The organism is Neomesorhizobium albiziae (assembly GCF_900114255.1).
GTDB lineage: Bacteria > Pseudomonadota > Alphaproteobacteria > Rhizobiales > Rhizobiaceae > Neomesorhizobium > Neomesorhizobium albiziae.
Window position 1 is genome coordinate 1 of the sequence record NZ_FOSL01000016.1, and the last position, 57,671, is coordinate 57,671.

At 63.6% G+C, this 57,671-nt stretch carries 48 protein-coding genes, 1 tRNA gene, 1 pseudogene and 1 riboswitch; of the genes and pseudogenes, 22 read left to right on the forward strand and 28 right to left on the reverse strand.

Annotation, left to right across the window (positions count from 1 at the left end):
* Positions 1-350: 350 nt before the first annotated feature.
* From F3H98_RS21265 to F3H98_RS21295, 7 genes are all read left to right on the forward strand, one after another.
* Positions 351-1,886 (forward strand): sugar ABC transporter ATP-binding protein, encoded by a 1,536-nt coding sequence (locus F3H98_RS21265; RefSeq protein WP_244621831.1) that lies wholly within the window; start codon positions 351-353, stop codon positions 1,884-1,886.
* Between the two features lie 49 nt (positions 1,887-1,935).
* Positions 1,936-2,961 (forward strand): ABC transporter permease, encoded by a 1,026-nt coding sequence (locus F3H98_RS21270; RefSeq protein ID WP_244621832.1) that lies wholly within the window; start codon positions 1,936-1,938, stop codon positions 2,959-2,961.
* 43 nt (positions 2,962-3,004) lie between these two features.
* The gene (locus F3H98_RS21275; RefSeq protein WP_149762342.1) at positions 3,005-3,949 is read left to right on the forward strand and encodes a substrate-binding domain-containing protein; all 945 of its coding nucleotides are present in this window, start codon (positions 3,005-3,007) and stop codon (positions 3,947-3,949) included.
* A gap of 160 nt (positions 3,950-4,109) precedes the next feature.
* Positions 4,110-5,195 (forward strand): alanine racemase, encoded by a 1,086-nt coding sequence (locus F3H98_RS21280; RefSeq protein WP_210249704.1) that lies wholly within the window; start codon positions 4,110-4,112, stop codon positions 5,193-5,195.
* A 35-nt stretch (positions 5,196-5,230) separates the two neighbouring features.
* Positions 5,231-6,064, forward strand: a complete 834-nt coding sequence (locus tag F3H98_RS21285) for a transporter substrate-binding protein (RefSeq protein WP_149762343.1) — start codon at positions 5,231-5,233, stop codon at positions 6,062-6,064.
* An 18-nt stretch (positions 6,065-6,082) separates the two neighbouring features.
* A complete protein-coding gene (locus F3H98_RS21290) occupies positions 6,083-6,742 on the forward strand; it encodes an amino acid ABC transporter permease (RefSeq protein ID WP_149762344.1) in 660 nt (219 codons plus the stop codon).
* A 7-nt stretch (positions 6,743-6,749) separates the two neighbouring features.
* On the forward strand, positions 6,750-7,403 hold the full coding sequence (locus F3H98_RS21295; RefSeq protein WP_149762345.1) for an amino acid ABC transporter permease: 654 nt from the start codon (positions 6,750-6,752) through the stop codon (positions 7,401-7,403).
* 244 nt (positions 7,404-7,647) lie between these two features.
* On the opposite strand, the gene F3H98_RS21300 is transcribed toward F3H98_RS21295, so the two are convergent.
* The 3 genes from F3H98_RS21300 to F3H98_RS21310 all read right to left on the reverse strand — a co-directional run bounded on the left by F3H98_RS21300 (position 7,648) and on the right by F3H98_RS21310 (position 10,315).
* Entirely contained in the window at positions 7,648-8,010 is a 363-nt protein-coding gene (locus F3H98_RS21300; RefSeq protein ID WP_149762346.1) for a nuclear transport factor 2 family protein, read from the reverse strand.
* A gap of 302 nt (positions 8,011-8,312) precedes the next feature.
* Entirely contained in the window at positions 8,313-8,549 is a 237-nt protein-coding gene (locus F3H98_RS21305; protein ID WP_149762347.1) for a hypothetical protein, read from the reverse strand.
* A 137-nt stretch (positions 8,550-8,686) separates the two neighbouring features.
* A complete protein-coding gene (locus F3H98_RS21310; protein WP_244621833.1) occupies positions 8,687-10,315 on the reverse strand; it encodes an alpha/beta fold hydrolase in 1,629 nt (542 codons plus the stop codon).
* Between the two features lie 528 nt (positions 10,316-10,843).
* Here F3H98_RS21310 and F3H98_RS21315 point away from each other — a divergent pair.
* Together F3H98_RS21315 and F3H98_RS21320 are read left to right on the forward strand one after the other, a co-directional pair.
* Positions 10,844-12,640, forward strand: coding sequence for an adenylate/guanylate cyclase domain-containing protein (locus tag F3H98_RS21315; protein ID WP_149762348.1), 1,797 nt, complete (start codon positions 10,844-10,846; stop codon positions 12,638-12,640).
* Positions 12,641-13,157: 517 nt separating this feature from the next.
* The gene (locus tag F3H98_RS21320; protein ID WP_149762349.1) at positions 13,158-13,568 is read left to right on the forward strand and encodes a DUF2065 domain-containing protein; all 411 of its coding nucleotides are present in this window, start codon (positions 13,158-13,160) and stop codon (positions 13,566-13,568) included.
* A gap of 695 nt (positions 13,569-14,263) precedes the next feature.
* Here F3H98_RS21320 and F3H98_RS31865 read toward each other — a convergent pair.
* The 3 genes from F3H98_RS31865 to F3H98_RS21335 all read right to left on the reverse strand — a co-directional run bounded on the left by F3H98_RS31865 (position 14,264) and on the right by F3H98_RS21335 (position 17,701).
* Positions 14,264-14,608 carry a hypothetical protein gene (locus F3H98_RS31865; protein ID WP_244621835.1) on the reverse strand — a complete coding sequence of 115 codons (345 nt, stop codon included), beginning with the start codon at positions 14,606-14,608 and terminating at the stop codon, positions 14,264-14,266.
* Between the two features lie 581 nt (positions 14,609-15,189).
* Positions 15,190-16,521: a winged helix-turn-helix domain-containing protein gene (locus tag F3H98_RS21330; protein WP_149762350.1), complete on the reverse strand. Its 1,332-nt coding sequence runs from the start codon at positions 16,519-16,521 to the stop codon at positions 15,190-15,192.
* Positions 16,522-17,128: 607 nt separating this feature from the next.
* A complete protein-coding gene (locus F3H98_RS21335) occupies positions 17,129-17,701 on the reverse strand; it encodes an NADPH-dependent FMN reductase (RefSeq protein WP_149762351.1) in 573 nt (190 codons plus the stop codon).
* Positions 17,702-18,717: 1,016 nt separating this feature from the next.
* Here F3H98_RS21335 and F3H98_RS21340 point away from each other — a divergent pair.
* A complete protein-coding gene (locus F3H98_RS21340) occupies positions 18,718-19,992 on the forward strand; it encodes an alpha-hydroxy acid oxidase (protein WP_149762352.1) in 1,275 nt (424 codons plus the stop codon).
* A gap of 164 nt (positions 19,993-20,156) precedes the next feature.
* Here the strand turns inward: F3H98_RS21340 and F3H98_RS31870 are convergent, their stop codons facing one another.
* From F3H98_RS31870 to F3H98_RS21360, 4 genes are all read right to left on the reverse strand, one after another.
* Positions 20,157-21,092 (reverse strand): hypothetical protein, encoded by a 936-nt coding sequence (locus tag F3H98_RS31870; protein WP_149762353.1) that lies wholly within the window; start codon positions 21,090-21,092, stop codon positions 20,157-20,159.
* Positions 21,089-21,601, reverse strand: a complete 513-nt coding sequence (locus tag F3H98_RS21350; protein ID WP_149762354.1) for a hypothetical protein — start codon at positions 21,599-21,601, stop codon at positions 21,089-21,091. The genes F3H98_RS31870 and F3H98_RS21350 overlap by 4 nt, the downstream gene beginning before the upstream one ends.
* A gap of 3 nt (positions 21,602-21,604) precedes the next feature.
* Complete coding sequence (locus F3H98_RS21355; RefSeq protein WP_149762355.1) at positions 21,605-22,819, reverse strand: macrolide family glycosyltransferase; 1,215 nt, start codon at positions 22,817-22,819, stop codon at positions 21,605-21,607.
* A 426-nt stretch (positions 22,820-23,245) separates the two neighbouring features.
* Positions 23,246-24,181, reverse strand: a complete 936-nt coding sequence (locus F3H98_RS21360) for an MBL fold metallo-hydrolase (protein WP_149762356.1) — start codon at positions 24,179-24,181, stop codon at positions 23,246-23,248.
* A gap of 1,079 nt (positions 24,182-25,260) precedes the next feature.
* On the opposite strand from F3H98_RS21360, the pseudogene F3H98_RS21370 reads away from it, so the two are divergent.
* Positions 25,261-26,573: pseudogene (locus tag F3H98_RS21370) on the forward strand (alpha/beta hydrolase).
* 307 nt (positions 26,574-26,880) lie between these two features.
* On the opposite strand, the gene F3H98_RS21375 reads toward F3H98_RS21370, so the two are convergent.
* A tRNA-Gln gene (locus F3H98_RS21375) sits at positions 26,881-26,954 on the reverse strand.
* Between the two features lie 144 nt (positions 26,955-27,098).
* The gene (locus tag F3H98_RS21380; RefSeq protein WP_149762357.1) at positions 27,099-28,076 is read right to left on the reverse strand and encodes a lysylphosphatidylglycerol synthase domain-containing protein; all 978 of its coding nucleotides are present in this window, start codon (positions 28,074-28,076) and stop codon (positions 27,099-27,101) included.
* 513 nt (positions 28,077-28,589) lie between these two features.
* Between F3H98_RS21380 and F3H98_RS21390 the strand changes: the two genes are divergently transcribed.
* From F3H98_RS21390 to F3H98_RS21400, 3 genes are read left to right on the forward strand one after another with little or no spacing between them, the layout of a single operon-like run.
* Positions 28,590-29,948, forward strand: coding sequence for a Ppx/GppA phosphatase family protein (locus F3H98_RS21390; protein WP_425294864.1), 1,359 nt, complete (start codon positions 28,590-28,592; stop codon positions 29,946-29,948).
* Positions 29,945-30,652: an RlmE family RNA methyltransferase gene (locus F3H98_RS21395; RefSeq protein WP_149762359.1), complete on the forward strand. Its 708-nt coding sequence runs from the start codon at positions 29,945-29,947 to the stop codon at positions 30,650-30,652. The genes F3H98_RS21390 and F3H98_RS21395 overlap by 4 nt, the downstream gene beginning before the upstream one ends.
* Positions 30,649-30,984 carry a hypothetical protein gene (locus F3H98_RS21400; RefSeq protein WP_149762360.1) on the forward strand — a complete coding sequence of 112 codons (336 nt, stop codon included), beginning with the start codon at positions 30,649-30,651 and terminating at the stop codon, positions 30,982-30,984. The genes F3H98_RS21395 and F3H98_RS21400 overlap by 4 nt, the downstream gene beginning before the upstream one ends.
* Positions 30,985-31,038: 54 nt before the next feature.
* Here the strand turns inward: F3H98_RS21400 and F3H98_RS21405 are convergent, their stop codons facing one another.
* From F3H98_RS21405 to F3H98_RS21415, 3 genes are all read right to left on the reverse strand, one after another.
* Positions 31,039-32,445: an MFS transporter gene (locus tag F3H98_RS21405; protein WP_149762361.1), complete on the reverse strand. Its 1,407-nt coding sequence runs from the start codon at positions 32,443-32,445 to the stop codon at positions 31,039-31,041.
* 135 nt (positions 32,446-32,580) lie between these two features.
* Positions 32,581-33,678, reverse strand: a complete 1,098-nt coding sequence (locus F3H98_RS21410; protein WP_244621838.1) for a M48 family metallopeptidase — start codon at positions 33,676-33,678, stop codon at positions 32,581-32,583.
* Positions 33,668-34,768 (reverse strand): YjgN family protein, encoded by a 1,101-nt coding sequence (locus tag F3H98_RS21415; protein WP_149762362.1) that lies wholly within the window; start codon positions 34,766-34,768, stop codon positions 33,668-33,670. Before F3H98_RS21415 ends, F3H98_RS21410 begins: the two co-directional genes overlap by 11 nt.
* Positions 34,769-34,976: 208 nt before the next feature.
* On the opposite strand from F3H98_RS21415, the gene guaB reads away from it, so the two are divergent.
* A complete protein-coding gene (gene guaB, locus F3H98_RS21420; protein WP_149762363.1) occupies positions 34,977-36,476 on the forward strand; it encodes an IMP dehydrogenase in 1,500 nt (499 codons plus the stop codon).
* 10 nt (positions 36,477-36,486) lie between these two features.
* Positions 36,487-37,020, forward strand: a complete 534-nt coding sequence (locus F3H98_RS21425; RefSeq protein ID WP_149762364.1) for a hypothetical protein — start codon at positions 36,487-36,489, stop codon at positions 37,018-37,020.
* Between the two features lie 3 nt (positions 37,021-37,023).
* Here F3H98_RS21425 and F3H98_RS21430 read toward each other — a convergent pair whose 3' ends face one another.
* Positions 37,024-37,932 carry a hydrogen peroxide-inducible genes activator gene (locus F3H98_RS21430; protein WP_149762365.1) on the reverse strand — a complete coding sequence of 303 codons (909 nt, stop codon included), beginning with the start codon at positions 37,930-37,932 and terminating at the stop codon, positions 37,024-37,026.
* A gap of 296 nt (positions 37,933-38,228) precedes the next feature.
* Between F3H98_RS21430 and katG the strand changes: the two genes are divergently transcribed.
* From katG to guaA, 6 genes are all read left to right on the forward strand, one after another.
* Positions 38,229-40,421 (forward strand): catalase/peroxidase HPI, encoded by a 2,193-nt coding sequence (gene katG / locus F3H98_RS21435; protein WP_149762366.1) that lies wholly within the window; start codon positions 38,229-38,231, stop codon positions 40,419-40,421.
* A 425-nt stretch (positions 40,422-40,846) separates the two neighbouring features.
* Positions 40,847-42,136, forward strand: a complete 1,290-nt coding sequence (locus tag F3H98_RS21440) for an RsmB/NOP family class I SAM-dependent RNA methyltransferase (protein ID WP_149762367.1) — start codon at positions 40,847-40,849, stop codon at positions 42,134-42,136.
* 46 nt (positions 42,137-42,182) lie between these two features.
* The gene (locus F3H98_RS21445) at positions 42,183-42,986 is read left to right on the forward strand and encodes a Crp/Fnr family transcriptional regulator (RefSeq protein ID WP_149762368.1); all 804 of its coding nucleotides are present in this window, start codon (positions 42,183-42,185) and stop codon (positions 42,984-42,986) included.
* Between the two features lie 183 nt (positions 42,987-43,169).
* Positions 43,170-43,631, forward strand: a complete 462-nt coding sequence (locus F3H98_RS21450; protein ID WP_149762369.1) for a PaaI family thioesterase — start codon at positions 43,170-43,172, stop codon at positions 43,629-43,631.
* Between the two features lie 11 nt (positions 43,632-43,642).
* Positions 43,643-44,281: a 5'-methylthioadenosine/S-adenosylhomocysteine nucleosidase gene (locus F3H98_RS21455; RefSeq protein WP_149762370.1), complete on the forward strand. Its 639-nt coding sequence runs from the start codon at positions 43,643-43,645 to the stop codon at positions 44,279-44,281.
* Positions 44,282-44,558: 277 nt separating this feature from the next.
* Positions 44,559-46,121 (forward strand): glutamine-hydrolyzing GMP synthase, encoded by a 1,563-nt coding sequence (gene guaA / locus F3H98_RS21460; RefSeq protein ID WP_149762371.1) that lies wholly within the window; start codon positions 44,559-44,561, stop codon positions 46,119-46,121.
* Positions 46,122-46,141: 20 nt separating this feature from the next.
* Here the strand turns inward: guaA and F3H98_RS21465 are convergent, their stop codons facing one another.
* From F3H98_RS21465 to F3H98_RS21520, 12 genes are all read right to left on the reverse strand, one after another.
* Positions 46,142-46,990, reverse strand: a complete 849-nt coding sequence (locus F3H98_RS21465; RefSeq protein ID WP_149762372.1) for a hydroxymethylpyrimidine/phosphomethylpyrimidine kinase — start codon at positions 46,988-46,990, stop codon at positions 46,142-46,144.
* Positions 46,981-47,586: a thiamine phosphate synthase gene (locus F3H98_RS21470; RefSeq protein ID WP_149762373.1), complete on the reverse strand. Its 606-nt coding sequence runs from the start codon at positions 47,584-47,586 to the stop codon at positions 46,981-46,983. Before F3H98_RS21470 ends, F3H98_RS21465 begins: the two co-directional genes overlap by 10 nt.
* Positions 47,583-48,356, reverse strand: coding sequence for a thiazole synthase (locus F3H98_RS21475; protein ID WP_149762374.1), 774 nt, complete (start codon positions 48,354-48,356; stop codon positions 47,583-47,585). The genes F3H98_RS21470 and F3H98_RS21475 overlap by 4 nt, the downstream gene beginning before the upstream one ends.
* A 4-nt stretch (positions 48,357-48,360) precedes the next feature.
* Positions 48,361-48,558, reverse strand: coding sequence for a sulfur carrier protein ThiS (thiS, locus tag F3H98_RS21480; RefSeq protein WP_149762375.1), 198 nt, complete (start codon positions 48,556-48,558; stop codon positions 48,361-48,363).
* The gene (gene thiO / locus F3H98_RS21485; protein WP_149762376.1) at positions 48,527-49,528 is read right to left on the reverse strand and encodes a glycine oxidase ThiO; all 1,002 of its coding nucleotides are present in this window, start codon (positions 49,526-49,528) and stop codon (positions 48,527-48,529) included. The genes thiS and thiO overlap by 32 nt, the downstream gene beginning before the upstream one ends.
* Positions 49,525-51,360, reverse strand: coding sequence for a phosphomethylpyrimidine synthase ThiC (gene thiC, locus F3H98_RS21490; RefSeq protein WP_149762377.1), 1,836 nt, complete (start codon positions 51,358-51,360; stop codon positions 49,525-49,527). Before thiC ends, thiO begins: the two co-directional genes overlap by 4 nt.
* Positions 51,361-51,460: 100 nt before the next feature.
* A riboswitch (TPP riboswitch) is annotated at positions 51,461-51,577 on the reverse strand.
* A 320-nt stretch (positions 51,578-51,897) separates the two neighbouring features.
* Positions 51,898-52,599, reverse strand: coding sequence for an ABC transporter ATP-binding protein (locus tag F3H98_RS21495; RefSeq protein WP_149762378.1), 702 nt, complete (start codon positions 52,597-52,599; stop codon positions 51,898-51,900).
* Positions 52,586-53,368, reverse strand: a complete 783-nt coding sequence (locus F3H98_RS21500) for an ABC transporter ATP-binding protein (protein ID WP_149762379.1) — start codon at positions 53,366-53,368, stop codon at positions 52,586-52,588. Before F3H98_RS21500 ends, F3H98_RS21495 begins: the two co-directional genes overlap by 14 nt.
* Positions 53,368-54,321: a branched-chain amino acid ABC transporter permease gene (locus F3H98_RS21505; protein ID WP_149762442.1), complete on the reverse strand. Its 954-nt coding sequence runs from the start codon at positions 54,319-54,321 to the stop codon at positions 53,368-53,370. The genes F3H98_RS21500 and F3H98_RS21505 overlap by 1 nt, the downstream gene beginning before the upstream one ends.
* A 2-nt stretch (positions 54,322-54,323) precedes the next feature.
* Complete coding sequence (locus F3H98_RS21510) at positions 54,324-55,196, reverse strand: branched-chain amino acid ABC transporter permease (protein WP_149762380.1); 873 nt, start codon at positions 55,194-55,196, stop codon at positions 54,324-54,326.
* Positions 55,197-55,256: 60 nt separating this feature from the next.
* Positions 55,257-56,393 carry an ABC transporter substrate-binding protein gene (locus F3H98_RS21515; RefSeq protein WP_149762381.1) on the reverse strand — a complete coding sequence of 379 codons (1,137 nt, stop codon included), beginning with the start codon at positions 56,391-56,393 and terminating at the stop codon, positions 55,257-55,259.
* 311 nt (positions 56,394-56,704) lie between these two features.
* Positions 56,705-57,610: a LysR family transcriptional regulator gene (locus F3H98_RS21520; protein WP_149762382.1), complete on the reverse strand. Its 906-nt coding sequence runs from the start codon at positions 57,608-57,610 to the stop codon at positions 56,705-56,707.
* Between the last annotated feature and the right edge of the window lie 61 nt (positions 57,611-57,671).

Here is a 57,671-nt window from a genome sequence, read left to right on the forward strand (position 1 = left end):
CCTGCAATCAGCCAGCAGGGGTGGGTTCAAACATGGGTCACTTCTCAATGGAAAAACTACCTAATCCAGGGTCAGCTCCTGGCGGAAATCAACACGCTCAGCTCTGCCGCTTCCTGAAAGCCGACATCGTCGGGGTCCGCGCGGGAGGATCACGTCGATGGTGTTGAACCCAGCGGCCCGTCGACCCGCGCCCGCGTCTCGCGCCGCCGCGCATTAGCGTTCTTCGCCTCCTTCAGAATCCCGCGTATATCCATCACCAGCAGTTACTTGACAACCCTTGCGCTTAATTTATCATATAAAATGATAATCATAAAATATTTGCTCGCAGTTTGGCGACTGGCAGCGATTCCATGGCGGATCAGGCATCGATGAACCAGGCTGTGCCGATCCTCGAGATGCGCGGCATCGAAAAGCGCTTTACCGGGGTCACGGCACTTCACGATGTCGATCTCCATGTCGGCCGCGGCGAGGTGCTCGGGCTCATCGGCGAAAACGGCGCCGGCAAATCGACGCTGATGAAGATCCTTTCCGGCGCGTACCAGGCAGACGCGGGAGAGGTCGTTGTCGATGGTGAAAAGATCGCCCGGCCGACACCGCAGCGCATGCTGGAGCTTGGGATCTCGGTCATCTATCAGGAGATGATGCTGGCGCCGCATTTGACGGTCGCCGAAAATCTGAACCTCGGGCGTCTGCCGAGGAACCGCTATGGGCTGGTCGACTGGCCTGCGGTGCAACGCAACAGCCTGGAGGTCATGGCCCGTCTAGGCTTCAATGTTGATCCCGGTGCCCGGCTTGACAGCCTGAGCGTCGCGCACCGGCAGATGGTGGAGATCGCCAGCGCCCTGTCCCGCAACGCGCGGCTGGTCATCCTTGATGAGCCCTCGGCGGTGCTTGGCGGCACCGAACTCGAAAGTCTGTTCGACGTCATCCGCCACCTCTCTCTCCAGGGCGTGAGCTTCATATACATCTCGCATCGGCTCCAGGAGGTGTTTCGCATCTGCGATCGCGTCACCGTACTCCGTGACGGCGAGGTTGTGGGTACGCGCATGGTTGGCGAAGTCGATCCGCCTGCGCTGATCCGGATGATGGTAGGCCGGCAACTGGCCGACATTTACCCGCAGCGGGTCCGGCGGCCGGGCGGCGAAGTCCTTTCAGTTCTCGGGCTTGGCCGCCCGGGTGTTCTTCACGACATCGATCTCGACGTACATGCCGGCGAAATCTTGGGCATATGCGGCATGGCCGGTTCCGGCCGCACCGAATTGCTGCGCGCGCTGGTTGGCGCCGACCCTGCGTCCTGCCGGGCCTATCGCCTGCGCGGCAAGGAAGGGCGCCCGGCCGATCCACGCGCGGCGATCGCCGCCGGGATCCTGCTTCTGCCCGAGGATCGCAAGACCGAGGGATGCTTTCTGCCTCAGAGCGTGGCTTTCAACATTACTGTCTCCCGGCTCGGCGGTCTGCGCAGAGCGGGATTCCTGAGCGAAAATCGCGAGCGCGATATCGTTTCGAAACTGGTGCGCCAGCTCGGCATCCGAACGCCCGGTCCGGACGCCGAGATCAGGAACCTCAGCGGTGGCAACCAGCAAAAATGCCTGATCGCGCGAAGCCTGAACGCAGGTTCCTCCATTCTGTTGATCGACGAACCGACCCGCGGCGTCGATGTGGGCGCCAAGCACGAGATCTATCAGCTCTTGGCAGCACTCGCCGACGAACAGGGTGCTGCGGTGGTGATCGTCTCTTCCGAACTGCCGGAAATCCTCGGGCTCTGTGACCGTATCGTCGTCATGCGTGACGGCCACATCGCAGGCCGTTTCCAGGGGGCGGATGCGAGCGAGGAAATTTTGCTTCGCGCGGCTGTCGGAGCGGTCGAAGCGTCACGAGCCGCCTAAGCGAGGCAGTGAACCGGATGATGGTCGAGTGAGTATTGGAGCAAGGCCGGTGGCAGACAGTGAGGGACAGGCGATGAAAGCCAGCGGCATCGGCGCCACGCTCCTGTCCCCGCTGCGCAAGCTGCATGTCGGCAAGGCGCTGCGCGCTTCCGGCTTGCTCTGGGTGCTGCTGGCGATGTGCATTGCCGCGGCGCTGATTTCGGATGCCTTCCTCAATCCGTTCAATCTGATCAATGTCGCCCGCCAGATAGCGTTGTTCGGCATCGTATCGGTCGGCATGACCTTCGTCATCCTGACTGCCGGCATCGACCTGTCTGTCGGTTCGATCGTCGCCGTCACCGCGGTGGTCGCGGCGCTTCTCCTCAACGCCGACGCCCCCGTCGCGCTGGTCATTCCGGCGGGTCTCGCAGTGGGCCTCGCGCTTGGCGCCGTCAATGGCATCGGCATCACGATCGGGCGACTGCCGCCGTTTATCATGACACTCGGCATGATGGTCATGGGCCGCGGCCTTGCGATGACGATTTCCGACGGCCATCCAATCCATTTTCAGAAGGCCTCAGCCGATTTCGCATGGCTGGGCCAAGGCTATCTGCTTGGTCTTCCGGTGCCGGTCTGGATCTTCGCTGTAGTCGCCGCAACCGCCTATGTCGTGCTGCGCTACACGCCCTTCGGACGCAGCATCTATGCCGTCGGTTCGAACCCGGAGGCTGCGCGGCTTTCCGGCATCAACGTGCAGCTGACCGTCTTTTCCGTCTATGCGATCAGCGGCTTCCTTTCGGCACTGACGGCGCTCATCTTCGTGTCGCGGCTGACCGTTGGCGAACCCGTCGCCGGTGTCGGGCTCGAGCTCGAAGCGATCGCCGTCACAGTGATCGGCGGCACCAGCCTCTTCGGTGGTGAGGGTGGCATTGTCGGTACCGTTATCGGCGCAGCGATCTTCGCCGTACTCGCCAACATTCTCAATCTCGCCGGCGTATCGCCGTTCACGCAGCAAATCGTCAAGGGCGCCATCATCGTCGTCGCGGTGCTGTTCGAGACCCAGCGCCGGCGACGCAGCAATTCCGCGCAGGGATAGCACGGGATGAGCGGGGAGGACCCGCCAACGCAAGGAGGAAGCGATGAGTGTGAGGACAAGATACACGGCCGCGGCCGCATGCGCTGTGGCGATGACGATTGCCGGCCTCGGGACCGGTTTCGCCGAAGAGAAGGTGAAGATCGGCTTTTCACAGGGCACCATGGAAAGTTCGTGGCGCGTCAACATGGTGGAGGGCAACAAGAAATACGCTGAAGCGAACCTGCCCGACGTCGACCTGATCGTCACCAATGGCGAGAACCAGGCCTCGAAGCAGGTTTCCGATGTCGAGAGCCTGATCTCGCAGGGGGTCAAGACGCTGATCATCAGCCCGGTGACGGCCGATGCCCTGACGCCCGTCGTGAAGCAGGCCATGGACGCCGGCATTCCGGTGGTCACGCTCGACCGCAAGGTCAACACGGACGTGACGCTTCATATCGGCGCCGACAATGTCCTGATCGGCAAGACGGCCGGCGAATTCGTCTGCCAGACGCTTGGCGGCAAAGGCAATGTCATCGAAATCCAGGGCACGGCGGGCGCCTCGGCCACCGTCGACCGGCACGACGCCTTCCACAAAGTGCTGGCGGAGAAATGCCCGGACGTAAAGGTGGTTGCCGACCAGGTGGCCAACTATGTCCGCGAACCGGCGATCAAGTTCATGGAGGACATGCTGCAACGCTTCAAGCCCGGCGAGATCCAGCTGGTTTACGCGCACAACGACGACATGGCGCTCGGCGCGGTGACGGCGCTGGAAGCCGCCAACCGGCTGTCGGAAGTAAAGGTGGTCGGCATCGACGGCGAAAACGCCGCCTATGACGCCATCAAGGCCGGCAAGATGGTGGCGACGTTCACCTACCACTTCGTCGCGCCGGAAGGTGTCCAGTACGGCTACAAAGTTGCCAAGGGCGAGAAGCTCGACAAGGAGATCGTGCTGCCGACCCATCAGGTCGATGCGACCAATGTCGACGACTGGATCGGCAAGGGCTTTTGACATCGGCTGGCCCGCCGGACATCAACGGCTGGAGGGGCAACCGCCGTGGAACGGCATTTCGTGAAATCGCCAGCAGGCACGGAACGTTGAAGCAATGAGAATTCCGGCGGCCGTGCCTGCGTATTGATTTGATAAAAATACCAATTTCAGCGAGCATGGCATGGATATCAGGCACGACCCGATGCTGGCGGCTGCAGGCGATCTCGACACGCCGTGCGTGACGATTCTCCTCGATCGGCTGGAAGACAATATCGCCCGTGTCCAGCACATGATCGCCGCCGCCGGCAGGGCCAATCGCCCTCATATCAAGACCCACAAGATTCCGGCGATCGGTGCCTTGCAGATCGCCGCTGGCGCCATCGGGCTGACCTGTCAGAAACTCGGCGAGGCCGAGACGTTCATCGATGCCGGCGTCACCGACGATATGCTGATCACGTTCAACATCGTCGGCGATGCCAAGACCGGCCGCCTGATGGATCTGGCCGAACGCGTGAAGCGGCTGGCCGTCGTCGCCGACAACGATATCGTGCTTCGGGGCCTTTCCGATGCCGCTCGTCGCCGCGGTCGCAGCCTTCCCATTCTGATCGAGTGCGATGCAGGCTTCGGCCGCAACGGTGTTCAGTGGCCGTCAACGGCGCTCGACCTCGCCCGGCTTGCTGACAGGCTGCCAGGTGTCGTGTGCGAGGGGCTGCTGGTCTTTCCCAACAATGCACCGCGCACGCTGGAGTTCTTTGCTGAGGCCGTCTCCCTGTTTCGCGCGGCAGGGATGCCGCTTCCGGTCCTCTCAGGAGGCGGCACGCCTTCGCTGAACTCGCTGGCCGACTACCCGATGATGACGGAGCACCGCGCCGGCACCTATGTCTATAACGACGTCATGATGGTGCATTCCGGCATCGCCACCTGGGAGAATTGCGCCATGCATGTCCGCACCACGGTGGTCAGCCGGCCGACCGAGGACCGTGCCATCGTCGATGCCGGCTCCAAGGTGCTGACCCGCGAGCAATATTACGTGCAAAACTTCGGGCATGTCGTGGAGTATCCCGAGGCGGCCGTGATCAACCTTTCGGAAGAACACGGCATCATCGACCTCTCGGCCTCGGCCGAAAAGCCGCGCGTCGGTGAGATCGTCAACATCATCCCGAACCATTGCTGCGTTGTCTCCAACATGGTCGACGAGGTTTACGGCCTGCGTGACGGCCGGGTCGAGATCGTCTGGCCCGTGGCCGCACGCGGCAAGGTACGGTAAATAGAACTAGCTGCGTTCAAGAATGGGAGGAAGACATGAACAAGCATACGAAGACATTCATCCTCTGCGTCGGAAGCTTGATCCTGGGTTCGGGGGCCGTCCAGGCCGATAAGCTTGCGGATGTGCTAGCCCGTGGCAAGCTGATCGTCGGCACCGGCAGCACCAACCCGCCCTGGCATTTCCGTGACGAGGCGGGCAATCTCGCCGGTTTCGACGTCGACGTGGCCAAGATCGTCGCCAAAGGCCTGTTCGACGACGCAGAAAAGGTTGAGTTCGTCATCCAGGCATCCGACGCGCGCATCCCGAACGTCGTCACCGACAAGGTAGACATCACCTGCCAGTTCATGACGGTGACAGCTGCCCGAGCGCAGCAGGTCGCCTTCACCCTGCCTTACTATCGCGAAGGCGTCGGCTTCCTCCTGACGAAGGATGCCAAGCACAAGACCTATGACGAACTCAAGGCGGCGGGCGCTGCGGTCACCGTTTCGGTTCTGCAGAACGTCTATGCGGAGGAGATGGTGCATCAGGCCCTGCCGGAAGCCAAGGTCGACCAGTATGAGAGCGTCGACCTCATGTACCAGGCGCTGAATTCCGGCCGTGCCGACGCAGCCGCGACTGACATGTCCTCGCTCAAATGGTTCATGAAGCAGAATCCGGACAAATACCTCGATGCCGGCTATGGCTGGAATCCGCAGACCTACTCCTGCGCCATAAAGAAGGGTGATGCCGACTGGCTGAATTTCGTCAACATCGCGCTGCGCGAGGCGCTTTCAGGCGTCGAATTCGCCACCTACAGCGCGTCCTTCGAAAAATGGTTTGGCGAGGCGCCTCCCGCGCCGAAGATAGGCTTCCCGGCCGAGTTGCGTTGAGGCCGGTTTGCTGGCGCCATGACCTACACATTCAACTTCAATGTGATCTGGGCCAACCTTGACCAATTGCTAAGCGGTTTGGCCCTGGGTCTGGCGCTCGCCTTTTTCTCGATATTGATCGGCGCCGCGATCGGCCTCGCTGCAGCCTTCGCGGCGACCGGCGGATCGCGGTTTCTGCGCGGCGCGGCGAGTGTATACGTCACCGCGATCCGCAACACGCCGCTCCTGGTCATCGTGCTGATCGCCTATTTCGCTCTGCCTGAACTCGGCATCCGCATGGGCAAGCTGGAAAGCTTCGTTGCCTCGCTGGCGATCTATGCGGGGGCTTATCTGACGGAAGTGTTTCGAGCCAGCCTGATCGGCATTCCGGCGGGGCTGATCGACGCCGGGCTGTCGATCGGCCTGACGCGATTCCAGGTGGCGCGGTTGGTGCGCTTCCCGATCATGTTGCGCAATGCCCTGCCGGCGCTCGGCTCGACCTTCATTTCGCTCTTCAAGGACACTTCAATTGCAGCTGCCATCGCCATACCTGAGCTCACCTTTCAGGCGCGTCGCATCAATGTCGACACATTCCGCGTGGTCGAGGCCTGGATGGCGGCCAGCATCCTCTACCTCGGTACCTGCCTGGTGATTGCTGCGGGGCTGCGACGGCTCGAGCGGCACTTTCCGAAGTTCTGAAACGGCGATGGGTGAATTCTTCGCGGAAATCTGGACGGCGCGGGCGCAACTGGCCGAAGGCCTGTTGGCCACGATTGAAATCTCTGCCGTCGCAATTTTCACCGGCTCGGCGCTCGGCCTTTTTACCGGCATCGGTCTCGTTTACGGCTGGCGTCCGCTGCGATGGCTGTTGCGCTTCTACGTCGACGTCGTGCGCGGCACGCCTGTCCTCGTGCTGATCCTCGCCACCTTCTACATTCTTGCCGTTTTCGGGGTGCAGTTCACCGCGGTCGGGTCGGGCATGTTCGCGCTGTCGCTATTCTGCGGCGGCCATTTGGGCGAGATCGTACGCGGCGCGCTGCAGACGATCCCGGCAACGCAAATCGATGCGGGAAAAAGCGTCGGGCTGAGAATGCCACAGATTCTTCTGCTCGTGCTTTTGCCGCAGGCGCTCCGCCAGATATTGCCAGTGTGGATCAATACCGCCGTCGAGATCGTCAAAGCGTCGACCTTGCTCTCAATCATCGGCGTCGGCGAGTTGCTGCTGAAGACACAGGAGATCATCGGCCGGAATTTCCTGACGCTCGAATTCTACACATTTGCCGGGCTTCTCTACTTCCTGGTCAATTTTTCCATCGAGCGGTTCGGCCGGATTGTGGAGCGCCGTCTTGCTTTGGCGTGAAGGAGCGCCGCTTCCGTACGACCGTTTTAGGCAGAAGATTCGTCGGCGGCCGAGGCGCCGGTCAAGGCCAAGCCTGTCAACGCAAATGCGGTCAAGAACCTAGTCGTTGCGAGGCCTCCTATCTTGACAGCGCGACCCTGCGACCGGGCCGGATGTCGGTTCCTGCTCGATGGAAGTTGTTATCCGGCTTTTCAGTCAGGCCGCCGCCGCACGGGACCGTGTTGCCCTCACGGCATGCCGCATGTCACTCGTCCCACGCCTGAACCACAGTCTGTCTAACGATCTTGCCGTCGCGCAGTTCGAGGGTCGCGATGCAGAACACCTTCGTTCCGTCAGGATAGGCGCAGTCCTGCGTAAAGGCCAAGCGCTCGCCATCGGCGATGCTGGTCTCTACCTTGTGCGTCATGGCGCGGCCGCAGATGTCGTCCCAGAAGGTAGTGATCGCCGCCCGGCCGCGGACTTCGCGCGGCTTGCTCGGCGGGTTGTTGCGGTCGATCACACGGACGACCGCATCGTCGGCATAAAAGCTCGACAGCATGCGGGCGTCGCGGCCTTCGATCGCCTGCTTGATGGCGGCGCCCGTCACAGCCTTAAACGCGGTTAACATTTTAACCTCCTTGTGGCCGCTCGCGGCGGGCCCTGGCCGGCCGGCAGCGGATTGCGGCGAGGTTCTCGCCGTTCATAGCTTGATCGGTGCCACCAAGCATAGCACCGGTTTGCTTCTTGAAGGTGGCGAGGTCGACCTGCATGCTCGACCGGTGCCGGACAATCGCGGCCTTGCGACGGCTTGCTTGATCTCCTCCTCCGTGTCGCCGGGACGGTGGCGAAAATAGATGCGATACTTGCAGGGACACCGTGAGGCCGGAGAGTTCCTTGGTGTTGGCGTCAAGCTTTGCTCGAGCGACCTCATCATCTCCCCAACCAGTAACTATTGCGCCAATCCGGGTATGCATCCGTTGAGCGGATGCGTCGGCGTTCATGCTCGCAACGCCGACGCTCCAGCCTTTCCTCCTCCGTCAGTTCGGGTTCGCGTTTGACCCGGCGGTAAACCGTCATCACAAGAGCTATGGCGCTGCCGAAGCTGACCCGGGAATGTGTTGTTTTGAGCGCATGGGAGGCGCTCGACGGCTCGATGCTGTCGATCATGGCACCCATCCTTTGTAAGACGTGCACTTTTCCGGCAGCAGCAGCGCCGCGGCGGATCAGTCACCATCGGCATGATGACTGATGGCGGAGATGCTCGCTTCGCCCGAAAGCACCAGCTGTGCGATGGCCCGATTGGGCTACTGCCGCGGCTGCCGGGCGGCAACTGCAGCCGCGGCAGTGCGAGTGGGCAAGTCGAGCTTGAGCAGGATGTTGGCCACATGACGTTTGACCGTGTGCTCGCTCAGCCTCAATTGCGCTGCGATTGCTGGATTGCTCAGGCCGTCGGCTACGAGTGTCAGCACCTCGCGCTCGCGCGCGCTGAGCTTGTCCAGGTCAGGCTGCGTCGGCTTGCGGGTTACCGGTTCCAGATGCCTCTCCATCGCGAGTGCCATGCACGTCAGTGGACGCTCCAGCCCCTCAACGCTGATCCAATCCCGCTCGATGAACTGCAGCCCCGACCCAGTGGAAAGCTCGGAAAAGATCGCCGAGGCGAGAATGTCGTCCCCTCCTGCATGTTCGGCGATCCGCTCTGTCACATGAACCGCTATTCCCGCCACGCCGTGGCCGGCGATTTCCACCTCGCCGGCATGCAGGCCTTGGGCGAGGCGCAGGCCGAGTGCTGCGGCCGCCTCTCGCAGTGCCACCGCGCAACCGGCCCCTCGCGCGGCTCCGTCGAACCAGGCAATCATGGTCTGCCCATCCGACGGTGCCAGATGGCCACCGACGTGGCGCACGGCCTTGGTCGCGACCGCGTGGAACTGTTCTAGCGCCTCCAACCATCGGCGGTCGCCGAACGCTGCGCCGTGCCCTTCCGACCTGACGGCTCGAAACGCGAGCAAGGCGGCGAGTATGCGCCGCGCTCCCGGGTGCGGGTGCGCGCCGGTTAGGAACTCCTCAATCACGTCTGCAACCCGATCGACATCGCCAGTCCAGATCGGATGGTCGCGACCGGGAATTTCGACGAACTTCGCGTCGGGGATGTTCCGCGCCAGAGAGCGGCCGGCTTCCGGATCGACGCGGGCGTCGTCGGTACGGTGGATAACCAGCGTCGGAACGTGAACGTCTGGCAGCACGTTACGGACATCGATTTTCGCGTCGATTCGCGCAAGCGCGAATGCCTCCGTGGGGCTCGCGGAAAGTCGTTCGAAGCGCGCCCACCAATTGCTGAAATGCGGATCGCTCACCCGCCCAGGCGCAAAATAGCGAAGCGTGGCGCCTGTGCCCCAGCTTTTCTCGACCTCCACGGCGAAGCGCTCCACGGCCTCGGGGATCTGCACCGCACTGTAGAAATGGGCATAACCGCCGTAGAGGACAAGGCAGCGCGTCCGCTCCGGATAGGTGGCGGCGAACAGCATCGAGATCGCCGCGCCTTCTGACACGCCGAGCAGGGCCGCGCGACCGCAGCCGGCCGCATCCATGACCGCATGGACGTCTTCCATACGCGTTTCCAGGTTCGGCAAATGCGCGGGATCGATGCGGTCGCTCAGCCCCGTGCCGCGCTTGTCGAACTGGATCAGCCGCGAGAATGAAGACAGTCGGCGCAGCAACCGGCTGTAGCCGGGCTCCTCCCAGTGAAGTTCAAGGTTGGAGATGAAGCCCGGTACGAAGATCAGGTCCAACGAACCATGTCCCACAACCTGATAAGCGATGCGGGCGTCGCCGCTTTTAGCATATCTCGTCACAGGCGGCTTAAGCACTGTCGTCCCCAACCCCAGGTGCAGACGCAAGCATAGCACAGATGGGCGCGTGGTGGTGTGAATCAGCACCAAAGGCTCATACCGCAGCTGATCCGGAGCTGTTGGTGAAGATGCGGGATCGACTGCTCGCGATCACATACGGCAGACGGTCAGCGAGTGCGGCTGGGACAGGCAGCCCGTCACCCGATTGGAGACATCCCCTCCGCAGGATGGCACCGGCTGAAATGGGTCACGTCACGACGATGCCCGCAGCGGACTCAAGGTCCGCTTCTAAAAATCCGAGCCTCGGAAGCCGACCGACCGCTTCCGGCCCATATTCTGCCGGTCAGCCTTGCGCCGCATGTCGGCCGTAAAGACCAGCTTTGCCGCGTTCTGAAAGCAGACATTGCCTGGAGGTCTCGGTTGCGCCACCGGTTGACGTTCGGCTTTGGACGCGTCGGGGCGCCGCCAACCATCGAAGCGAACATCGCGCGATCGGCAGGTACTTCGTATTTTGGTGGTCGAGTGTGTGCCCGCCAACGCGGATTTGCAGAGGAAGACAGGAGTCCGTAACCTCCTGCGATCGAACACCTTCAATCCCTGGTCGCCGAGGAGAAAATGGCATCCATCGTGGAACGTCGGTTGGTCGCGATCCTCGCGGCTGACGTCGTCGGCTACTCGCGCTTGCTGGAAGCGGATGAGGCTAGGACGCTCGGCGACCTCAAAATCATTCGGCAAGAGATACTTGAGCCTCTGCTCACCGAGAACCGCGGACGCATTGTCAAGCTCATGGGCGACGGCGTCATTGTCGAATTCAGCTCCGTCGTGGCCGCGGTTATCTGCGCCGTGGCGATCCAGTCGCGGCTGACGACAACACACGAGGGTATCAAGCCTGATCGTCAAATCGTCCTGCGCATCGGCGTGCATGTCGGTGACGTGATTGTCGAGGGAGAGGACCTCCTGGGGGACGGCGTCAACATCGCCGCCCGCCTTGAGCAGATTTGCCCTCCCGGTGGGGTGTTGATCTCAGGTTCAGCCCATGAACAACTAGCAGGCAAAGTCGACCTTCCGTTCGTGGACAAAGGCGAACAACGCCTCAAAAACATCGCGCGGCCGGTTCGCGCGTTCGAACTGGCATTCCAAGGCACTCAGGTTCGACAACCGCTTGAACCTCCCCTGGGCGACCAACCCGTTGTCGCCGTTCTGCCCCTCCAGAACGTCAGCGACGATCAGGATCAGGTCTATTTTAGTGACGGAATCACAGAGGATGTCATCACCGAGCTGTCCCGTTTCCGCGAACTCCGGGTCATTGCTCAGAACTCATCGTTTAGCTTCCGTGGGAAGAACGTCGACGTGCGCGAAATCGGACGCGCGCTCGGGGCAAGCCATGTGATTGAGGGCAATGTGCGGCGGGCCGGAGACCGCGTGCGCATCAACGTCCAACTTGTGGACGCCTCTACGGGCATGTACCTTTGGACAGAGCGCTACGACCGCGCACTAGCGGATGTTTTTGCCGTCCAGGAAGAGATCGCGCAAAGCATTGTTGCGAGGGTCGCCGAACGGGTCATCGACGAGCGCGAGATGGTCGCCCGGAGGCGCCCACCCCAGGACCTGCGGGCGTATGACCTATTCTTGAGAGCCCTTCGATTTGGCGGCACGTCCTTCACCCCGGAAGTTCTTGGGCAGCTCGAGGCTCTTTATAAGCAAGTCATTGCCATCGATCCCACGTTCGCTCGAGCGTATTCGGGCCTCGCGTTCATACATCGCGATCGCTCCATGCAAGTCATCGCCGGGGTCCAAGTTCAGCCGGACGAAGAGATGCAATTGGCCCTGGAGCTCGCGGCGAAGGCGTTGGCGCTCGACCCCAACGATGCGCGCATTCAATCTGCATTTGGCTGGATTCGTGCCTATGCGCGCGATTTTGACCGAGCCGAGCAGCACTTCGACCTCGCTCGGTCGATGAACCCGAACGACGCCGCCATCCAGATCCTGTATGCTGCCCTGCAGTGCATGAGGGGCAAGCCCGAGCGAGGTTTGGCCGCGGTCGAGATCGCCTGTCGGCTCAATCCCCGCCACCCGCCCTGGTACAACGCTACTCGGGCGCGACTGCTGTTCCAACTCGAGGACTATGGTCGAGCAGCGGTCCTCCTTGAGAAGGGGATGTGGGACGACCGCGCGCGCCACCTGAGAGACCTTGGTTGGCGTGTGGCGGCATACGCACACGACGGCCGTGTCGAAGAGGCAGCACGCTGGGGTAGGGAACTCACGCGCGAGATTGCTTCCCACTGGCAGGGCGATCCTGGGGCAGCCGCTTCCGACTACATTGACTGGATCATCTGGTTTTCGGTTCTTGAGCAATCAGTTGATAGGGATCGTCTCCGAGTGGGGTTGCGTCTGGCAGGCTTGCCGGCCTGACGCTGTGTGGGTCAGAGGCTCCGGGGTGTGCACAGTGCTCTCCGAACTATTGTCTCGTGCGCATCGCGTATGGAAGGCCGCTATCCCTGCCGCCGGGGCGAGTATCCACTTCCAGTTCGCTAACCGGCGATCGGATAGCTCAAGAGCGAACGTCGCAATAGAGTCGATGCAGACGCCGAGCTGGATGTCCGCTTTCCTACCTTGGCAAACACAAAGCTTTCAGTCCGCTCTCGACCCATTCCAGTAGTACAGGTTCGAGCACACTATGGCGCAAGTCGGATTTATTGCCGACTTTCCCGCCCCCAAACGCCTTGAGGGGCGGAAAGACCCATCATTAATGGCCTATCGGCCATGAAGGGACAGCGGACGGTTCTTCGAGCCATCGGTCAACAGCGCACTGAACTCCTCGCGAGCAAAGTCGCTGTCCGGACCCATTGCGGACAAAGTCTGGTAGGCATCATTACGTCCCCTCGCGTCCACAGTGGAGAGACTTTCCGCCCGATAGAGGAGAGCCGCGATGACAGCCCTATCAACCACAGGCCTACTTGCCATTTTGATCGGCCTGATGTCGATCGCGACAGGCATCGGCGGCCTGCTTCGCCCGAACGATTGGCGGCGCATGTTCGATGAATTTGAAGCCTCACCAGGCCTCAGCCTGGCGATCGCCCTTATCGCCATCCTGTTCGGCTCCCTCGTCATCTCAATCCATCCACGGTGGGACACGCCGTTGCAAATCGTCATCTCGGTGATCGGCTGGGCTTCCTTCATTGAGGGGCTCGCCCTACTGAGCATTCCCCGCTCCTACATCGGAATGGCGAAGCCGCTACTCGCGTACACGCGGGCCTGGACGATCTTTTCGCTGCTGCTTGGCGCGGTGCTTCTGATTGTCGGATTCGGCGAGCGAACCGAAACCCTCCCGCTTCCATAAAGGAAAGCCTCTGCCTACCTGGATGGCGTCACGTGGTTCCCCATACGGGAGAGGAAGTTCCGGCTGGCCCCGCCGACCGCAATTTTCCTATCGTCTGATAATGTCACACTTTCCGCTTCCGCGACGTTGCTGCCCGTCAGCGGCAATGACTGAATCCGGTCAGATCTTACCTGCTTGAATGCCTGGTATCGTGTTCTGGAGGCCAGAAGCTGACGGGCGGCTTACGGCCCGAGCTACCGGCAACACTCGAAACGACCGGGCGGCGCGACCGCAAATCGGCTGTAGCGGCACCCGCCATGCCGCTACAGCCGCCCCCCGCAGACTTGGAACCCCCGGTGCAGTCCACGCCGGGTACTTGACCGTGTCGTGCGGGACCAGGCGCAAACGCTCTTGGCGATACCAATCAGTCCACACATTCGTCTCACGATGCGGCGTTCTTTGAGGGAATGGCCAATGGCAGAGGATGACTCCAGACGGCAGCGGAGTCCCGAAGACGTGGCAAAATCAGACTAAATTTTAACGAAATATTAGCGTAACCCCACGGTTCAACTGCTTACAAGGCGCTTGCCGATGCGGGCATCGGTATCCGGCCTGAGTCTTCCTTGAAATCGGGCGGCGGCGAAGCAGCGGCTTACCGACGAATATGACGCGGCGCAGGAAGGCGGTTGAACTGAGAAAGGCTCTCGCTTGGGGGCCTATGTCACGGTGATGACTCTGCCTTTCGCATCGAGGCGACAACTGATCTGCGCCTGACGGACCTCTTTCCCGTAGTCGATGCGCACCGACAGCGGGGCGGTGAGGCCGTTGGGTTGCCGGCGCATGGGCCCTGCGCTGGCGGCATGCACCCCCACGGCGCCGAGCGGCCTGGCCGCCGAGAAGATCGCCTGCTGGCAGGCCTGGACCACCGCGTCTGACGTGCCGGGCTTCTGCGCGATTTTGGGCAACATCGGATAGCCCCAAGTTCCCTGCACCGACGCCGCCGGTGTGTTGCGATCGGAAGGTGCCAGACTGCGCGGCAGGACGATGCGGGCGTGAGGCATAAGTGCGCCTGGCAGGGCCACGATGATATTTCGCCCGCGTTGGCTCTGGCCGATGCCGGCCGACGCACCGGAACTGTTCGTGCCATTAACTGAACCTGCGCCTCTGCCGGTCGAGCTACCCGCCGAGGGGCCTGAACCTGCAGACAAGCCGCTAGAAGAACCGGCAGACGAACCGCCTGCAGACCCCCCGGTGGAGGCGCCCGAGCTGCCGCCATCGCTTGCGCTCGGTGCTCCGTTCCCCGTGCCAACCGATCCCCCAAGGTTTGCTCCACCAACCCCGTCGACATTACCACCAGCCCCGACACTTGCGCTCGGTGCTCCGTTCTCCGTGCCGACCGATCCTCCAAGGTTTGCTCCACCAACCCCGTCGGCGCTGGCACCACCGCCCAAGGAAGCGCCTTCCCTGCCGACGCCCGCATCTGCACCGACCCCGATACCGGCGGCTTTGCCGCCAACACCGACGTCAAGAGCCTGGGCAGGCCCGATCGCAACCGCGATCGACAATGCGGCAAACACGTACTTGTTCATCATTATCTTTCTCCTCCAATGTGCAATTCGACACCCTTTCGGCTCAGTCTTCGCTACTGAACCGGCAACAGGGCATCGGGCAGCGAAATCGTCGTCACGCGAACGGGCCGCGATGGCTTGCGGACCTCCACTTTACGAATTTCCTGCGACCCCAATTGACGGGCTGGTCGAGCGCCCACAGGCACAGATGCAGTTGCACGTCGACTTGGACTATAGGTGTCGCGTGCCTTCGATGCACCGATCTGGTTTCGAGCCGCAGTGAGTTCGCGCGCGAGGCCGGCGGTCCTGGCACGCTCTTGCTCCAACGCCTCGCGAATAGCCGTCGAAACCCGGGCCACGTTGTCCTTTGCCGCATCATGCTCCTGGCGAGCGGTGTCTAGTTCGCGCGTAAGTGCGTCAGCTTTGTTGCGTTCCAATGTGAGCGTTTCGCCTGCGCGCATCAGCGCGTACTCGGCTGCCTGCCGTCGCTGCGTGGTCGTGGCCTGCACGGTCGCCGCCGCCTTCGCGCTTGCTTCCAGAGCATTGATGGATTGATGCGCCACCGCGAGACTCCGTTCGAGGAGTCCGACCTTCTGCCGCTCCGCATCAAAGGCTCGCTTCGCCAGAGCCAATGAAGTCTCCGCAGCCTCCCGCCTGCGCACTGCTTCGGCCTTCAATCGTTCGACTTCGCGCTGCGCGAGCGCCAGGCTGCCTGCCAGCTGATCGGCTCTTTGCCAGGCTCGGCCCTGTTCTCTGCGCGCCGCCAGCTCACGGCGGAGAGCTTCCTCGCGTGTACTGCGCGCGGTTTGCACGCTGCTCCTGAGCGTGTCGATTTCCCTGCGCGCCGCGAGGAGACCTTCTTCCAGCGCGGCGACTTTGACGCGTTCGCGCGCTGTCATTTCGTCCAACTTTCCGGCCGGGTCGCCATTCGTCTTCTCGACGGGTAGAACTGCGATCGCCTGACGATCGACTTCCGGTTCCGGAATCGGCCAGAAATACGCCGTAGCCCCCATGACAAGCACCGCCAGTCCAGCGGCGAGGCCAATCCACGAGCCCCGGCGATGCGTTGTCAAGGACCTGCCAGCAGTATCCCTGCCATCGTCGATCGCTTTCGTTTCGAGGACATAGCCACGCTTCGGCAAGGTACGAACAACCCGATGCTTGTCGTCACCAAGCGCTTTCCTGATCTCAATAACGCATTGCACCAGGCTGTCGTCGGAGACGGCGATATTTCCCCATACCGTCTGCATCAGCTCGTCCTTGGTGACGATCTCTCCGGGTTTGGCGGCCAGCGCTTTCAGTGTTTCCGCCGCCTGCGGTCGCAGGGTGGTTATTGAGCGCCCGCCGTCATCTGTCACAGAGCCGCGCCGAAGATCGACCACGCGGCCATTCAGGCGAAGCAGCATCGTTTTCTCCGTGCTGTGTGTACGGCCACGAATTGCGGACCGGGACCGGAAGCAATCCTGGCGGACACTTCTCTTCCATGTCCGTCAACGCTGACGCGGCAGAGTCGTTCCCTTCCAACAGAACTGACTCCAGTCCCCGCGCGGTTGGCTTGGTGGGGTTCCACCAGTACCAAAATCGCAAACGTTCGCCGCGGGTCGTTTATGGCCGATCTAGAGCATGCGGCCATTTTCAGGCGCTGATTGAAACGATTCTTGCGCAATGTTCTCACTTGTCTTTGCGGTGCCCACGCGCTTCCCACGGCGCTACAAACTGCCCTGCCGCATGCCAAGTCGATCTGCAGGAGCCGTAGCTTGATCCAGAGCAAGGCCCCTTTCTGTAGCGCGGCCAATCCAGCGCAAAGTCATGGCTGACGAGCCAGACAACGACAGCTATGCCGCCGGCGCGGTAGCAGTCGCCGACGTAGCGGCCGTACCTGTCACGTTCGATGAACTCGCAGCGTGCCTGGATTGCAAGAACCACATCCAGTGCGTCCGCGGACGCCTTTCCGCAGGCGTACAACTTCAAAAGCGGACGTTCGCGGTGGACACGAAGGATCCCCTTCACTCATCAGCGCTGTCGTGGCAGCACGGTGAGGACCCGTTCAATAAAGACACGGAATTCCGCCATGAAGGTCTTCAGGAATTCGGCTGTGGATTCCCGCGACACCTCGCCGTCATCGCTGATGAGATCCGGCGTGAATTGGATGTAGGCTTCCGGCGCATTCATCTGCGGGGAATTGCAAAAGCCCAGGACGCTACGCAAGTGCTGCTGGCCGACGGCCGTTCCGATCAAACCGGGGGACGTTCCGATCACCGCTGATGGCTTCCTCGTGAACGCGTTCTGCCCATAAGGCCGGCTCGCCCAGTCTATCGCGTTCTTGAGCGCGCCGGGCATCGACCGATTGTATTCCGGCGTGACGAACAGGACCGCATCGACATCGGCTATGGCGTCCTTGAACCGCTTGGCGACCTCTGGATAGTCGGAATCGTAGTCGTAGCTGTAGAGTGGCAGGTCCCGGATGGGGATTTCCCTGAGCTCCAGTTCCGGAGGAGCGAGCTTGACAAGGGCGCGCGCCAGCCGCCGGTTGATGGATTGGGACGCAAGGCTGCCGATAAGGTAGCCGACCTCAAACTTGGTCATGGGACGATCCTTTCGAGTTCACTGACACCACAGCGGCGGGTCGACTATGGACTTGCGTTACGCATGTCACAGACTTCCCAGGACACTTGTCCGGGCGAAATGGGGTTCCGGGACGCACGTAGCTCGGCCGGGGAGCGGTCGTCGACCGGCGAGGATTGGGTGACGATGGTGTAGCCTATGGCTTCGTAGCGAGCCTCCCCAACTATGGGCGTTCAACCAAGCGCCATGGGTCAGCATGATGGTCTTGGACATGGTCTCTCCCTCGGTTCTGCTTGTTAGCCGGGTAGCGTCCATTGCGTGGCGCCATCATTAATCGTGCTGGACTGACTGTCGGTGCACGAAATGCGCGTGTTCCTCATTTGCTCGATCGACCAGCGCGCCGACCAGAGACATGCAGAGAACGCTATGTGGAGGGCGCGTGTTCAGTCGACTGTATCAAGGCCGAGGACGATTGATACTCAGGCATAGGATCTCCCACGCGCTAGGTGTGGCGCGACAGACAAGAGGCACAGCCGCTGTTCGCTGCCCAAACGGCGCCTTCCGACGATTGTGCGAGATCACCCATACTCGCAACGGGTCCGCCATGGATCTTCGCATAACCTGACCAACGCTTCGGTTCGATGGCCGTGCAGGCCGACGCGGCGCAACCTCCTCCGCAGACGCCAGGTGCTCCTCATGGAGGCGCGAGCCAACCCTTGGGGCCGCTGGCGGAGGTGGCGGTACGGCCGTGGTCAGCAGGAGACAAACATGAGTTTGGGGAACATCTCACAGCCCCCGGTCAAATACTGCGCAGACAAGCCGGACACCTCAGCATGCCTCACCCTCGATGATATTGGGAGGCCGCTATCGGCAATGCATCGGCATACCGCAACGGCTCTACGACGTCGGCGCCCACGCCGCCTGTTGCGAGCAAGATTCTGCAATCCTCATGGAGGAGAACAACCATGGAACCTGAGCGCACGGCAGGAACTCATGACCCAGACCCATCGCAAGCGGCTGGAAGTGCCGAGCCCAGAATGATCGCGCGGCGCAGGTTGCTGAAGTTCCTCGCAGCAAGCCCTCTCGTTGCGACGCCGACGGTCGCCTCCGCCATCGCCAGCTTGCTTGCCTCCGCACCGGGCCAGGCGCTCGCGCAAAACTACGACGTGCTGCGCGCCTCTCGAAGAGCGCTTGGCCCGGACGGCATCATCACAGCGCCTGGTGATGCGCTCAACGTGTTCGAGTTCGAGCCGGCGGCGAAGAAGGCCGTGCTCAGCCAGGACGCGCCGGCGCACTGGGGCTATCTGGAGAGCGGCGTCGACGGCGACGTGACGCGCGACGCCAACCACACCGCCTACCAGCGCTACAGCCTCCGCGTGAAGCGCCTCATCGACGCGCGCAAGGTCGACTCCAGTGTCAAGGTCTTCGGCGAGACCTGGGGCAGCCCCATCTTCATCTGCCCGGTCAGCAGCCTCGGCGCCTACGAACCCGAGGCGGGGGTCGCTGTGGCGCGTGCGGTCGGCAAGCGCAAGCACCAGATGATCCTCTCGACCGTCGACAACGCGAGCATCGCCGACGTGAACAAGGCGCTCGGCTCGCCAGCTTGGTTCCAGCTTTATCCGACCGACGACTGGGCCGTCACGCAGGCGCTGGTGAACTGCGCCGAGGCGGCGGGCTCTCCGGCGATTGTCCTCACGGTCGACCGGCAGGGCGGCCGCAACACCGAGGATCTGTTCCGCGCGCGGCGCCTGGACCAGCGCGACTGCACGGCCTGTCACACGCCGGGCTTCGCCAACGACGTCAGCCGCAAGGCCAACTTCTTCGATATCGATGTCTCGAAAGTCACCAACCTCTACGGCACCGGCATGACGTGGGAATCCGTCGATCGCCTGCGCGGGATCGTCAAGGGCAAGCTCCTACTGAAAGGTATCATGACCGGCGACGACGCCAAGCAGGCGCTGAGCCATGGCGTGGACGGCATCTTGGTTTCCAACCACGGCGGCCGCGCCGAAGAGAGCGGACAGGCGACGATCGGTGTTCTTGCTGAGGTCGTGGACGCGGTGGACGGCCGTATTCCAGTACTCGTCGACGGGGGCGTACGCCGCGGCACCGATGTGTTGAAAGCGCTCGCCCTGGGTGCAACTGCCGTCGGCATTGGCCGGCCCTATGTGTGGGGCCTCGCTTCATTCGGAGAAGCCGGCGTGGACCGCGTGCTGGAGATTCTAGGCGCCGAGTTCGTCACGATCATGCGGCAGGTGGGAGCGCTGAACATCAAGGAGATCACGCGGGGCAACGTGACCAGCGCCCTTTAGAGGCGTGTTGATCATCCAACGGTACCTCCCTTGCTGGGCGCCTACGGCCTGACTTGAGAAGTACTCCTCCCACGCAAGCGGGTTGTGTTGAGCAACGGAACCTTCGTTGATCCAGACCTCAACCAAGCTCTCGCCGAGGAAGGTTTCAGCCTCGATCCGTCGCTCTATCTACTTCCGAGCGTTTTCGTCGTGCAGTCGCGCCGGATGATCTCGATCACGGTCTCGGTGGTGCGGTCGAGATAGCTCCGCCCGTCGGCGAGCCGCGCCGTCGGGCTGATGTAGCTCTGCGGGCCGACGTGGGTTGCCGGGTCGAGCGAGTGCACTGTGATCTTACCGGCGTCCAGGGCCCGGTTCCAGGCGCTGCGCCGCCACAGGCGCCAGCGCTGGGGGAAGAGTCCGATGCCCACCCGCTCGATCCAGTCGTTCGCGCTGGTGAGCCGGTACAGATGGAGCGCATGCATGAGGTCGTTGGCGCCGTTGTGGAACCCGCCGAGCGTGATCAGCCACAGCGGAGCGCGGAGCTGGGTGAAGAGCTCCTCGACGGCGCCGGTGGCTACCTGGGCGCCGCCGCTGTAGCAGAGCAGGACGACCGGCATGCCGCTGGCGGGCTCGTAACCCGCGAGTCGGAGCTGGTCGGCGATCTGGGCGCCCACTGCCCGGTTGTACAGCGGGCGGTACCGGCGGTCGGCCGCCACAAAGGTCTGCATGACGTTGTGCAGGAACAGCGTGATGCCGACGTGCCGCCGGAGCCAGTCCCACACCGGGCGCCCTACAAGCGGGTACGCCAGGGGCGAGTAGGGCTGGACCTGGCCCAGCACGCGCAGCTCCGGTGCTCCGGCGATGACGGCCTTGACGAGCTGGCCGCCGTCGCGCGTATCGGTGAAGCGGCGCTTGCCGATCCCGTCCAGGTAGACCACGTAAGCGTCCGGCGGTCGCCCTGGATCTGCACCTCTGGCGTAGGGCACCTCCGGTGGGAGCGTGGCGGCCGGTGCGCGCCGGCCGATGGCGTAGACCATCAGCTCGTAGCGGGCGAGCAAGCCCTCGGCGAGTAGGAACGGGCCGAGCGCCAGGAGGGCGACGAACAGGAGGAGCTCGCTCACACGATCGCCTCCGGCTCCCGCGCGCCGGCGATGATCCTCGCGATCAGCCGCCGGACCACCTCGACCGTAGCAGCGAGCCCGACAGCCGCGACCGCGATGCACCCGGCCGCGGTCCACCAGCCCAGTCCCGACGCCGCGGCGAGCGGGCCGGCCAGCCCTGCCGCGACGCCGGCCACAAGCAGGAGGTGCAGGAACGGCCCGAGGAGCGGGAACGCGAGGACGGCGGCCAGGAGCAGCGGGGCGACCAGGGCGGGTGTCCAGGCCATCCCGGTCGTGCCGGGCGGCGAGGCCGCGTCAGGCGCCACGACCGGCTGCACCAGGTCGGCGACGGTCCATGCGGCGAGGGGCCACAGCGCGATCACCGTGCCCTCGACGACGGTGCCGGTCACCATCAGCCCGGCCACGAGCCGCGGGGACAGCTTGGGCCTGCGCGCCACCAGGGGCAGCACCCGCCCGGCACTCTCGGACAGCCCGGCGAGGACCAGCAGGACGACGACGGTCGCCGACATGGTTCAGCGCCCCTGTGCTCGATCGGTCGCGGTGCCTCCGCGCGCGTCGTCGAGGTACCGCTCGAGCTCGTCGGCAGCACGCCGGGCGCCGCCGGCCTGCTGATGTGCGGCGCGCTGTGCGGCCGCCGCCTCGCGGAAGCGCGGCTCGTCCAGAAGACTCCGGGCGAGCGCGTGCACCGTCTCCGCAGTGGCGTCGTCCGTGCGGAGCGCGAGGCCGGCACCGAGCTCGACGACCCGGCGTGCAACCAGCGGCTGGTCCGCACCCTGTGGCACAACGAGCGTCGGCACGCCGGCTCGCATCGCCTCGTTGACACTGTTCATGCCGCCGTGCGTCACGAAGAGCGCTGCCCGGTCCAGCACCTGGAGCTGCGGCACGGATCGTCGGGCCAGCACGTTGGCCGGCAGCGGACCCAGGTCTGCCGGTTCCGTGTGCCCGGTCGAGACGACAACGGTGCCGCCCAGCGGTGCCAGCGCTGTCGCGAAGGTCCGCAGCAGGGCGGGCCCCGCATCGAACACAGTGCCCAGCGACGCGTACAGCACGGGGTCCTCCAGCCGGACGGCGTCGAATCCCGGATCGGTCAGGCGGGAACCGACGCTCGCCCCGACGAACCGGTATGAGGAGTCGAACGCGTCGGCTCCGGGCTGGAACGCGCTGGAGGTGAAGACCAGGTTCAGCGGCTCACGCGCGTTCATAAGGTCGGTCAGGGGCAGGCTGCCGGTGTCGTAGCCGCGGTGCAGGGCCCAGCGCGCTCGGACGTAGCCCCAGCCGATGCGAGGACGGGCCGCCGCGGCGACCATCAACTCGCGGGAGATGCCGGTGGGGCTAGGTACCTGCCTGTTGAACGCGAACGTGGTGAACGTGGCCGCCGCCGGCACACCGAGCTCACCCGCGGCCACCGCGCCCCATGGACAGGCGGCCCCGTGCACGACCAAGTCGGGCCGAGTGCCGCGGAGGTCCGAGAGCACTCCGGGCAGCAGGCCGAGGGCGGTGCGCGCGAGCTCTTCCAGCAGCGCGAGGGGGATCGGCGGATCCGGCAGGGGCAGGTCGCCGCCGGAGTGGAGGTGGACCTTCGCACCAGCGGCCTCAATCTGGGCCGCGAACGTGGGGAAGGTGTGGTAAGTCACCGTGTGACCCCGCCGGACGAGCTCTGCCACGACCGGGAGCGTCGGATTGATGTACCCGTGCATGCCGATGTTGAGGAACGAGACGGTGCTCATCGACGGCCTCCGCGCGGTCGGTTCAAGGCGTCGGTGGTTGGACGCACCCCGCCTGCCAATCCGGCAAGGGCCACCTTCCGATGCAGGCAATGTTCGCGAAACCCGGAGCGCGAGCCTATCGAACGGTAGGATCGGTTGGACTATGCCGAAGTATGAGGCCTATGACCCCCTGTACGATCTCTATATTCGCGGCTACGAGTTGACTTACGAGACGGCTCCGGCATGCGATTTGACGCAGCCGGCAGCATCGGCTGTGCCTCATGGCCCCAGCGTCACCAGCTCGCGTGCCCGGCACCCGCGGGCTTCCATGCCGATCAGACAAGCGTCAGTTTGGCGAAAAAGGGCAGGACCTGCCGACGTCGCAGCGCCTTGCACATGACGACATCTCCCGTCCGCCCGGAGTTCGGGCCCTTACCTGGCAAGCGGTCAGTAGTCCCACCAGGCCGGTACCCAACGATAGAGGTCGCCGGCGGCCGCCACACGGCCGACGGACGGGAACGGCAGGTGCGTGGACACCAGCCACGCGCCGGTCTCCGCCAGCTCCCGCATCAGGCGGAGCCGAACGCGGGTCGCCTCCTCGGGGTCGTGTTCGAAACCATTGTGCCATTCGGGATGGTCGAACGAGACCGGGAACAGGGCGTCGCCGGCGAATATCAGCCGGTCGCCACCGGATGTCAGGCGGACCACACTGTGCCCGGGGGTATGGCCGCCTGTGCGGGCGACGACCACTCCCGGCGCCACCTCCTGCTCCTCTTCGAAGGTGCGCAGCTGGCCGCGGTACGCCTTCAAGAACCGCTTAGAGGCACTTCGGGCCACCTCCGCCAGCGCCGGCGGCATGCCCGTGCGAGAGAAATCAGGCGCTTCCCAGAACTTGGCCTCAGCGGCCGACACGTGGACCCGCAGGTCCGGGCGCAGCCGTTCCTTCACCCCGTCGACGAGCAGCCCGCCGACGTGATCAAAGTGCATGTGGGTCAGCACCACGTCGGTCACGGACGCAAGATCGATGCCGGCGGCCTCCAGTCGATGGACCAAATGCCCAGCCCGGGGGAAGTCGGGGACCTCCACCCCTAACCCGCTGTCGATGAGTATGGTTTGGCCGCCGCTGCGCACCACGACCGCGTTCAGCGCCCAATCGAACGCGTCCCGCGACAGGAACATATCGTCCAGCCAGGCCCCACGGACGGCCGGGTCGGCGTTGGTGGCCATTGATTCGGCTGGCGGCGTTACCACGCCATCGCTGATAACCAGCACTTCGATCTCGCCGACCATTACCGCGTAGCGCGACGGAACCAGCTCGTCGGGCCCCTGCGTACCGAGGCGCGAGGTATTGTCCAAGCTCATGTTTGTCTGGTGCTGTCCCATGTTTGTCTCCTACGGATTACCTTTCCACGGCCGTATCGGCCAAATCCGCCCTGGACCCAAGGTTTGGCACGTGCACCTCCATGGATAGCCAACTGGCGTCTGCGGAGACAGATTGCGTCGCCGCGGCCTGCGCGACCATCGAACGGAAGCACCAGTCATGCCATGCGAAGGTTCATGTCAGGCCCGTTACGAGCATGGGTAATCTCGCGCAAACGTCGGCAGGCCGCACTTCGAGCAAACAGCAGTTGCGCTCTTGCCTGTTGGCGTTACACCAGCGCGTGCGAGATTCCATACCGTGGTATCAGTCGCCCACGGCCTTGATGCAGTCAACGCGAGCGCACTCGACATAGCGTTGTCGAAGCGATCGAACTTCTGATCGTGCCGCGCGCCGTCGATCTCGGTGAGATGGAGGTGCGCCGCGCTCTGCCCTCGACGAAGCGCCAGATAGTGGGTCCCGTCATCTTCTTCGACCGGATGGGGCCCTGCCGAGTTCCTAACCGACCACGGCATAGACATGCGCCCGCACCCAACAGCAACCCCCGGCGCCCCGACAGTCGCCCTAGCCTTTCAATCAGCAAACCATAGGCCAAGGTATCGACCGCATGCGTCCTGGGCATAATGGTTTGCACCTCGGGTGGTTTGGCATAGTCGGGTTCCCCGCAACTCGAAGGCCCATCAAGTTCAAGTTCCAAATCGACAGAGAAGGAGGAGTCCTTGAGACGGATGGCTACGCTTCTTGCAATGGGCGTTCTTGCCACTCATGCAGTAGCAATCGAGCGGCACGACATCTCGCAGATGTCGTGCGAGGCGGTCGGCAGAGCCCTTCGATCGGAGCGACGGTCGATCCTTCGATACCAGTCACAACGCCTCGACAAAATGACGTTCTACGACAATTGGGTGCCTGATCATCAGTCGTGCAAACCCGGCGAAGCAGCCGTGTTGGCGCGTCCACGGGCTGCGGATGGCCCATGCAGAGTCTTCCGATGTGCAAGGCTGGGACCCAGAACGTCTTCGCGCCTTTGAAAACTTTCCCCCAACGCTTTTGCCTTCGGTTACGGGCAAGCGGGCTGCGGGGAAGCATGGAACAGGTCGGATCAACAATTTTTTGGCGGGCCATGGCAGGGTTTGCCTTGCTTGTCTCCCTTTCAGGCTGTGCCACGCAGCTCGCGGAGATTGCAACGCTGCCCGTTAATGCGTCGCCGGCGATGCAAAGCACCCAGACCGTTCGATCCCCCCAAAGTTCCGAAGCCTTCGATCTCCTCTACATTACCAACCGAACCCCTGTCACTTCGGACAGTACGTTGTCTTACAGTGCCGAAAGGCCAGCTCTTTGAGCTTCGGTTCGGTGTCGATCACCCCGACACGCAAGTCTCCCACCAGCAAAAGTGGGTTGCGTGTCGGGTTGATTTCCGAGACCGGACGGTTTCCCGCGACACCTTACGGCGTGGTGGCAACCGGGAACGGGCTACGCCGCATGCCGGCGACAGTCGCTGCACATGAACAGGCGGCCGCATCGCTGCAGGCCGATGTCGCTCGTCGTCTCACACTGGCTAGTCGCAAGGAAGTCGTGGTCTTTATTCACGGATATAGCGCCAGCTTCCACGACGCCGCGCTCACCACAGGCGAGATTTGCAGGTCGCTGCAGAACCAGTTTGTCTGCATTGTTCTGACATGGCCTGCAGGGGGCTCCGGCGGCATGTTCTTTGGCTACAATATCGACCGCGAGTCGAGTGAGTTTGCAGTCGCGGACCTCAAGAAAGCCATTCGCATCATCGCCGAATCTCAGGGTGTCGAGCGGCTTCACCTCCTGGCGCATAGCCGCGGAACCGATGTGCTTGCGAGTGTGGCCCAGCAACTCGCCATCGAAGCTTATGTTAGCCGATCCTCGCTTTGGCGGCGCTACAAGATCGCGAACGCGGTGTTTTTCGCTCCCGATATTGATCTCGATGTGGCTGCTTCCAAGATGTTCGCGTGGGTATCGGATCCAGACCTTGTTTTCGGCAGCAAATCAAGGTCAAGCGCGTTCCCGCCTCAAGGCCCTATGCATCTCACGGTTTATTCGTCTCGCGAGGACAAAGCGTTGATGGCATCAACGCTGCTCTTCGGCAGCGCCTTGCGGCTAGGGCAACTCACTGTTGGCAAGCTCAGGGAAAGGAGCCAAGCGGCGTCCCAATGGGAAGGGTCTCATATGGGCGGGCTGGTCGATTTCATCGAATTTTCAGGCAGCGGCGGCTTCATCGGCCATAGATATTTCTTGTCCAATCCGGCTGTTAAGGCAGACCTGGTTGCGCTTATCCGTGACAGAGTGAAGGCCGGTGATCCTCGCCGCCAACTCGTCGAAATAAAACGCCCTTTCTGGCGAATATCGGACGTCCAGCAGGCCTCTCGATGATTGTCCCCAAATGATCCTATCGCCGCGTTCGTTAAGAGCGAACACCTCATCAAGGAAACGAGCGTCGATGCATGTGGTTGCTTATGTCAGCTCAATTCCAACCGTCTACGCCCGACCGGTAGGACGAGGTTTTCGACCTGGTGCCTTCGCAGTCCCATCCGCCCGTGCTCCGCTCGTCCAGGGCGGATAGACACCACCTGTGGACATCGGTTGTGGGCACCACTTGGGCAAGGCCGATTCGGCGCAGAACGGCGACCTGATCGGAGAGCTTGAATCCCGCGGATTTCAAGGATTTTTGGGGGCGGCTTGGCTGGGGAACCTGGATTCGAACCAGGACTAACGGAGTCAGAGTCCGTGGGTCTACCGTTAACCTATTCCCCAGCAGGCGGCGTCGACCGATGGCCTTGCCGCTGCTTCGGCGCTCAAAAGCGCGTTCGCGGCCTGCCTTTTAGCCATGACCCGGAAATAGTCAAGGGATTGTTCGGCTTTGGTGCCGGGTAATATTGGCGCGGGTAATGCGGGCAGTCACGGAAGCTCCGACGGCTTGGTCTTGGTGTCCGCGCCCAGCGGGCGCGACCATTGCCGCGCGAACTGCGAGCGCTCGAAGATCAGGACGACGATCAGCGCCAGCGCCAGCGGCACGATCAGGTAGAACAGGCGGAAGACGAGCAGCGCGGCCAGCACCGCCGCCGGGTCCATTTCCGGAAGGCCGAGCAGGAAAACATATTCGAGCACGCCCAGCCCGCCCGGCGCATGCGAAATCTGCGCCACCGAAAACGAGGCGATGAAGACGCCGAGCACGGCGATGAAGCCGGGATTGCCGGCGTCCGGCAACACGAAATAGATGATCGAGGCGGCCGCCAGCAGCTCCAGCGGGCCGATGATCAGCTGCCGCATGACGATCGGCAGGCGCGGGTAGTGGATGGAGAGGCCGCGAATCGAAAGCGGCCTCAGGTGCAGCCAGCTGCAGAAGACGTAAATCGCGACGAGGCCGACGAGGAGGAGGCCGGCGGCGAAGGAGAGCCCGACCGGGGCGCCTTCGATGTAGCGGTGGATCAGCGACGGTTCGAGGATGAGCACCACGCCCGCCAAGAAGACCGTCGCCAGGATGAAGGTGAACCAGCAGATGGCGACGAGGATGCCGACTTCCGCCGCTGTCAGCCCCTTCGACCCGTAGGCCCGGTAGCGGATGACCGCACCCGAAATGACCGAGCCGCCGATGTTGTGGGAAAGCGCGTAGGTGGTGAAGGAGCAGGCCGAGATGAACAGCCACGGCACTTTCTTGCCGATGTGCAGAAGCGCGATGTGGTCGTAGCCGGCAAGTGCTGCATAGGCCACGATCGACCCGAGTGCTGCCAGAATCCATTGATGCCACTGGATGGCGGCAAGCCCGTCGCCGACGTCGTCGAGCGAAATTCCGCGCAATTCCTTGTAGAGCAGCCACGCCGAAAGCACGACCGCGATAAGGCCGATGGCGGGCCAGACATAATCCTTCCACTTCATTCCGTGCGGGCCGCTCCTTTTGCCTGGAGTTGCGCACGCCATTGCGGCGCGCAAAGGACACTCCGGGTTTTGAATTTTGAGGCGGTTTGAAAATCCGTCAGGGCGGGCTGCAAATGGCGATTTCTGCGCTTCCGGTGCTCACGTACCCAAATGTACGCTGCGCGCCGGTTCTCGAAATAACCATTTTCGCCACGCCCTGACGGATTTTCAAACCGCCTCTTACACATCGTGCTTTCCAAAAATCGTTTTGCCGATTTCCTGGGCAGATGCCGTGTGTGACCGAATCGTTGGCACGCTGGATAAACGCACCATGGCGCAGATAGAACCGTTTTCTTTGCTGGCAATCAAATCCGAATTTCCCTTCCGTTGAATTCCGGCCCGGCCAACGGGGCGATTGTTCCAAAGCGGGGCTTGGTGATTGCGGCCGGCGCTGTTAGTCTGATCCCAACGAAAAAGATAAAGCGCGTGCAGCGTCCGTTCACCGGTTCGCGCGGCGCCAGAAGGATAGACAAGGTGGAAGACCCCGATGCCGGCGTTTTGACGCCGGGTGGAGGGGCGTCACAGGGCTTCCAGCCGCCCAGCGGCGGGAGACCGTCCGCCAACCCGGCGCCAGGCCGGCAGGCGGAAGGCCGGTCCGGCAACGGGCAGGCGCCAGACGCAGCTCCGCATGACAAGCCGAAATGGAAGAAGCGCCGCAAGCGCAGGCGGGGCCGCAAGGTTTTCGCACGCGACGGTGTGCAGCAGGCGCCTCCTCCCCAGCAGGCAAAGCAGGCCCCGGCGGGCGGCGAAGCGCAACCTGCCACGGAGCCTGTCGCGCCGGCGCCGCAGGCAGTGGCCGAGGCAGCGCGCCGTCCGTCCTTCCAGGACCTGCCCGTCTACGCCGCGCTCGACCTCGGCACCAACAATTGCCGGCTGCTCGTCGCCGTTCCCGGGCGTCCGGGCCAGTTTCGCGTGGTCGACGCGTTCTCGCGCATCGTGCGCCTGGGCGAGGGGCTTTCGGCCACCGGCAGGCTGAGCGATGCGGCGATGGACCGGGCGGTCGAGGCGCTGAAGGTGTGCGCCGACAAGTTGCGCCAGCGCACGGTGCGGCGCGCCCGCCTGATCGCCACGGAAGCCTGCCGGTCGGCCGCCAACGGCGCCGAGTTCCTGGCGCGAGTGAAGGCCGAAACCGGGCTGTCGCTGGAAATCATCGACCGGCGCACCGAAGCGCGGCTGGCGGTTTCGGGCTGCGGTTCGCTGGTCGAGCGCGACACCGACGGCGTCGTGCTGTTCGATATCGGCGGCGGTTCTTCCGAAATCGCGCTGGTCGATGTCTCGCGCCAACGCACGCCGCGGCTCGCCAACCATATCGTTTCCTGGACATCGCTGCCGGTCGGCGTCGTCTCGCTGGCCGAGCGTTTCGGCGGCCGCGACGTGACGCCCAGGGTTTTCCAGGCGATGGTCGAGGAGGTGACGGACATGCTCGGCCGCTTCGACGGGCGCCACCGCCTTGCCCATGTGACGTCCGGCGAGCGGTTCCACTTGCTTGGAACCTCCGGCACGGTGACGACGCTGGCCGGCGTGCATCTGGGGCTCGAACGCTACGACCGGCGCCGTGTCGACGGACTGTGGATGGATCGCCCGAATGTCGATTCCATGATCGAAAAGCTGCTCGGCTGGGATTTCAACGCCCGCGTCGCCAACCCCTGCATCGGCGCGGACCGCGCCGACCTGGTGCTGGCCGGCTGCGCCATACTTGAGGCGATCCGCGGCATCTGGCCGTCTGAGCGGCTGCGCGTCGCCGACCGCGGCCTGCGCGAAGGCATCTTGAGCGAACTGATGGCCGACGACGGCGTGTGGCGCCGCAACTGGCGGCCGGAAATACGGCAATGACCAAGAAACCAACAAGCACAGGTCCGGGCGGCGCGCGCGTCCTCAGAACGAAGGTCAAGAAGAAGCGCGGGCTGAAGGATTCATCGCGCCGCTGGCTAGAGCGCCACCTCAACGATCCCTACGTGCAGCGCTCGAAGGCGGACGGGTTCCGCTCGCGCGCCGCCTACAAGCTGATCGAGATCGACGATAAGCATCATCTTTTGAAGCCCGGCATGCGGGTGATCGACCTGGGTGCGGCACCCGGCGGCTGGTGCCAGGTGGCGGCAACTCGCATCAAGTCGACCGAAGAGGATCCGCGCGTGGTCGGCATCGATTACCTCGAAATGGACGCCGTGCCGGGTTCGGCCTTCCTGCAGATGGATTTCCTCGACGATGCGGCACCGGCAAAGCTTGTCGAGACGCTCGGCGGCGAGCCGGACATCGTGCTCTCGGACATGGCGGCGCCGACGACCGGCCACCGGCGCACCGACCACATCAGGACCATGCATCTGTGCGAAGTGGCGGCCGATTTCGCGATCTCGGTGCTGAAGCCCGGCGGGCACTTCCTGGCCAAGACGTTCCAGGGCGGCACCGAATCCGGCCTGCTCGACCTTTTGAAGCGGAATTTCCGCTCGGTCCACCACGTCAAGCCGCCGGCGTCGCGCGACGAGTCGGTCGAGCTTTATCTGCTGGCCAAGGATTTCAAGGGACGCACCGGCACGTGAACATCATCGAAAAGGTGTTTTCCGTATCGCCGGCGGTTCGCTACGTGGCGGTTTATCGCAGCGGCGAACTGGCCTCGCGCCAGCGCGACGGCGCCGAGGGCGCCTCTTCGTCGGAAAGCGACAGATATGAAGAACTGCTGGTCAATCCGACATTGCTGACGCTGGCGCGCCAGCGCGGCAACATCGACTGCGGCGGCGGCAAGTTTGTCGTCGTCGGCTACGGCAACTTCTATCAGCTCGTCATCGACCTGCCGGACGGACATGTCTCCGTGTGCTTCGACCTCGGTTCCAATCCGCTCGCCTATGCAGAAGAGATACGCGCGCTTTTCTAGGGTGAGATTCAGGTGATGCCGGCCTGCACTTAGACTCAGCCGGCCCGCAGCAGATCAAACCGGCTGTCGCGGCTCTTCCGGATCGGCGAGCCGGTGTCCCGACACAGCATTGCCGGCGGTGGGGGCGAGCTTGAGAAGCGGGACCACCGAAAGCGCCGAGATGAGGGCGATGGCGAGGAACGCCACGGTGAAGGAATCGGCGCCGATGGCGTGGCCCGAGAAATAAGCCGCCATCTCCAGCACGCTGCCGCCAACGGCGACGCCGAGCGCGATGCTAACCTGCTGTGCGACAGCGCCGATGGCGGTTGCCTGGCTGACCTCGGCGGGCTCGATATCGGCAAAGGTCAGCGCGTTGGTGGAGGTGAAGAACAGCGAGCGCACGAAGCCAGCCACCACAAGGATGGCGATGATCAGCCATGGCGGCGTCTGAGCCGTGAATAACGCGTTCACAGCGATCAGGCAGGCGCTGAGCAGGCCCGAGGCGATCAGGATGTTGCGGAAGCCACCCAACCGGAGCGTTGTCGGGGCCAGGAACTTCATGGCGAAGGCGCCGATGGCCGATGCGAAGGTGAGCATGCCGGACTGGAAGGGGCTGAGCCCGAAGCCGAGCTGGAACAGCAGCGGCAAAAGGAAGGGCACCGCGCCGATGCCGATGCGGAAGATCGACCCGCCGATGATGGCCGTCCTGAACACCGGATTGGCGAAGAGTTTCAGGTTGAGCAGCGGGTTGGTGCGGGTGCGGGCGTGCCTCACATAGAAATAGCCCGACACCAGGCCGGCGATCACCGCCGCGATGCCGACGGAAGGCGGCAGCGCCGGCAGGCTGACCACCGAGAGGCCGAAGACGACGCCGGACGCCGCGATGGCAGACAGGAAGAAGCCGGGAAAGTCGATCGGACCGGCTCCCTCGGCGGGAATGTCGGGCAGGAAGCGGCCGGCCAGCCAGATGCCCAGCATGCCGATGGGCACGTTGATGAGGAAAATCCAGTGCCAGGTGAAATAGGTGGTGATGAAACCGCCGACAGGCGGCCCGATCATCGGGCCGATGAGCGCGGGGATGGTGAGCCACGCCATCGCCGAAACAAGCTCGCGCTTCGGCGTCGAACGCACCAGCACCAGGCGCGCCACCGGCGTCATCATGGCGCCGCCCATACCCTGGACGAAGCGCGCCGCCACGAAGCCACCGAGCGAACCCGCCGCAGCACAGGCGATTGAGCCGAGCGCGAAGACGGCGATAGCGGTGCGAAACACCCGCTTGGCCCCATATTTGTCGGCCATCCAGGAACTGATCGGAATGAAGATGGCGAGCGACACGAGGTAGGCGGTGAGCGCCAGTTTCAGGGCGACGGGGCTGGTTCCGATGTCTTTGGCGATCGCCGGCAGCGAGGTCGCGATCACGGTCGAATCCATGTTCTCCATGAACAGGGCGACCGCGAGGATGAGCGGGATGGTGCGGTTCAAGGCCAGATCCGGAATTGCGCTCCCGACGGACGCGGGAACGCCGACATCTTCGGCGGGTAGCATGGTTTGTGGTTGCTTGTCGCTGGTTTTCCGCAACTGGACCGTGCATTTGCCGCGGCAATACCAATTGGCGGATCATTTCCCGGGGTTGGATATCTCTTCGGCATAACGCCTGGTTTCTTCGATTCGTTCCGGCGTCGCGGGATGGCTGGAGAGGAAATCATTCTTGCCGGTATCGCCGAGCTTGTCGCGCAGCAGTTCGAAGAAGCGCGCAATCGCGGCCGGATCGTGGCCGACCTTGTGCATGAGCTCGACGCTATAGCGGTCGGCCTCCGCCTCGGCGCCGCGCGAATAGGACAGCGAAGCCAGCGCCGATCCCTGGACCAGGATGTCCCCGGTGCCTGAACCGATGTCGCCGCCGATCAGCATGATGAGCGCGGTGACACCGGCGGCGCGGTAAAGCTGCCTGAGGCTGTGCTGGCGTTCGACATGGCCGATCTCATGGGCGAGAACGGCGAGCACCATCTCGTCGTCATCCGCCAGCTCCACGAGTTCGTCGGTGAGCACGACCGTTCCGTCGGGAAGCGCAAAGGCGTTGGGCCCGATCGTGCCGCCGGCGCGGAAATTCAGCGTATAGGCCGGAGCGTCTTCCGGGGACGCCGGCGCCGCGGAGCCGCGCAGCGTCAGCTTTGCCATCGCGGCAAATTGATCCGAAAGCGCCTTCTGCCGCTCGATGCTGAGCTTAGTCTCCTCGAAGAAAGTCTGGTCGAGGGAGACCAGGGCGCCCTGGCTGAGCAGTTTCGGCACGACCGGCGGCGTGACCGCGACCGCGACCTCGACCAGCACCGGCACGGCGAAACGGTAGAGCACGAAGCAGAAGGCGACGACCAGGGCGGCGAAGAGGATGAGTCGCGGGTGGAACTTTTCGAGGCCGTGAACGAAACCGAAATGCCGTTTGCCGCGCGGCCGCACCATGTTGTCGATGGTATCGTTGTCGCTGGTCTCGAAGACGCTTCCATCGGGGAAGGTGACGGTGCGCGGGATCGACCCGACGCGGTCGGATATGGTGAGGGAGGCAAATGGCGCGGAGGCAAGGACCGCGCCGCTGTCGCGGTCGGCGGCGACGACTGTCGCGTCTTGAGAGATGGTCAGCGACGCCGCCTTGGCGCGGCCGACGGCTGGCGGACGCCACTGGCCTTCGGCTGAAAGCGGCGGACGGGCTTCAGAAGCCAAGGTCGAACCCTTCCAAATCCATATATTCCGACCCGAACGCGCCGCCTTCGTCGCGGACGGTGCCGACATACTCATCGAGCGAACCGGTGGTGTCGAGGGCGGTGACGGTCGCGAGGTATGAGGCCATGCGGATCGCCGCCCATGGCCGCGCGAAGCCCAGCGTCGCCAGCGTGGCGATGAGGTTGGTGATCGAAATCCAGGCATAGCGACGGCGTCCGATTGACGATGCCATGACGTGCCTGCCGTCGATGATGGTCGCGTTAAGGGCGACGTTGCGCGTACCTGCCTGATAGAACAGGCTCGCCACCGCGAAGAGGATCCCGAGCGGGATCAAGACGATGTAGAGCAGGAAAATCAAGTGAAGCGGCGGAGCCGCGTTTTGTAAATCGATCTGGTTCAGTTGATCATTCATGGCGTAGCCGACGACAGTCAGCCACACGAAAATTGCGAGTAAGGTGCCGACTATCATGAAAGCCGGGAGCCACCACTGGCCGTAGAGTTTTCCCAGCCGCGGGTCGCTGGTGATGGGACGGTCGCCGTAACGCAAATTGCCCAGCGTGTAAGTCCACATCCACCGTGAGGCGAGCGGCAACAATATGCCGAGCGTGCCGTAGGCCAGCGCGGTACCTAGAATATAAGCCCGGAATGCGCCCCAGTAACCGCCGGTGAAATCGAACCGCACGTTGCGGTAGCTGGTCACCCGCGCGCTGAAGCGCATGCCGCGCATGACCAGCCAGGGCAGCACGAACAGGAATGCAACGGCGAACAGCAGGCTGGCCAGCGGCGCGAAGGTCGCCAGAAGGTTGTAGGCGACCAGAAGCACGACAACGAGGATGCGGCCGATCAGGATCTGCTTTGGCCGGGCGTGATAGTCGAAGGTGGCGCCGGCGAGATGGGTGTTGCCGTAGAAATAGCGCTGGCGGCGGACTTTCGCCCAGGCCGAATAGATGCCCAGCGTGACGATCGTCAGAAGCACGTTGACGATCCAGATGCCGAAATACTCGCGCACCGTGCCGGTGAAGGAAAAATTCTCCCGCTGCATATGAATGGCGCGCGGCGCGGCCGCCGGCGCTGTTTCTGTGTCTGCCATGTTCCCCCTCGTGGCGTTGCGGGCGATCGGCGCACCGCAACCGCAACTTTGCCGAGAATGCGAACACCCGCAAGGCATGGACGGCACAGCGATCGTCTTTTCAAACGCCAAGATACATGTTACCAGCCCGTGCCAATCCTGAAAGGGAACTTACGAGTCGGCGCTGCCCAACGGGCCAGCGCCCCTTTTGCATTATTAGGGATAGGCAATGGCAAAGATCATCGAGACCGCAACCGGCGCAATGGCGCTGACCTTCGACGACGTGCTCTTGCAGCCCGGTCATTCCGAGGTGATGCCGGGGCAGACCGATGTCTCGACGCGCATTGCCGGCGACATCGACTTGAACATCCCGATCCTTTCGGCGGCGATGGATACTGTCACCGAATCGCGCCTTGCCATCGCCATGGCGCAGGCCGGCGGCATCGGCGTCATCCATCGCAATTTCTCGCCGGCCGAGCAGGCCGAGCAGGTGCGCCAGGTCAAGAAGTTCGAATCCGGCATGGTCATCAACCCGGTGACGATCGGGCCGGATGCGACGCTGGCCGACGCGCTGTCGCTGATGCGGACCTATGGCATTTCCGGCATCCCGGTGGTCGAGAACGGCGGCACAGGCGGCCAGACGGTGGGGCGGCTGGTCGGCATCCTGACCAACCGCGACGTGCGTTTCGCTTCCGACCCGGCGCAGAAGGTCTACGAGCTGATGACGCGCGAAAACCTGATCACGGTGAAGGAGAACGTCGACCAGGGCGAGGCCAAGCGCCTGCTTCACCAGCACCGCATCGAAAAGCTGGTGGTGGTCGACAAAAAGGGCAACTGCGTCGGGCTGATCACCGTCAAGGACATCGAGAAGTCGCAGCTCAACCCGCATGCCTCGAAGGATGCGCAGGGGCGGCTGCGCGTCGCCGCCGCCACCAGCGTCGGCGATGACGGTTTCGAGCGGGCCGAGCGGCTGATCGAGGCCGGCGTCGACCTGCTCGTCATCGACACCGCTCACGGCCACTCGCAGCGTGTGCTTGACGCGGTGACGCGGGCGAAGAAGCTTTCCAATTCGGTCCGCATCATGGCCGGCAATGTCGCAACGTCCGCCGGCACCCAGGCGCTGATCGACGCCGGCGCGGACGCCGTCAAGATCGGCATCGGGCCGGGCTCCATCTGCACCACGCGCATCGTCGCGGGCGTCGGCGTGCCGCAGCTTTCGGCGATCATGTCGGCGGTGGAGACGGCGCAGAAGTCCGGCGTTTCGGTGATCGCCGACGGCGGCATCAAATATTCGGGCGACCTCGCCAAGGCGCTGGCCGCAGGAGCAAGCGCCGCGATGATCGGCTCGCTGCTGGCCGGCACCGACGAAAGCCCGGGCGAGGTCTATCTGCACCAGGGCCGCTCGTTCAAGGCCTATCGCGGCATGGGTTCGGTGGGCGCCATGGCGCGCGGCTCGGCCGACCGCTATTTCCAGGCCGAAGTGCGCGACACGCTGAAACTGGTGCCGGAAGGCATCGAGGGACAGGTGCCCTACAAGGGACCGGTCTCGGGTGTGCTGCACCAGCTGGCCGGCGGCCTCAAGGCGGCGATGGGTTATGTCGGCGCGCGCGACCTCGCGGATTTCCGCAATCGCGCGACCTTCGTGCGCATCTCCAACGCGGGCCTGCGCGAGAGCCATACGCACGACGTGGCGATCACCCGCGAGAGCCCGAACTACCCCGGCGCCTGACGCTTTCGCAATGCGCTTCCTGCGGCATAGCTACGCCTATGTCTTGACCGCGGCGCTGCTGCTGGTGGCGATGACCGCGCTCGAGCATCTGTATTTCCGCAGGCTGAGCGGCGGCATTCCCGCCCTCGACATGCGCTTTGCGGGTTTCTCGGACGAGGACGTCACGAAATGGCTGATGGGGCTCGGCGCGCACGGCCGCGAGGCCGTGCTTGTCTGGCACTACCTGACGCTGGACATGGTGCTGCCGGTGGTGCTCGGACTGGCGCTGGCGAGCCTGATCGCCGCAGCCGGCAACCGCTTGCCGGGCTTTGCCCGCCTTGGCGAAACGGCCAAAGCCGCATTCGCCGTCGGCCTGGTGATGCCTTACGTGGTTGCCGATTATGCGCAGAATTTTGCGGTGGTGCGCATGCTCGACGACCCGACCATGGCCACGCCCGCCGCGATAGCGCTTGCTTCCGGCCTGAATGTTGCGAAATTCGCGCTTGCCGCCGTACCGGTGGCCGTTCTTCTGACGCTGTTCCTGGCAGGCCGGAGGAAACGCTGACGTTCACCCCGCCATCAGCACGCCGCGCAGGTCGCGGATGATCCTTGCGAGTTCCAGGCATTCGTGGTGGCGCGGACTGTTGCGCCGCCAGGCAAGGCAGATCGTGCGCGAGGGCATCGGCTCGGCGAATGGCACGATCTTGAGATCGGGAATGACGCCGGACGGCCGCGCCGCCATTTCGGGAATGAGGGTGATGCCCAGCCCATGCGCAACCATCTGCAGAAGGGTGGTCAGGCTGGTGGCGCCGTAATTGGCCATGGCGACGGGCTTGACGCTGCCGCAGAGCGCCAGCGCCTGCTCGCGCAGGCAATGGCCTTCTTCCAGCAGCATCAGCCGTTCGAGCGCCGGGCTTTCCGGCGGCACCGGCGGCGATGCGAAGCCCGGATCGCCAGCGGGAACTGCGAGGAAGAAGCGGTCTGGGAAGAGTTCTTCCGTCACCAGGCCGGGAAAATCGAGGGGCAGGGCGGCGACGAAACCGTCGATGCGGCCGCTCGCCGTTTCCTCGACCAGCGACGCGGTGACCGCCTCGCGAAGCTCCAAAAGCAAGGCCGGGAAGCGCGATTTCAGTTCCGGCAGCAATTGCGGCAGGAGGTAGGGCGCAACCGTCGGGATGATGCCCAGCCGAAAGCGTCCCTCCATGGCCAGCCGGCCGCGCCTGGCGACGGATTCGACGTCTCTTATTTCGCCGAGGATGCGTTCGATCCTGGGCTGCAGCGCCTGCGCCTCGTCGGTCATGCGCACCGATTTTCCGCTGCGGTCGAAGAGCTTGCAGGCAAGCCGCTCTTCCATCTCGGCGATCTGCGAGGAAAGCGCCGGTTGCGACACGCCCGCAAGGGCCGCGGCACGGCCGAAATGCAGAGTCTGCGCCAACGCATCGAAATATTGCATCTGGCGAATGGTCAAGCGGATCATAGGCAAAGCTTATCGATAATAACAGGAAAGGCAATTTGTCTTTATCGGTGACCGGCGCTAATCTCAAAAGATTCCAGGCTGGCGCGGCTTCAAAGCCCCACCTGGCAAGATTTCGGCAAAACCCAAATGAGGGAGGCGCAAGCCATGACGAACGCAACGACACCATTTCCGCGGCAGGCCTAGCGAATTCGATCGCGCCCGGCGCGCGTCTGGGACGCTGCGGACACCGGGTTGGCTCGAATTTCCGCCGGACCACGCAACCTATCAACGAAATCAAAGAGGCAATCGGAGAAAACATGGACGCGAAAACTGAAGAGGGCGCCGGCAAGTGCCCAGTGGTGCACACGACCGCTGCCAGGGCCAACCGTGACTGGTGGCCGAACCAACTGAACGTTCAGGTGCTGCACCAGCAATCCGGCCTGGCCGATCCGATGGGCGAGGCGTTCGACTACGCCAAGGAGTTCGAGAGCCTCGACCTCGACGCCGTGATCAAGGACCTGCATGCCCTGATGGCCGACTCGCAGGACTGGTGGCCGGCCGATTTCGGCCACTACGGGCCGCTATTCATCCGCATGGCGTGGCACAGCGCCGGCACCTACCGCATCGGCGACGGCCGCGGCGGCGCCGGAGCCGGCCAGCAGCGTTTCGCACCGCTGAACAGCTGGCCGGACAACGTGAACCTCGACAAGGCGCGCCGGCTGCTGTGGCCGATCAAGCAGAAATACGGCCGCAAGATCTCCTGGGCCGACCTGATGATCCTGACCGGCAACGTCGCCCTGGAATCGATGGGCTTCAAGACCTTCGGCTTCGCCGGCGGCCGCGCCGACGTGTGGGAGCCCGAGCAGGACATCTACTGGGGCCCCGAAGGCAAGTGGCTGGCGGACGAGCGCTATTCCGGCGACCGCGAACTGCAGAGCCCGCTTGGCGCTGTGCAGATGGGCCTGATCTACGTCAATCCGGAAGGGCCGAACGGCAATCCGGATCCGCTCGCGGCGGCGCGCGATATCCGCGAGACGTTCGCGCGCATGGCGATGAACGACGAGGAGACCGTGGCGCTCATCGCCGGCGGCCACACCTTCGGCAAGACCCATGGCGCCGGCGATACGGCATCGGTAGGCCCTGAACCGGAAGCCGCCGACATCGAGCTGCAGGGGCTGGGCTGGGCCAACACGTTCGGCACCGGCAAGGGCGGCGACACGATCGGCAGCGGCCTGGAAGTCACCTGGACCTCGACGCCGACCAAGTGGACCAACAACTTCTTCTGGAACCTGTTCGGCTACGAATGGGAACTGACCAAGAGCCCGGCGGGTGGGCATCAGTGGACGCCGAAGCATGGCATGGGCGCAGGCTCGGTGCCGGATGCGCACGACCAGTCGAAACGTCACGCGCCGTCGATGCTGACCACCGACCTCGCGCTGCGCTTCGACCCGGCCTACGAAAAGATCTCGCGGCGTTTCTACGAGAATCCGGACCAGTTCGCGGATGCGTTCGCACGGGCCTGGTACAAGCTCACGCACCGCGACATGGGCCCGATCGCGCGCTATCTCGGCCCGCTCGTCCCGAAGGAGGAACTGCCCTGGCAGGACCCGATCCCGGCGGTCGATCATGTGCTGATCGACGAGCAGGACAGTGCCGCCCTCAAGGCCAAAATCCTCGCGTCCGGCCTGTCGGTGCCGCAGCTGGTCTCGACGGCCTGGGCATCAGCCTCGACGTTCCGCGGCTCCGACAAGCGCGGCGGCGCCAACGGCGCACGCATCCGGCTCAGCCCCCAGAAGGACTGGGAGGTCAACCAGCCGGCCGAACTGGCGGCGGTGCTGCAAAAGCTCGAAGCGGTCCAGAGCGAGTTCAACGCGGCGCAGTCTGGCGGCAAGAAGGTCTCGCTCGCCGACCTGATCGTTCTTGGCGGCGCGGCCGCGATCGAGAAGGCTGCGAAGGACGCCGGGCTTGACGTGAAGGCGCCTTTCACGCCGGGGCGCATGGACGCCTCGCAGGAGCAGACCGACGTCGATTCCTTCGAGCCGCTGGAACCCACATCCGACGGTTTCCGCAACTACCGCCGGGGGCCGCAACGCCTGTCGCCCGAGGAGCAACTGGTCGACCGGGCGCAGCTTTTGACGCTGACGGCGCCGGAGATGACGGTGCTTGTCGGGGGCCTGCGCGTGCTCGGCGCCAATGTCGGGCAGTCGACGCATGGCGTGTTCACCGACCGGCCGGGCACGCTGACCAATGACTTCTTCGTCAACCTGCTCGACATGGGCACCCAGTGGCAGCAATCCGCCAGCACGGAAGGCGTGTTCGAAGGGCGCGACCGCAAGAGCAACGAACTCAAGTGGACCGGCACCCGGGTCGACCTGATCTTCGGCTCGCACTCGCAGCTCAGGGCGCTCGCGGAAGTCTACGGCAGCTCCGACGCCAAGCAGAAATTCGCCAGGGATTTCGTGGCGGCGTGGGCGAAGGTGATGGATGCCGACCGCTTCGATCGCGCCTGAGAGCCCCGTTTGCAAACTCTACTGCGGCGGCCACTGCATCGGCCCGAAAATCGGAATCGATTTTCGGAAAGCACGATGCAGCGATTCAAAGTCTTAGAGCGTCCTTTGCGTGTCCCAAGGGACACGCGGCGCTCTAATGACGGCGTTTTCTGCGCTTCCGGTGCTCACGGACTTGAATGTCCGCTCCGCTCCGGTTCTCGAAACCACCGCCATTTGACTCGCCGCAGCGAGTTATCAAACGGCTTCTGACAAGCAAACGGATCACTTCTCAAAGAACAGGCGCGGAGCGATCCGCGCCTGTTTTCTTTTGAAGCGCCGTCCGAATGCGGATTGTTTTTCACGATCCCGTTTGAGCGCGCTTGCCTGCGAGCGCCTGGCCGGATAGTCAGGCGTTTCTCGGGTAAGCCGACATAGGGATCACCGACATGCGACTTGGCGGACGGCTGGCTGCAGCCATCGAAGTTCTCGAAGACATTGAAAAGCGCCACCGGCCCGCGGCCGATGTGCTGCGCGACTGGGGCCTTTCCCATCGTTTTGCCGGCGCGGGCGACCGGGCAGCGATCGGCAACATCGTATATGACGCGCTGCGGCGCAAACGTTCGGCCGCCTGGCTGTTCGACAGCGATACGCCGAGGGCGCTGGGCTTCGGCGCGCTTGTGCTCGAATGGAGCGAGACGCCGGAGAGCCTGAACGCGGCAATCGATGGTGACAAGTTCGCTCCCGAACCGCTGAGCCAGGACGAGGCCAGGGCATTGACGTCGCGCGCGTTGACCGAGGCGCCGGACGCGACGCGGGCGGACTGCCCCGACTGGTGCGCGCCGCTGCTTGAGGAAACATATGGCGATGGCTGGGTTGCCGAAGGGCACGGGCTTTCGCAGCGCCCGCCGCTCGATCTTCGGGTCAACACGCTGAAGGCCGACCGCGGCCGGGTGCTGGCCGAATTGCTGGGCACCGGGGCCGAAGCATCGCCACTTGCGCCGCAGGGCATCCGAATTCCGCCGATTGCCGGCCACGGCCGGCACCCGAACGTCCAGGCCGAACCCGCCTTCCAGAAAGGCTGGTTCGAAGTCCAGGACGAGGGGTCGCAGGTGGCCGCGCAGCTTGCCGGCGCCGAACCCGGTATGCAGGTGCTCGACTATTGCGCCGGCGCCGGCGGCAAGACGCTTGCGCTCTCCGCATCGATGGAGAACCGCGGCCAGATCTTCGCCTACGATTCCGAAAAGACGCGGCTGGCGCCGATCTTCGACCGCATCCGCCGCTCCGACAACCGCAACATCCAGGTCGTCGCGCGGCTGCCGGAATTGTCGGCGCTGGAGAACCAGATGGACCTGGTGCTGATCGACGCTCCGTGCACGGGGTCGGGCACCTGGCGCCGGCGGCCCGACGCCAAATGGCGGCTGACGCAAAAGCAGCTCGACGTGCGCATCGCCGAGCAGACGGCGATCCTCGATGCGGCGAAGGCCTTCGTGAAACCCGGCGGGAAGATCGCCTACATCACCTGTTCGGTGTTCCAGCCGGAAAACGCCGGCCAGGTCGAGGCATTCCTGGCGCGCAACGAAGATTTCGAGCCGCTCGATCACCGTGCTCTTTGGGACGGAAGCTTCCCGGGCAAGGCGGGCAAGGCGAGGATCGACGAAGGGCGGGGCGTGTCGCTTTCGCCGGCCGGAAGCGGCACCGACGGATTTTATTTCGCCGCACTTTCACGGAAAACCTGAATGAAGTAGCGCTGGCCGCCGCGCCCGCCGCGCGGGAGGAGTTTTCATGGATGTTCTGATCGACCAGTTGACCAATTTCAACAGCCTGGTTGGGCACCTCAACTACGTCCTGGTCATCCTTTCCGTTTCGATGAGCAGCATGCGCTGGCTGCGCATTTTCGCCATCGCCAGTGGAGTTGTCGGCGTCTTCTATTACGGCTTGCTCGTAAACGACAGGATCAGCGCCGGCTGGGAATTCATCTTCGCGGCGGTGAACGCCGTGCAACTGGCGATCGTCCTTCTGGCGGGCCGCCGGCGCGCCACAGGCGACGACGAAAAGTTCCTGGTCGAAACGGTGATGCCGACGATCGAGCCCAATCTGCGGGCCCGCATGCTGAAGCTGGCGCGCTGGCAGACGCGCGAGCCCGGCGACCTGCTGGTCGAGGAGGGGGAGGCGACGCCCGACCTGGTGTTCATCGCCAGGGGCGCTGCCAGCGTCGAGCGCGGCGGCAAGATCGTCGGTGTCTGCGGGCCGGGCGATTTCCTCGGCGAGATGAGTTTTCTGAGCGGCCGGCCGGCGTCGGCGACCGTACGGGTGGCCAACGAGGTGCGCTGCTGCATCTTCGATCCCGCCGTGCTGAAGGCTGTCAGCAAGAAGCATCCGGGCATCCGCCAGGCACTGGAATACAGCTTCAACCGCAACCTCGTCGGCAAGCTGGAGCGTATGAACGATGCGAACCACGCGCACGCCCCGGACAAGCCCTCAGCCGCGCCCGCCGACGAAAAAGCCGAGCCGGCGCCGCCGATCCTGACCGGCGAAGAGCCGACGATACTGACAGGCGAGGAGCCGAGGCCGCTTCCCGGCTCTTGATTTTGCGGTGCGTCGAGCAAACCAAACAGTCGAGTTTGCGCTGCAACATAACAATTGCGTGCCAACCGTCGCTTTGCGATAAGCGGCAGGAGCATTTTGCAGCACAAATGCGGCTAACAAACAGATAGAGCGGAATGCCCGAAGCACTCCACTCTAGTCTCGATGCGGAGATAGACCGGGCCGATGGCAGAGGCAAAGATCACAGCGGATCCGAATTTCGAAGATCGCGTGCGCTCCTCGTTTGCAAGGCAGAGCGCCATGATGACGCTGGGGGCCGAACTGACGCTGGTGACGCCGGGCATCATCGAGATCGAGATGCCCTATTCGATGGCGCTGACCCAGCAGCACGGTTTCCTGCATGCCGGCATCATATCGACCGCGCTGGATTCGGCCTGCGGATACGCCGCCTTTTCGATGATGCCGGCCAACGCGGCGGTGCTGACGATCGAATTCAAGGTCAACCTGCTGGCGCCGGGCAGGGGCGAGCGCTTCCTGTTCCGCGGCTCGGTGACCAAGCCCGGCCGCACCATCATCGTTGCCGACGGCCAGGCCTATGCGTTCGGCGCCGACGGCGAGGCCAAGCTGATCGCCACCATGACCGGCACCATGATGACGGTGGTGGGCCGCGACGGCATCGAAGGCTGATAGATACGCCAATGATCCCTCTCACCTCGCTTGCCGGCAAGAAGGTTCTCTTCGTCATGGCGGCCGAAGCGGAATACGGCCCGCACCTCCGGCATCGGTTCGTGCCGTTGATGACCGGCGTCGGGCCGGTGGAGGCAGGCGTCGTGCTGGGCGCCGAACTCGGCCGGCGCGAAACGAACGGCACGCTGCCGGACCTTATCGTTTCGCTGGGGTCGGCCGGCAGCCGCAGCCTCGAACAGACGGAAATCTACCAGGCGGTGTCGGTGTCATACCGCGACATGGATGCCTCGGCCCTGGGCTTCGAGAAGGGGGCGACGCCGTTCCTCGACCTGCCGGCGACCGTTCCCCTGCCGCACCGCATTCCGGGCATCCGCGAGGCGAGCCTGTCGACGGGCGCGACCATCATTTCAGGCGAGGCCTACGGGGCGATCGCCGCCGAGATGGTCGATATGGAAACCTTTGCCTGCCTGCGCGCCTGCCAGCTCTTCGGCGTGCCCTTGATCGCGCTGCGCGGCATTTCGGATGGCGCGGCCGATCTCAAGCATGTCGGCGACTGGACCGAATACCTCCATGTCATCGACGAGAAGCTGGCGGCGGCGGTGGACAGGCTGGGAGCGGCGATCGCGGAGGGCGCGTTGATATTCAGGTAAGGCCGGCCTGCAAATGGCGGCTTTCTGCGCTTGCCGGTGCTCACGTACCCGAATGTACGCTGCGCTCCAGTTCTCGAAATCCGTCATTTTCGACTCGGCCTGACCTGAATCTCACCACACCCTTCGCCCGGCCGGCTCCCATTTTCCCGGTGGATACGCCGCGCGGTTGAATCAAAGTGTGAGGCAACTGATGCGGTGGATTATCCACCCGATTCAAAATGCGATGAGAGCGCTCCAACCCATTGCGCCGACTCGTTTCTTTCTTTAAACGCCCGCCATGACGAACCAAGCTCATCCCGACACCGTCCTCATCATCGACTTCGGCAGCCAGGTCACCCAGCTGATCGCCAGGCGCGTTCGCGAAGCCGGCGTTTTCTCCGAAATCGTTCCCTTCCAGTCGGCCGACGAAGACTTCCGGCGTATCAAGCCGAAAGCCGTCATCCTTTCCGGCAGCCCCCACTCGACCGTCGACATCGGCAGCCCGCGGGCGCCGGACGCGATCTTCGATGCGGGCATCCCGGTGCTCGGCATCTGCTACGGCGAACAGACGATGTGCGCGCAGCTCGGCGGCAAGGTGGAGGCAGGCCACCACCGCGAATTCGGCCGCGCCTATCTCGAGATCGAGGATGACAGCGCCCTCTTCGACGGCGTCTGGGCCAAGGGCACCCGCCATCAGGTCTGGATGAGCCACGGCGACAAGGTGACGGCCATTCCCGACGGCTTCCATGTGATCGGCACTTCGAGCGGCGCGCCCTTCGCGGCGATCGCCGACGAGGCCCGCAAGTTCTACGCCGTGCAGTTCCACCCCGAGGTGGTGCATACGCCAGACGGCGCGAAGCTGTTGCGCAACTTCGTCCACAAGATCGCCGGCATCGAGGGCGACTGGACCATGCGCGCCTATCGCGAGCATGCGGTGGAGGCGATCCGCAAGCAGGTCGGTGACAAGAAGGTCATCTGCGCGCTGTCGGGCGGCGTCGACTCCTCGGTGGCAGCACTGTTGATCCACGAGGCGGTCGGCGACCAGCTGACCTGCATCCTCGTCGACCACGGGCTGATGCGGAAGGACGAGGCCAGGAACGTCGTTTCCATGTTCCGCGAGCACTACAACCTGCCGCTGATCCTGGTCGACGCGTCCGAGCGCTTCATCACGGCGCTTGAAGGCGAGGCCGATCCGGAAACCAAGCGCAAGACCATCGGCCGCCTGTTCATCGAGGTGTTCGAGGAGGAGGCCAAGAAGCTCGGCGGCGCCGATTTCCTGGCGCAGGGCACGCTCTATCCCGACGTCATCGAAAGCGTGTCGTTCAGCGGCGGCCCCTCGGTGACGATCAAGTCGCACCACAATGTCGGCGGCCTGCCAGAACGCATGAACATGCAGCTGGTCGAGCCGCTGCGCGAACTGTTCAAGGACGAGGTCAGGGCGCTGGGCAAGGAGCTCGGCCTGCCGGACAGCTTCATCGGCCGCCACCCGTTTCCGGGACCGGGCCTTGCCATCCGCTGCCCCGGCGGCATCACCCGCGAAAAGCTCGAAATCTTGCGCGAGGCCGACGCGATCTATCTCGACGAGATCCGCAAGGCCGGCCTCTACGACGCCATCTGGCAGGCCTTCGCCGTGCTGTTGCCGGTGCAGACGGTGGGCGTCATGGGCGACGGCCGCACCTACGAGTTCGTTTGCGCGCTGCGCGCGGTGACCTCCATCGACGGCATGACCGCCGATTTCTACCACTACGACATGAACTTCCTCGGCCAGGCAGCCACCCGCATCATCAACGAGGTGAAGGGCATCAACCGCGTCGTCTACGACGTTACCTCGAAACCGCCCGGCACCATCGAGTGGGAATGATTTTTGGCGGCCTTGGCGGCCTATCGCGGATCAGGAGAATCCCACGACAAGTCTGCAGTGGCGGGAGTAGCGACAATATTAGTGTCATCCGCCTGATTAGTGTCATCCGCCTGCCAGCATGTTTTCGTCAAAGCTTCGAAAACAAGCTGTTTGCCATGGAGCACGGCATCTTCAAGCGAGCGTGCGTTAGCCAAATGCGCGGCAATGGCGCTGGCCAGCATGCAGCCCGTCCCGCGCTTCGATCCACCAAGGCGGGGCGCATCGAAGCGGATAGCCTTCTGGTTTGAGCGTAACAGTATGTCCGTGGAGCTAGGTCCCGCGCCGTGGCCACCCTTGATCAGCACGGCTTGCGATCCGGCAGCCAGCAATTTTTGACCTTGTTGCAACGCACTGCCTTCGTTCACCGCAACGGGTGAGCCGACGAGAGCCGCCAACTCGATGAGGTTGGGTGTGACGAGCCGGCAAAGCGGCATTAAATCACGACTCATCACGTCGATCGCGCCTGCTTCCAGGAGCGGCCTGCCCGAAGTGGAGGCCAGTATGGGGTCGAGCACTGCCGGGATATGCCGATTTTCGCGCAGCACAGCGACAACGCCAGCGATGATCTGCTCTGTCGCGAGCATGCCCATCTTGATGGCCGCCACCTCGTTGGCCTGCAGCGCCGCCCGCATTTGATCGGCCACCAGACTGGGTTTAATAGGGTGGACTTCCAGTACGGCTTCGTGCGTCTGCACCGTCAGCGCGGTGACAGCAAGGCAGGCGCGTACGCCGATGGAAGAGATCGTCTCGATATCGCGTGCAATTCCGGCGCCACCGCTGGAGTCCGATCCACCAACGACAAGCACATGCGGTTCTCCCCTCAGCGCCATCGTTCTGTCCTTTCGATCCATTCTCGTGTGCGCGCTTCCGGGTCGGCATTCAATGTAATGTCGGTCACGACAGCGGCGCTGTCTGCGCCGGCGCCGAAGACGCCCTCGATCCGGCCAGGGTTGAGGCCGCCAATGGCGACCAACGCGATCGGCGCGACCCGGCGCTTCCATTCGCCAATTCGTTCAAGCCCCTGTGGCGACCATTTCATCTGCTTCAGTATGGTCGGGTAGATCGGGCCGAGCGCGATATAGTCCGGTCTGGCGGCCAGGGCCGTTTCCAGTTCGGCGTGGTCATGCGTGCTGAGGCCGAGGCGAATACCAGCTACCCTTATGCGAGGAAGGTCCGCCGCCTGCAGGTCTTCCTGGCCGAGGTGAACGAAGTCGCAGCACTCTTCGATCGCCAGGCGCCAGTGGTCGTTGACGATGAGTTGGCATCGGTGCCGGGCGCACAAGACCTTGGCTTTTCGGATCTCGGCACGCAACCCAGCCTCGTCCTGGTCCTTGATGCGAAGCTGCACCAGCTTGACGCCAAGCGGCACTAGCCGTTCGATCCAGGCGGCGCTGTCGACGATCAGGTAGAAGGGATCGAGCTTCACGAGAAGACCGCCCTGCCGAACGTCGGCGTCGACGGCACGGCGACCTCGCGCGGTTCGAGCATTCCCGACTTGAAAGCTTCACGACCGGCTTCGACCGCCTTGCCGAATGCGCGCGCCATGCCGACCGGATCAGCCGCTCTCGCCACCGCCGTGTTCAGCAGCACGGCGTCAAAGCCAAGCTCCATGACCGTTGCCGCGTGCGACGGTCGCCCCAGCCCCGCATCCACAATAAGTGGAACGCCAGGGAAATGTGCGCGCATCGAGCGCAGCGCCGGGATGTTAATCGGTCCGAGGGCGGAACCGATTGGCGCGCACCACGGCATCAGGACCTTGCAGCCCGCCTCGAGCAGCCGCTCCGCAACGACAAGATCGTCGGTGGTATAGGGAAATACCGAAAAGCCGTCCTCGCACAGGATGCGGGCGGCTTCGACCAGGCCGAACACGTCCGGCTGCAGCGTATCCTGGTTGCCGATCACTTCGAGCTTGATCCAGGACGTGCCGAACAACTCGCGCGCCATTTTCGCGGTTGTGACCGCTTCCTTGACGGAGTGGCAGCCGGCACTGTTGGGCAGGATTCTTACGCCGAGCGAGCGGATCAACGACCAGAATTTTTCGCCGGCCCTGCCGCCTGCCATTTCACGGCGCAAGGAGACGGTTACCACCGACGTGCCCGACGCCTCGACCGCATCGGCAAGGATAGCCGGCGAAGGATATTGAGCCGTGCCGAGAAGCAGGCGCGAGGGAAGGTTCGTACCGTAAAGGTCGAGCATCGGGTCACCCGCCTTGCATGGGCGAGAGGATTTCAATCCGATCGCCGTCGCTCAGCTGGAACTGCGCCCGATCGGCCACATGCACGAGGTCGCTGTTGACGGCCGTTGCGAGCCAATCGCCCTCATAGTCGAGCGCAGCAAGCAGCTCGGCCAGCGTGGTGGCGGCAACTTCATGCGCTTCGCCGTTTACCGTAAGCTTCATCAGCAGGCTCCGCTGGTTTGTCATGATCGAAAACGAGTTCGGCCGCCCGGCGCGCCATGGCGGGAGAGAGAAGAAAACCATGGCGATAAAGTCCGTTGATCGCGATGGTGCTTTCATGGGCGTCGACACGTGGCAGATTGTCAGGAAAAGCCGGGCGAACGCTGGCGCCGGTCTCGATGATGGCAGCCTCACCGAAAGCCGGATGGAGCGCGCAGGCGGCGCTGAGCAACTCTATCATCGAACGCACTGTGACCGGGTCGCTGGATTGGCTTTCGATCATCGTCGCGCCGACCATGAAACGGTGGCCGGTGCGCGGCACAATGTAGAGCGGAAAGCGCGGATGGAGCAGCCGGACAGGGCGCGACAGCGAGATATCCGGCGTGCGCAGGATCAGCATCTCGCCGCGAACGCCGCGCAGCCTGTCATCGACCGCTGCCATTCCGGTGCAGTCGATCTGGCGATCGAATCCGGAAACATCCTGGGCGTCGGCGCTGAAGTGGAAATCGACACCCATGGCTGTAAGTTTCTTATGAAGTGCTGCCATCGTCTGGCGCGGGTCGAGATGGGCCTCGCCGAGGAAGAGCAATCCACGGCGGAAGCGGCCCGCGAGGTCGGGTTCCAGCCGCGCGATCTCCTCTTCATCGACACGCCGATGGCCCGACGTGCGGCTGGCGAACCGGTCGAGCTCGCCCGCATCGCGCGGCGCGGCGACGACCAGTGTTCCGGCCCGCGTCACCTGGCCGGGCGTTGCCGCATCCCACCAGTCGGCGGCATCGCGTCCGAGCTCCAGCACCGGCTGCTCGGCGCTTTCACGCTCGCACCATGGCGCCAGCATGCCGCCGGCGAACCACGAGGCATTGCCGCCAAGGCTGTGCCTTGTCTCGGCAACGGTCACCACCGCGCCGCGGATGACGAGTTCGAAGGCAGCTGTGAGGCCAGCGACGCCGGCCCCTTTGACCAGCACCCTCATGATCGCTCATGCGCCTCCGGCACGAGCGATGCGCGAGTCTCGTCCGCTGGCACATAGAGATCGCCGCCTTCGCGGTATTTCGCCGCCATCGCCGCCATGCCCTCTTTCTGGGCCTCCGAGCGGATGTCGTGGGATATGCGCATGGAGCAGAATTTTGGCCCGCACATGGAGCAGAAATGAGCCAGCTTGTGCGCCTCCTTGGGCAAGGTCTCGTCGTGGAATGAGCGCGCAGTTTCTGGATCGAGCGACAGGTTGAACTGGTCTTCCCAGCGGAACTCGAACCGTGCCCGCGACAGCGCATCGTCCCTGATCTGCGCGGCCGGGTGACCCTTGGCAAGGTCGGCGGCGTGAGCGGCGATCTTGTAGGTGATGACGCCGGTCTTGACGTCGTTGCGGTCGGGCAAGCCGAGATGCTCCTTGGGTGTAACGTAGCAGAGCATCGCCGTGCCGAACCAGCCGATCATCGCCGCACCGATCCCGCTCGTGATGTGGTCGTAGCCGGGCGCAATGTCGGTGGTGAGCGGCCCGAGCGTGTAGAACGGCGCCTCGCCGCAGACTGCGAGCTGCTTGTCCATGTTCTCCTTGATCTTGTGCATCGGCACGTGGCCAGGCCCCTCGATCATCACCTGGCAATCCTTGGCCCAGGCGATCTTCGTCAGTTCGCCGAGCGTTTCCAGCTCGGCGAACTGCGCTGCATCGTTGGCGTCGGCGATCGAACCAGGACGGAGTCCGTCGCCGAGCGAAAAAGACACATCATAGGCGCGGCAGATGTCGCAGATTTCCGCGAAGTGCTCGTAGAGGAAGCTTTCCCGGTGATGATGCAGGCACCATTTGGCCATGATCGAGCCGCCGCGAGAAACGATGCCTGTGACCCGGTCAACGGTCAGCGGGATGTAGTGCAGCCGCACGCCGGCGTGGATGGTGAAATAGTCGACGCCCTGTTCGGCCTGCTCGATCAGCGTGTCGCGGTAGACCTCCCATGTCAGGTCCTCGGCGATGCCGCCGACCTTTTCGAGCGCCTGGTAAAGCGGCACCGTGCCGATCGGCACCGGCGCATTGCGCACGATCCATTCCCGGATGTTGTGGATGTTGCGTCCGGTCGACAGGTCCATCACCGTATCGGCGCCCCAGCGGATCGCCCACACCATCTTTTCCACTTCTTCCGCCATTGACGAAGTGACGGCGGAGTTGCCGATGTTGGCGTTGATCTTCACCAGGAAATTGCGGCCGATGATCATAGGCTCGCTCTCGGGGTGGTTGATGTTGGCGGGAATGATCGCCCGCCCGCGTGCTACCTCGTCACGCACGAATTCGGGCGTGACGAAGTCGGGGATCGCCGCGCCGAAGGCCTCGCCGTCGCGCAGCACGCTGCCGCGCAGGATCTCGCGGCCCAGGTTCTCGCGGATGGCCACGAATTCCATTTCGGGCGTGACGATGCCGGCGCGCGCATAGGCAAACTGGGTCACCGCCTTGCCCTTCATGGCTCTGAGCGGCCGGTTGCGAATGGGAAATTCCGGCGTCAGGCGCTCGCCCGCCGCGAATCCGTTGTCTTCAGGCCGGACATGGCGGCCGTCATAGGCCTCGACATCGCCGCGCGCCATGATCCATTCCTGGCGAAGCCTGGCAACGCCCTTTTCGATGCTGGTTTCTACAGTCGGGTCGGTATAGGGACCGGACGGATCGTAGACGGTGACAGGCGGCTCGCCGGCCGTCGGATGGACAGAGATTTCGCGCATCGGCACCCGGATCTGCGGGTGGATCAGGCCGGATTTATAGATTTTCCTCGAGGCGGGCAGCGGTCCCGTCGATACCGCGGGGGTAATGGCATTCATTTGAGGCTCCTTTGCTCATGCATTGGAGACCCAGTTCTGTGCCGGAAGGATGAAAAGACGCTTTTACCTGCCTGTTTGCCGGTTTTCGGGCATGGAGTCCCGCAAAGCGCTTGCACCGTCCCTACGCCAGTATGAACTGGATCAGGTTCAACGGGTCACTGCGCCGCGAAAGCCAGCAGTATCTCAGCCTCTTGCCGGGACTCCCCTGGTGAATGAATCGAATTGAACGGGCGAGCGTCATTTTGTCAAGCGCATTTGGCCGATCAGAGGCTTGCTCAAGCCTGACGGAAGAACTGGCGCCCGCGGGCAAGTTACTCGCCGGAGGGGAGCGCGGGATAGTCGAGGCCGATATTACCTCGAAACCGCCCGGCACCATCGAGTGGGATTGACCCGGTGTCCTTCAGAGCTTAATCGCGAACTTTCGGAAAATGCCGTAAACCACAGAAGTAACTGATTATTCGTGACCATGTAGTCAGCTGAACGCTTCGCGCGAAGGGCGTCCAAGCGCGACGGCTCTATTCGGGGCGCAGACAGATATCAAACGCCCAGATAGGCGGCGCGGATCCGTTCGTCGGCGATCAGTTCCTCGGCCGTGCCTTGCATGGTCACCCGCCCGGTCTCCATCACATAGCCACGGTCGGCAATACGCAGCGCGGCATAGGCGTTCTGCTCGACCAGAAGCACGGTGACGCCCAGTGTCTTCAAATTCCTGATGACGTCCATGATCTGCGCAACCAGGATCGGCGCCAGCCCCATGCTCGGCTCGTCCAGGAGCAGGCAGGCAGGGCGCGCCATCAGCGCGCGCGATATCGCCAGCATCTGCTGCTGGCCGCCCGAAAGGCCGCCGGCCGCGAGATTGCGTTTTTCCCTGAGGATCGGGAACATGGCGAAAGCCTCTGCCATATCCGTGTCGACGCGTGCATCCGCGAACAGATAGGCCCCCAGCCTGAGATTTTCCTCCACGCTGAGGCTGGTGAATATCTGCCGGCCCTCGGGCGATTGCGCCAGGCCGAGCGCCACGCGCCGGTGCGCCGGCATCCCCTGCAGCGGTTCGCCCTTGAACACCAGATTGCCGCCGCTGATCGGCTGCACGCCGGAAATGCAGCGCAGCAGCGTCGTCTTGCCGGCGCCGTTGGCGCCCACCACAGTGACGATTTCACCCGAACGCACCTGCAGGTCGACGCCGTGCAGCACCTCGATGCGCCCATAGCGCGAGCGCAGGTTCTCAACCGAGAGCATGGCCGCTCCCTTCCTGAACGCCGAGATAGGCTTCGATCACCTTGGGATCGCGCGAGACTTTTTCCGGCTTGCCTTCGGCGATCTTCTCGCCCCGGTCGAGCACGACGATATGGCTGGAGATGCGCATCACCATCTTCATGTCGTGTTCGACCAAGAGGATGGCGACGCCCGACTTCGCCACGTCGGCGATGAGGTGGTCGATCTCCTCGGTCTCAACCGCATTGCAGCCGGCCGCCGGCTCGTCGAGCAAAAGGATGCGCGGCTCCAGCGCCAGCGCGCGCGCGATCTCCAGCCGCTTCAGCGCGCCGTAGGACAGCGACGAAGCCTGCTGATCCGCCGCGCGGTCGAGCCCGACGCGCGCCAGAAGCCCGCTCGCCACAGTACGCGCCTCGGCAGTGCGACGGCGCGATGCCGGCGTGGAGAACAGGTCGGCGACCAGGCTGCCGCGCGCCTTCAGGTGCCGGCCGGTCATCACATTCTCCAGCACGGACATCTTCTGGAAGATCTGCAGGTTCTGGAAGGTGCGCGACAGGCCGCGTTCAGCCAGCTGGTTCGGGGCCATGCCCGTGACCGCTTCACCGTCGAGGCTCACCTTGCCGCGCGCCGGCCGGTAAGCGCCGGAGATCATGTTGAACAGCGTCGTCTTGCCGGCGCCGTTCGGCCCGATCACCGAGACGATCTCACCCGGCTCGACCCCGAAGCCGACATCGTTGACGGCCCGCAAGCCGCCGAAATCGATACCCAGCCCCTCGACGGAAAGCAGCGGCATCAGCCCCTCCCGCGCAAGGCGCGCGACAGGGTCGGCACCAGTCCGTCACGCATGAAGATCATGACCAGCATCATGATCAGGCCGAGGATCATGTGCTCATATGCCTGCAGCGCTGTCAGCGCTTGCGGCAACAGCGTCAGCAAAGTTGCCCCGGCGATTGCGCCGGGCACCGAGCCGGCGCCGCCCAGCACCGTCATCGTCACCAACTCGACCGAATGCAGGAAACCGGCGACATCGGGCGTGATGAACTTGTTCATCAGCGCAAGCAGCGAGCCGGACAGCGAGGCGTAGACGGCCGACAACACGAAGGCGGAGAGCTTGTAGCGCGCGACATCGACGCCGACAGTGCCGGCAGCGATCTCCGAATCGTGCAGTGCCCTGAGCGCCCGCCCGGCCGCGCTGTCATGGAGGTTCGAGGCGACCCAGGCGCCGCCGAGCAGGAACAACGCGGTGAAGGCGTACCAGAACTGTGCGTTGGAGAGATCGATACCGATGAACTTCAGCGCCGCGCGCAAGCCCAGTTCCGGCACTTCGCGCCCGTCGGCGCCGCCGGTGATCGGCACTTCATTGGCAAGCACCATCGACACCAGAATGCCGAAGCCAAGTGTGGCCACCCCCAGATAATAGCCTTTCAGCCGCAGTATCGGCCCGCCGATCAGCCAGGCGATCCCAGCGCTGATGACGGTGCCAAGGAGCATGGCCAACGCCGGATGAAGTCCCAGATAGATCGGCGCCAATGCACAGGTATAGGCCCCGATGCCTGCAAAGCCGGCATGCCCGAGACTGACCTGGCCGGCGAAGCCGATCAGGATGACGAGGCCCGTGACGGCAAGCCCATTGACGAAGGCGAGGGCGCCTATGCGGTAGTAGAAGTTGGACGGAAAGGCGAGCGGCGCCAGGGCGACGATGGCCAGCAGGATCAGCAGCGTCAGATGCTTCGACGACAGGCGCATGGTCACACACGCTCCATCGACTTGCGGCCGAACAAACCTTGCGGCATCCAGAACAGCACGACCAGAATGACAATGAACGCGACGGCGTCCTTGTAGGTCGAACTGACAAGCCCGGCCGTCAGCGCCTCGATCAGCCCCAGAAGCAGGCCGCCAACCAGGGCCCCGACCGGCACGCCCATGCCGCCCAGCATCGCGGCGGCGAACCCCTTGAGCGCAAAGGGTACTCCAAGATCGTAGCTGGTCAGGCTGATCGGCGTCATGAGAATACCGGCCAGCGCGCCGATCGCCGCCGACAGCGCGAAGCTCAGGCTCATCATGTAGTCCGTGTTGATGCCGACCAGTTTCGCGGCGACGCGGTTGTTGGCCGTGGCGAGGATGGCCTTGCCCGTCAAAGTGCGCGTGAAGAAGACGTAGAGAAGCACGAACACCATGACCGCGACGGCGACGACCCACAGGCCCTGCGGCAGGATCGTCACCCCGCCGACGTTCATCGGCTCGTCGCCGCTGAAGCCCGGAAAGCGGTGCAACTGCTTGTCGAAAACCAGTTGTGCGCCGCCGCGCAGGAAAATCGAGGCGCCGATGGTGATGATGATGAGGCTGACCACCGGCGCGGCGCCTGCGCGCTCGATGGCCAGTTTGTTGAGGAGCACACCAATGACGGCGGCTGCCACGATTGCCAGCAGCGCCGCCAGCGGCAGGGGCACGCCCGCCTGCCAGGCGAAGAACGTCACCATTCCGCCGAGCATGACGAACTCGCCTTGTGCGAAGTTCACCACGTCGGAGGCGTTGTAGATGATGGTGAAGCCAAGCGCGACCAGCGCGTAGGCGGCTCCGACAGTCGTTCCCGACACCAGATATTGCAGCAGTTCCGTCACCGCGTACCCCTCCCTTGCAACTGTAAGGTTGCGATCGGCTCGTTGGCTGGCGGTTCGATGCTACTGGAGCAGCACCCAGTTGCCGTCCTTGATCTCCAGCATGCGGAAAGCCGAAAGATCGAGGCCGAGGTGATCGGTCGCCGACATATTGAATGCGCCGGTGACGCCAACGAAGCCCTTGGTTTGCTCGATCGCATCGCGGATTGCCTGCGGCTCCGCCGCGCCGGCGCGGTTGATCGCATCGACCAGCAGGCGCAGCGCGTCATGCGCATAGCCGCCGAAAGTGGAGGCGGGCGAACCGGCCTTCTCCTCATAGATCTTCCTGTAGGCGGTCACGACGGCATATTGCGGATCGTCTTGGCTGAGCTGGTCCGCAATCAGGATTGCCGTGCCGGGGATCTTGACCCCGTTCGACGCTGGTCCGGCGAGCTCGATGAAGGCCTTCGAGGCGACGCCATGCGACTGGTAGAGCGGCGTCTTGATGCCAAGCTGTCCGTAGTTGCGGGTGACGATGGCAGGGCCCTGGCCAAAGCCGGCGTTGAGAATTGCCTGGACGCCTTCCTTGGAGCGCAGATTGGTCAACTGCGGCGTCATGTCGGCGTCGGTCGGTCCATAGATCTCATCGGCCAGGATTTCGATGCCGTAGTCGCCGGCAATGTCCACGCAGTGCTTGCGCATTGAGGCGCCAAAGCCGTCCGAGCCGGAAATCAGGCCGATCTTGGTAAGGCCGCCGGCCTTCATGTTCTCGAAGATCTTGCCGCAGGCCATGCGGTCGGTATGCGGTGTCTTGAACGTCCATGGCTGAACCGGGTCGACAATCTCAAGTGCACCGGCAAGCGAGATGAACGGGATCTCGGCATCGGCTACAACCTGCATGATCGACATCGTCGTGGCCGTGGTCGAACCACCTACGATGGCGACCACCTCGTCATCCTCGATTAGACGTGTTGCGAATGTGCGCGCCTTGTTGGGGTCGCCCGCGTCGTCGTAGCTGACCAGTTCGATCTTTTCGCCGAGCACGCCGCCAGCGGCGTTTATCTCGTCGACCAGCATCCGCAGGGTCTTCGCCTCCGGGTCGCCCAGCGACGATGCCGGGCCAGTTTCCGAGACGGTCGAGCCAATCTTGATATCGGCCAGGGCAGGCGATGCCACGCCGATCATCAAGGCTGCGACCGCAGCCTTCAATACAGACTTCATGAATTCCTCCCGAGGTTGAAAACGCCGTTTTGGCCCGGCCCTCCCAAGCCAAAATGCAGAGATCGTCTTGAACGTGCTTGCCAGCCAAATCCGGTTTAGCGGCAGGTTATTATTAACCGACCGGTCGGATTATGCAACTATTTTTTGATGATGCTATTGGCGGCTCGAAGATCGGCAAGGTGACGGCGTGAAGATCCCCGATACACGCGCAATGTCCTGTGACCCGCCCTGGCATGCCGGCACGGCTTCTGCTGTATGCGTGCGCAGGTGTGGAAGGCGGCGCGCCCGGGCCGTTCACGGGGAATGAAGAATCAGACCGGAAGCTCGCCCGCGAGCTTGGGTATCATCTGAAGCGCGAAGTCCCTGAACATTCGCACCGGCCGGGATATGTTGCGATTGCCGAGATACACGATCGAAAGATCGCGCGTCGCGAAGCGCCACTGCGGCATGACCTCGACCAGCCGCCCGCTGGCGAACAGAGCGGGCGCGACGATGGGCGGTAGCTCGCCGATTCCCCCACCTCCCGCCAGCAAGGTCGCCAGCCCCGTAAAGTCGTTCATCGTCACCCTCGGCCTGAAGTTCACCGTCTCGTGCACGCCGTCCCGTTCCAGTATCCAGCGGTGCTGCCGCGACCAGTAGGCGAAGGCGAGCAACTGGTGATCGCGCAACTCACGAGGATGAGTGGGAGCGTCCCGCCCCTCCAGATAGTCCGGGCTTGCGACAAGCCTATGGCGGTAGCGCAGGACCGGGCGTGCGACCAGGCTCGAATCCGCGAACGGGCCAAGGCGCAACGCCAGATCGATCCCTTCCGAGATGTGATCCAGATGGCGATCGGCGATGATCAAATGCACCTCGACTGCCGGATAGGAGACCCGGAACGTGCCGATCAGTGGCGCCAGCAGATTCTCGGAGATGCTGGGGGGCGCCGAGAGCCGCAGCGTGCCGCGGACCTCCGAAAGCCGGTGCGAAACAATGCTGTCGACTGCCTCGTTCACCTCCGCACCGCGCTGAGCCTGCTCAAGAATCTCCATGCCGATGTCGGTGAGCCTCAGGCTGCGCGTGGAACGCTCGAACAAGCGGACGTCGAGCTGGTCCTCCAGCTCGGCGACCCTGCGGCTGACGGTCGAGACAGGCATGGCCATACGGCGCGCCGCCTCGGAAAAGCTGCGTGTTTCGGCAACACGGGCGAAGATCACGAGGTCGTTCAGGTCGATCATCGATTTTCCCAAATTCAGGAAAGTGACTACCAAAAAACCTATCTAATCCCAAAAATGGAAA

Bases quoted from the DNA above. Each gene is read 5' to 3' on its own strand.
- F3H98_RS21265 (WP_244621831.1), top strand. From the start codon at position 351: ATGGCGGATCAGGCATCGATGAACCAGGCTGTGCCGATCCTCGAGATG.
- F3H98_RS21275 (WP_149762342.1), top strand. From the start codon at position 3,005: ATGAGTGTGAGGACAAGATACACGGCCGCGGCCGCATGCGCTGTGGCG.
- F3H98_RS21280 (WP_210249704.1), top strand. From the start codon at position 4,110: ATGGATATCAGGCACGACCCGATGCTGGCGGCTGCAGGCGATCTCGAC.
- F3H98_RS21285 (WP_149762343.1), top strand. From the start codon at position 5,231: ATGAACAAGCATACGAAGACATTCATCCTCTGCGTCGGAAGCTTGATC.
- F3H98_RS21290 (WP_149762344.1), top strand. From the start codon at position 6,083: ATGACCTACACATTCAACTTCAATGTGATCTGGGCCAACCTTGACCAA.
- F3H98_RS21295 (WP_149762345.1), top strand. From the start codon at position 6,750: ATGGGTGAATTCTTCGCGGAAATCTGGACGGCGCGGGCGCAACTGGCC.
- F3H98_RS21300 (WP_149762346.1), bottom strand. From the start codon at position 8,010: ATGTTAACCGCGTTTAAGGCTGTGACGGGCGCCGCCATCAAGCAGGCG.
- F3H98_RS21305 (WP_149762347.1), bottom strand. From the start codon at position 8,549: ATGATCGACAGCATCGAGCCGTCGAGCGCCTCCCATGCGCTCAAAACA.
- F3H98_RS21315 (WP_149762348.1), top strand. From the start codon at position 10,844: ATGGCATCCATCGTGGAACGTCGGTTGGTCGCGATCCTCGCGGCTGAC.
- F3H98_RS21320 (WP_149762349.1), top strand. From the start codon at position 13,158: ATGACAGCCCTATCAACCACAGGCCTACTTGCCATTTTGATCGGCCTG.
- F3H98_RS31865 (WP_244621835.1), bottom strand. From the start codon at position 14,608: ATGCCTCACGCCCGCATCGTCCTGCCGCGCAGTCTGGCACCTTCCGAT.
- F3H98_RS21330 (WP_149762350.1), bottom strand. From the start codon at position 16,521: ATGCTGCTTCGCCTGAATGGCCGCGTGGTCGATCTTCGGCGCGGCTCT.
- F3H98_RS21335 (WP_149762351.1), bottom strand. From the start codon at position 17,701: ATGACCAAGTTTGAGGTCGGCTACCTTATCGGCAGCCTTGCGTCCCAA.
- F3H98_RS21340 (WP_149762352.1), top strand. From the start codon at position 18,718: ATGATCGCGCGGCGCAGGTTGCTGAAGTTCCTCGCAGCAAGCCCTCTC.
- F3H98_RS21350 (WP_149762354.1), bottom strand. From the start codon at position 21,601: ATGTCGGCGACCGTCGTCGTCCTGCTGGTCCTCGCCGGGCTGTCCGAG.
- F3H98_RS21355 (WP_149762355.1), bottom strand. From the start codon at position 22,819: ATGAGCACCGTCTCGTTCCTCAACATCGGCATGCACGGGTACATCAAT.
- F3H98_RS21360 (WP_149762356.1), bottom strand. From the start codon at position 24,181: ATGGGACAGCACCAGACAAACATGAGCTTGGACAATACCTCGCGCCTC.
- F3H98_RS21380 (WP_149762357.1), bottom strand. From the start codon at position 28,076: ATGAAGTGGAAGGATTATGTCTGGCCCGCCATCGGCCTTATCGCGGTC.
- F3H98_RS21395 (WP_149762359.1), top strand. From the start codon at position 29,945: ATGACCAAGAAACCAACAAGCACAGGTCCGGGCGGCGCGCGCGTCCTC.
- F3H98_RS21415 (WP_149762362.1), bottom strand. From the start codon at position 34,768: ATGGCAGACACAGAAACAGCGCCGGCGGCCGCGCCGCGCGCCATTCAT.
- guaB (WP_149762363.1), top strand. From the start codon at position 34,977: ATGGCAAAGATCATCGAGACCGCAACCGGCGCAATGGCGCTGACCTTC.
- F3H98_RS21425 (WP_149762364.1), top strand. From the start codon at position 36,487: ATGCGCTTCCTGCGGCATAGCTACGCCTATGTCTTGACCGCGGCGCTG.
- F3H98_RS21430 (WP_149762365.1), bottom strand. From the start codon at position 37,932: ATGATCCGCTTGACCATTCGCCAGATGCAATATTTCGATGCGTTGGCG.
- katG (WP_149762366.1), top strand. From the start codon at position 38,229: ATGGACGCGAAAACTGAAGAGGGCGCCGGCAAGTGCCCAGTGGTGCAC.
- F3H98_RS21440 (WP_149762367.1), top strand. From the start codon at position 40,847: ATGCGACTTGGCGGACGGCTGGCTGCAGCCATCGAAGTTCTCGAAGAC.
- F3H98_RS21445 (WP_149762368.1), top strand. From the start codon at position 42,183: ATGGATGTTCTGATCGACCAGTTGACCAATTTCAACAGCCTGGTTGGG.
- F3H98_RS21450 (WP_149762369.1), top strand. From the start codon at position 43,170: ATGGCAGAGGCAAAGATCACAGCGGATCCGAATTTCGAAGATCGCGTG.
- F3H98_RS21455 (WP_149762370.1), top strand. From the start codon at position 43,643: ATGATCCCTCTCACCTCGCTTGCCGGCAAGAAGGTTCTCTTCGTCATG.
- guaA (WP_149762371.1), top strand. From the start codon at position 44,559: ATGACGAACCAAGCTCATCCCGACACCGTCCTCATCATCGACTTCGGC.
- F3H98_RS21465 (WP_149762372.1), bottom strand. From the start codon at position 46,990: ATGGCGCTGAGGGGAGAACCGCATGTGCTTGTCGTTGGTGGATCGGAC.
- F3H98_RS21475 (WP_149762374.1), bottom strand. From the start codon at position 48,356: ATGCTCGACCTTTACGGTACGAACCTTCCCTCGCGCCTGCTTCTCGGC.
- thiS (WP_149762375.1), bottom strand. From the start codon at position 48,558: ATGAAGCTTACGGTAAACGGCGAAGCGCATGAAGTTGCCGCCACCACG.
- thiO (WP_149762376.1), bottom strand. From the start codon at position 49,528: ATGAGGGTGCTGGTCAAAGGGGCCGGCGTCGCTGGCCTCACAGCTGCC.
- thiC (WP_149762377.1), bottom strand. From the start codon at position 51,360: ATGAATGCCATTACCCCCGCGGTATCGACGGGACCGCTGCCCGCCTCG.
- F3H98_RS21495 (WP_149762378.1), bottom strand. From the start codon at position 52,599: ATGCTCTCGGTTGAGAACCTGCGCTCGCGCTATGGGCGCATCGAGGTG.
- F3H98_RS21500 (WP_149762379.1), bottom strand. From the start codon at position 53,368: ATGCCGCTGCTTTCCGTCGAGGGGCTGGGTATCGATTTCGGCGGCTTG.
- F3H98_RS21505 (WP_149762442.1), bottom strand. From the start codon at position 54,321: ATGCGCCTGTCGTCGAAGCATCTGACGCTGCTGATCCTGCTGGCCATC.
- F3H98_RS21515 (WP_149762381.1), bottom strand. From the start codon at position 56,393: ATGAAGTCTGTATTGAAGGCTGCGGTCGCAGCCTTGATGATCGGCGTG.
- F3H98_RS21520 (WP_149762382.1), bottom strand. From the start codon at position 57,610: ATGATCGACCTGAACGACCTCGTGATCTTCGCCCGTGTTGCCGAAACA.